This window comes from Lentzea sp. NPDC051208 (genome assembly GCF_040682435.1).
Lineage (GTDB): Bacteria > Actinomycetota > Actinomycetes > Mycobacteriales > Pseudonocardiaceae > Lentzea > Lentzea kristufekii.
Genome location: NZ_JBFBAW010000027.1, coordinates 1 through 56977, shown reverse-complemented (window position 1 = coordinate 56977; position 56977 = coordinate 1). Strand labels below are relative to the sequence as shown.

Below are 56977 nucleotides of genomic sequence, written 5' to 3'. Positions count from 1 at the left end.
CCACGCTGCCGAGCATCTGCGTGAACGTCAGGCCGAGGGCGCGGGACGCTTCCGCCTGGCCGACCGGCACCGTGTTGATGCCCGACCGCACGACCTCGCAGACGAACGCCGCCGTGTAGAGCGACAGCGCCACCACCGCGGCGGTGTACTCGTCGATCTTCAGGATCTCCAGCAGCGGGTACGCGAACACGAAGAAGACGAAGACCAGCGTCAGCGGCGTGTTGCGCAGGACCGTCACGTACGCCGTGCCGACACCGCGGAACACCGGCACCGGGCTGACCCTCAGCGCCGCGAGGAACGTGCCCAGCACCAGCGACAGCACCGCGGAGACGGCGAAGAGCTGGAGTGTCTGACCAAAAGCGCGCAGGAACAGATCTAGGTTGTTGGTGAGGACGCTCATCGGTTTCCTTGCCGTCCGTCCGCCTTCAAAGGAACGGCCGGTGGACCCACGTGGGATCCACCGGCCACGTGAGGAACCGTCAGTACCGGTCGATCTTCGGCTTCTCGGCGGACGAGCCGGACTTGCCCAGCGTGCCGTCGTAGATCTTCTGCCACGAGCCGTCGTCCAGCGACGTCTGCAGGATGTCGTTCACCTTGTCCCGCAGGGCCTTGTCGTCCTTCGGGAGGCCGATGCCGTACGGCTCGCTGGAGAACGTCTTGCCGACGACCTTCAGCTTGCCCTCCTCGGCGGCGGCGTAGCCCTTGAGGATCGCGTCGTCGGTGGTGACCGCGTCGACCTCACCGTTGAGGAGCTTGGTGACGCACTGCGAGTAGCCCTGGAACTCGAGGACGTTGCCTTCCTCGGTCAGCTTCTCGTCCTTGATGCGCTTGGCCGGCGTGGAGCCGGTCACCGAGCACACCTTCTTGCCCTTGAGGGTGTCCTTGCCGGTGATGTCGGTGTTGTCCTTCTTCACCAGCAGGTCCTGGCCGGCGACGAAGTACGGGCCCGCGAACGCGACCTTCTCCTTGCGGCCGGCGTTGATCGTGTAGGTGCCGACGTAGTAGTCGACGTCACCGTTGATCAGCGCCTGCTCGCGAGCGGCCGACTGGATCGTCTTGAACTGGATCTTCTCGGGGTCGAAGCCGAGCTTCGCCGAGACCAGCCGCGCGATGTCGATGTCGAAGCCGCTGTACTTGTTGGTCGTCGGGTCCTTGTAGCCGAGACCCGGCTGGTCTTCCTTGACGCCGACGATCAGCGAGCCGCGGGTCTTGATCTTCTCGAACGTGGGCGAGCCGTCGACCTTGACGTCCTTGGCGACCTCGAACAGGCCGGCGGGCGCCGCCGTGTCGGTCGGGCTGCCCTCCTTGCCACACGCGGTCAGGGCCAGTGCGCCCGTCAGCAGCACCGCCGCAAGGGTGCGAACCCTCATCGTCCTTCTCCTGCCATTCGTTCGAAAGTGGGCTGACTACTAGTGAGTCAGGATCTTGCCAAGGAAGTCCTTCGCGCGGTTGGACTTCGGGGCCGAGAAGAACTCTTCGGGTGTCGAGTCCTCGACCACCTCGCCGTCGGACATGAAGATCACCCGGTCCGCGGCCTTGCGGGCGAAGCCCATCTCGTGCGTGACGACCAGCATGGTCATCCCGTCCTTGGCCAGGCCCGTCATGACGTCCAGGACCTCCTGGACCATTTCCGGGTCGAGCGCCGAGGTCGGCTCGTCGAACAGCATCACCTTGGGCTTCATCGCGAGCGCGCGGGCGATCGCCGCACGCTGCTGCTGGCCACCGGAGAGCTGTGCGGGGAACTTGTCGGCCTGGTTCGCGATCCCGACCCGCTCCAGCAGCTCCATCGCGGTCTTGCGCGCGTCGGTGGCGGGCGTCTTGCGCACCTTCACCGGAGCGAGCATGACGTTCTCGACGATGGTTTTGTGCGCGAAAAGGTTGAAGGACTGGAACACCATGCCGACATCGGCACGAAGGCGAGCCAGTTCTTTTCCTTCGGCGGGAAGCGGCTGCCCGTCGACCTCGATGACGCCCGAATCGATCGGCTCGAGGCGGTTGATGGTCCGGCACAGGGTCGACTTACCGGAACCCGACGGCCCCAGCACGACCACGACCTGCCCCTTCGGCACTTCCAGCTGCACGTTCTTGAGCACGTGCAACGGGCCGAAGAACTTGTCCACACCCGCCACACGAATCATCGGCGGTGCAGAGGCGGCAGTCATCCAGTCCTCCATTTGGGGGTCGTCGGCGTTGGCGGAAACCTAGGTGTCCGCCACCACACCAGTCCAGGACATTGAGCAAGACTTAGGGTCTCAACTCTGTCACAGGCAGACATCGGTTGCCCGGGAGGTAGCGAAAGTGCGCGTGCTGCTCGTCGAGGACGACGACAGGGTCGCCGAGGCCTTGGTCCCAGCCCTGACCAGACGGGGTTTCCACGTGGACCGCCAGGCGACGGGCCGCGGCACGCTCGACCGCCTCGCCGGCGTCGACGTGGTGCTGCTCGACCTCGGCCTGCCCGACATGGACGGCGTCACCCTGTGCCGTGCCATCAGGGCCGCTTCGGACGTCGCGATCATCGTGGTGTCCGCGAGAGGAGAGATCGACGACCGGATCCTCGGCCTGCACGCCGGGGCCGACGACTACCTCGTCAAGCCTTACGACGTGGGAGAACTCGTCGCGCGCGTGCACGCCGTCCGGCGTCGCCGCGGTGCCGATCCGGTGGGTGTGGGCGCGGTGTCCACAGAGGTGTTCGAGACCGGTGACGTGCGCGTCGACCTGGGACGGCACGAGGTCACGGTCGCGGGGCAGTCGGTCGCCCTGTCCCGCAAGGAGTTCCAGGTGCTCGCGCTGGTGATGGCCGCGGGTGGCGCGGTGTGCACGCGCGAGCGGATCCTCGCCGAGGTGTGGGGCCGCACGTGGTCCGGTGCGAACCGGACGCTGGACGTGCACGTCGCCACGCTGAGGACGAAGCTGGGCAGGCCGTCGTTGCTGGAGACCGTGCGCGGCGTCGGATACCGGCTGGGGCAGGTGTGATCTCGATTGGGTGATTTCTCGTCAGCGTGTCGCGATCGGGTGGGGTGACGGCCTGTGAGATCCCGACTGCTGGGCGTGGTGCTCGCCCTGATCGTGCTGGTGCTCGTGGGCCTCGGTGTCCCGCTGGGCCGCAACGTGGCGGCCGCGGAACAGCAGGAGATGTTCCTCGACCGGCTCACCGACACGAGCCGGTTCGCGTCGCTGGCGCAACGGCCGTTGATCGACGACAGCCCGCACCTGATGCGCGCCGAACTGGAGCGCTACGACGAGCTGTACGACATCGGCGTGGCCGTGGTGGCCCGCGACGCGCCGACCGTGCCGCTGGTGGCCTCGCGCAACGACCTCGCGCTCGGTGACCCGGCCGTGCAGGACCTGATCAGCAAGGCGCTGGCCGGGCGCCTGCCGGTCGCACCGGAGCTGTTCGCGCCGTGGAGCGACGCCAAGGTCGTGCTCGCCGAACCGGTACTGGTCGACGGCGAGGTGCGCGGCGCGGTCATCACGTTCTCGCCGACGGCCAAGACCCGCTTCGAGGTGCTCGCGTGGTGGGCCCTGCTGCTCGCCGGAAGCCTGCTGGTGCTGGCGCTCGCGGTGCTGCTGGCGCTGCCGGTGGTGCGCTGGACGTTGCGGCCGGTGCAGGCGCTGGACGAGGCGACGGGCAAGCTCCTCGCCGCGGTCGTGTCGGGCCGGCCGGTGCCCCCGGTGGGCGCGGAGTCCGGACCGCCGGAACTGCGGCAGTTGTCGCGGTCGTTCGACCAGATGGCCGCGAACGTGAGCGATGTGCTTGCCGCGCAACGGGCCTTCGTCGCCGACGCGTCACATCAACTTCGCAACCCGTTGACGGCCCTGAAACTCCGGCTGTCCAACCTGGAGGGTCACGTCGACTCCGAGGCGGAGGTGCACCAGGTCGAGGCGCTGAGCGAGACCGACCGGCTCAACCGCATCCTCGACGAACTGCTCTCCATGGCGCGCGCCGAGTCCAGTTCCGTGGACCCGGTGCCGGTCGACGTCGACAAGTCCGTGGCGGCGCGGTTGTCCGCGTGGTCGTCGGCCGCGGCGGCGAAGGAGGTGCACCTCGTGCTCGACGGGGAACGGGTCGGCATGGCCCTCGTCCCGCCGCGCGGAGTCGAGACGATCCTGGACGCGCTGCTCGACAACGCCCTGAAGTTCACCGCGGAGGGCACGCTGATCGTGGTCGACGCCCGCAAGTCCGGCGGCGTCATCCGGCTCTCCGTCGCCGACCACGGGCCCGGCCTGCAGCCCGACGAGCTCGAGCGGGCCACCGACCGGTTCTGGCGCAGCCCGGCTCACCAGAACGTGCCGGGCTCCGGGCTGGGGCTCTCGATCGTGCGGCTGGTGGTCGAGCGCGTCGACGGCACCGTCGCCCTCGAATCCCCGGAGGACGGCGGCTTGAAGGTCGTGGTCACGCTGCCGGCCGTCTAGACCTTGGAGTCGCGGTAGTAGCGCATCGCTCCGTTGTGCAGCGGTACCGGTGACGTCTCGATCGCCGACCGCTGTTCGATCGTGCGCGCCGCCGAATGGGCCTTCACGAGCTCGGGCTGGCCCTCGAAGAGTTGCCGTACGAGCGCCTCGGCCACGTCGTCGGGCATCGACGCGTCCACGAGCAGGAAGTTGCGCACGACGAGGGTGATGACCGGTCCGGACTGCAGGTTGTAGATGGAGGCGGGCAGCGTCGCCGACCCGTACACCGGGTACTGCTGGCGGAACTTCGGCAGTTCGTCCTTCAGGTCGAGCATCCGCACGCCGAGCCCCTTGGTGAGGTCGGTGATCCTGCTGGTGGGCAGGCCGCCCGACCAGAAGAACGCGTCGATCCTGCCCTCCTGCATCGCCTGGGCGGAGTCGTTGAGGCTCAGGTTCACCGCCTGAGGTTTCACGTTCTCGGTCTGCAGCAGCCGGCTCGCGATGATCTCGACGCCCGACCCGGTCGCGCCGATCGACACGCGCAGTCCCGACAGCTCGCGCAGCTTCGTCACCGGGAGGTCGGCGCGGACGATGACCTGCAGGTAGTCGTCGTGCATGCGGGCCAGCGCACGCAACCGGGAAGCGCCCTCGACGCCCTCGACCGCGTCCGCCTGCGAGAAGCCGACCTGGGCCTGGCCGTTGACGAGCCGGGTGACGTTGTCCTTGGACCCGTCCGTGCGGACGACCTGGGGCCGCACGATGCCGAGCCGCCCGCTCCAGATGTCCGCCAGGCCGTTGCCCAGCGAGTAGTAGACGCCGCTCTCGCTGCCGGTGGCCATCGTTATCTTGATGTCCGACACCGTGCTGCTACAGCCCGTCAGGACCGTTGCGGCGGTCAGCAGGCTCACGGCGGCATGCACTCGTCCCAGCACCAGCGCATCGTGCCACGGGGGCGGTGCGCGGTTGCACCCGACGAAGGTCCTGCCTGGTCACGGTGCGGATGGGCCCGGCTTTGCGCGGTCCGCGAAACTCGGGCCACTGACCAGGGTTTATCGTGTTCGTGTGAGTACCGCGCAGGTTCGCAAGAGCTTCCAGATCCGCACGTTCGGGTGTCAGATGAACGTGCACGACTCCGAGCGGCTCGCCGGTCTGCTCGAAGACGCGGGCTACGAGCGGGCCACCGAGGCCGAGCAGCCCGACGTCGTCGTCTTCAACACCTGCGCGGTCCGCGAGAACGCCGACAACAAGCTGTACGGCACGCTCGGCCACCTCGCCCCGCAGAAGACGGCGAACCCCGGCATGCAGATCGCGGTCGGCGGCTGCCTCGCGCAGAAGGACCGCAGCGAGATCGTCCGGCGCGCCCCGTGGGTCGACGTCGTGTTCGGCACCCACAACATCGGGTCGCTTCCGGTGCTGCTCGATCGCGCCCGCCACAACTCCGAGGCGCAGGTCGAGATCCTCGACGCGCTGGAGACGTTCCCGTCGTCGCTGCCCGCCGCGCGCGACTCCGCCTACTCGGGCTGGGTGTCGATCTCGGTGGGCTGCAACAACACCTGCACGTTCTGCATCGTGCCGTCGTTGCGCGGCAAGGAGAAGGACCGCCGTCCCGGTGACGTGCTGGCCGAGGTGCAGACGCTCGTGGACGAGGGCGTGCTGGAGGTGACGTTGCTGGGGCAGAACGTCAACTCCTACGGCGTCGAGTTCGGCGACCGGCTCGCGTTCGGCAAGCTGCTGCGCGCCTGCGGTGAGATCGACGGCCTGGAGCGCGTGCGCTTCACCTCACCGCACCCCAAGGACTTCACCGACGACGTCATCGCCGCCATGGCCGAGACGCCGGCGGTGTGCCACAGCCTGCACATGCCGCTGCAGTCCGGTTCCGACCGCCTGCTCAAGGCGATGCGCCGCTCGTACCGCACCGACAAGTACCTGGGGATCATCGAGAAGGTCCGCGCCGCCATGCCGGACGCCGCGATCACCACGGACATCATCGTCGGCTTCCCCGGTGAGACCGAAGAGGACTTCCAGGGCACGCTCGACGTCGTGCGCCAGGCCCGTTTCTCGTCGGCGTTCACGTTCCAGTACTCCAAGCGCCCCGGCACTCCGGCCGCCGACCTGCCGGACCAGCTGCCCAAGGCCGTCGTGCAGGAGCGCTTCGACCGTCTCGTGGCGTTGCAGAACGAGATGACGCACTCGTTGAACATCGAGCAGGTCGGCCGCACGGTCGAGGTCCTCGTCGCCACCGGCGAGGGCAAGCGCGACGCCGAGACGCTCCGCATGAGCGGCCGTGCGCGCGACGGCCGTCTCGTGCACTTCGCGCCGGGAACGACGGTTCCGCGTCCGGGCGACGTCGTCGAGACGGTCGTGACGTACGCGGCCCCGCACTACCTCGTCGCGGACGGCGAACCGCTGTCGTGGCGCCGCACCAAGGCCGGTGACCGTTCCGAGGCCGGTATCAAGCCCAAGACCGCGGGCATCGGCCTCGGTCTGCCGTCGTTCGGGGCGCCCGAGCCCCTTCCCGCCGTCTCGGGGTGCGCGGCCCAGTGAGTGATGAGGACTTCTTGCGCAAGGAGATCGACGCCGTCGAGCACCAGGCGGCCAAGCGCATCGACCCCGGTACGGGCGCGCTGACCATCTCGATCGCCGTGCTGGCTCTGCTGGTGTCGCTGATCCTGCCGTGGGTCGGGGAGCACACGGGGCTGGCGGTCGTGCTCGGTGAGTCGGACCTGTTCCTGCCGAGGTTGTTCTCGTACCTCGCGCTGGGCGTCGGTGTGCTCGGCTCCGGCATCACGCTCGCGGTGCGGCGCTGGGGCCTCGCGTGGGTGTGCTCGCTGGGCCTGTTCGCGGGCTCGATCATCGGCGTGCTGTCGATCTGGACGCAGCAGACGACGACGAGCAACAAGACCATCGGTCCCGGCCCCGGCATCGGGTTGATCATCGCGGTGATCGCGGTGATCGTGCTCCTGGTGAAGTGGGTGAAGATCGCGGCTTCGCGGCCGCCCCAGCTGTGATGATTCCCGGCGCGCCCTCGATTCGCTGGGCGTGACGGATGCGGTGGACGGCAGCGCGAACACCACGCACAGCGGCCTCGGCGGTGACCGCGGGTCCGGTGCCGGCCGGCGACCGTGAAGCCGGTGCCGGTCCCCGCGACCCTGGTGGCGCCGCCACCTCCACCACCGCCGGCCCCGGCGAAGCCCGCGACCGACGGTCCGGGGTACCTGGTGCCAGCTCTCGCACGTGGCGTCCGGCCGTTGCCTGGGAACCGCGAACGACGGCTCGTACGAGAACGGCACCTGGCTCATCGTGTCGCTGTGCACGTGCCACGCCGACCAGAAGTGGCGCATTGCCCGCTAGAAACGCCTGAGGGCCCCTCTCCGCACGGGAGAGAGGCCCTGCAGGGCGTCACGAACTAGCGGGTCGCCAGCGCCTGCTCAGCGGCGGCGAGCCACTCGCGCCACTGGGCGGCCTGCGCCTCGGCCTGCTCCGTGCGGCGCTTGTCGCCCGCGGCACGGGCCTTGGCGGCCTGCGCCTCGAACTGCTCCACGCGCTCGCGGAACTGCGCGACCCTGGCCTCGGCCTCGGGGTCGGACCGGCGCCACTGGGCGTCGACCGCGCCGCGGACCCGCTCCTCGATGGCGCGGAGCTTGCCCTCGAGCTCGCGGATGCGCTCGCGCGGCACCTTGCCGATCGCGTCCCAGCGCTCCTGGAGCTTGTAGAGAGCGTTGCGCGCCGCCTCGAGGTCGCCCGACGGGTCGATGGCCTCGGCCTCGGCGAGCAGCTCCTCCTTCAGCTTCGCGTTGGCCGTGAACTCGGCGTCACGCTCGCTGAACGCCTCGGAGCGCTTCTGGAAGAACGCGTCCTGCGCGGCCCGGAAACGCTGCCACAGCGCGTCGTCGGCCTCCTTGGGCGCACGCCCGGCGGCCTTCCACTCGACCATCAGTTCCTTGTAGCGAGCGGCCGTGGGGCCCCAGTCGTCGGAGTCGACGAGCTTCTCGGCCTCTTCGACCAGCGACTGCTTGGAGGACTTCGCCACCGTGCGCTGGCGGTCGAGGTCCGCGAAGTGCGAGCCGCGACGGCGGTTGAACGCGTCGCGCGCCTTCGAGAACCGGCGCCACAGCTGCTCGTCGGTCTTGCGGTCGACGCCGCGGATGGTCTTCCACTCGTCGAGGATCTGGCGCAGCCGGTCGCCCGCGACCTTCCACTGGGTCGACTCGTTCGCGATCGACTCGGCCTCGTCGACCAGCGCCTGCTTGCGCGCCACGGACTGGGCTCGGGCGGCCTCCTTGGCTTCCTTCGCCTTCTCCATGCCGGCCTCGGCCTGGAGAAGCACGTACTCGACGCGGGCGGCCAGCGCCTTGAGGTCACCGACGACGGCGGCCTCGGCGAGCTGCTCCTTGACGTGCTTCGCGCTGGTCAGGGCGTGCTTGGGGTCACCGGCGCCGGACTTGAGCCGCGACACGAGCAGCTCGACCTCGGTGCGCAGGTCGTCGAAGCGCCGCGCGAAGTGCGCGAGGCCCTCGACCGGCTCACCGGCCTGCCACGACCCGACAGCACGTTCGCCGTCCTCGGTCTTCACGTACACGGTGCCGTCGGCGTCCACGCGCCCCCAGCGGTCAGGGTGGTCCGACGCCACGGGGACGGCCGGAGGCGTCGCCTGCGCGGTCTCCTTCGGCGTTTCCTCGACCACACCCTCGGCTACGACCTCCACGGGGGTGGCCTGGGCCACGGCCTCCGGTGTGCTGTCCTGCTCCGACATCGCCGGTTCCTCCCATCTGACGCCCGTGCCTGCCACGGGCGCCCCGCCGTTGGCGGGGCCGATGCAATACGGGCGCTGGAGGGTCTCTCGTCCCCAGTTCCCCGCGCGCATTCAAACAGGTCAGAGCTCGACTCGGTACTGGGAGTCCACGATAGGTAGCCTCGTTCGTTGTGATCACCCGCGCTGTGGTGGTGCCGCACCCACCCCTCCTGGTGCCAGAACTGGTCGTGGGAGCCGCCCTCGAGACCGAGCCCGTGCGCGCCGCAACCCTTGCCGCAGCAGGAAAACTGCCCGGTCCGTGGGTCGCGGTGGCGGTGGGTGATGGTGATCGTGCTACGTACGTGCCCCCGTTGTCGGGAACATTCCTCGGTTATGGGGTCGATCTGCCGGTGTCACTCGGCGGTGACCTGCCGCCGGATGCCGACGTTCCGTTGCCCGTGCTGGTCACCGCGTGGCTGCGCGAACGCTGCGGAGTCGAGGTGTCACGCGTTGAACTCGTTCCCCGTGATTTGCCCGTTTCCGGCTGTGTCTCGTTTGGACGACAACTGGCGGCGGAGGACTGCGGCCTGCTGATCCTCGGTGACGGCTCCACCCGCCACGGCCCCCGCTCACCCGGTTCCGACGACGAGCGTTCGGGACCTTTCGACGCTTTGGTCCACACTTCGCTGGCCACCGCCGACGTGGACGGCCTGCTCGGCCTCGACCTCGACCTCGCCCGCGAGCTGGGCGCGCAGGGCCGCGCGGCGTGGCAGGTCCTCGCCGGCGTGCCCGGACCGTGGCGCTGCTCCGGAGCCGAGTTCTTCGCACCGTTCGGCGTGGGCTACCACGTCGCAGTCTGGGAGCGCCCTTGATCACGCCCATCGCCGTCGTCGGACCCACCGCGACCGGCAAGTCCGACCTGGCCGTCGCGCTCGCGGAGCGGTTCGGCGGAGAGGTCGTCAACGCGGACGCCATGCAGCTCTACCGCGGCATGGACATCGGCACGGCGAAGATGCCCGTCTCCGAGCGCCGGGGAGTGCCGCACCACCTGTTCGACGTCCTGTCCGTCACCGAGACGGCGTCCGTGGCCGCCTACCAGCGGGAGACGCGGGCCGTCGTCGAGGACCTGCTCGCGGCGGGGCGCCCGCCGATCCTCGTCGGTGGTTCGGGGCTCTACGTGCAGGCGGTGCTCGACGACCTGAAGTTCCCCGGCACCGACGACGCCGTGCGCCTGCGTTTCGAGGCCGAACTGGCCTCTGAAGGGTCCGAGGCGTTGCATCGGCGCCTGCAAGAGCTCGACCCGGCCGCCGCGATCGCGATCCTGCCGTCCAACGGCCGTCGCATCGTGCGCGCGCTGGAGGTCATCGAGCTGACGGGGCAACCGTTCTCGGCGAACCTCCCCAAGCCCGGCCCCGCGCGCTACGGCACCGTCCAGATCGGCGTCGACCGCGAGGTGTCCGAACTGGACGCGCGGGTCGACCTGCGGGTGGACCAGATGTTCGCCGATGGCCTGGAAGCCGAGGTGCGCGCCCTCGTCCGGATCGGGCTGCGTGACGGCAAGACCGCCTCACGCGCTCTGGGCTACCAGCAGGTGCTGTCCGCAATGGACGGAGCCTGCACGATCGACTTCGCCGCGGAGGAGACCAAACGCGCCACCCGCCGGTTCGTGCGCCGGCAGCGGTCGTGGTTCCGGCGTGACCAGCGCATCACCTGGCTCGACGGTGCTCGCCCGGACCTCGTGGACGCCGCCGGTAGCCTTGTGCCGTGGAGTTCGTGAAGGGGCACGGCACGGAGAACGACTTCGTCGTCCTGCCCGACCTCGATGACCAGCTGGACCTGACCGTCGCTCGGGTGCAGGCGTTGTGCGACCGGCAGCGCGGCCTGGGGGCGGACGGCGTGCTGCGCGTCGTGCGCGCCGATGTCGAGTCCGGGGCCGAGTGGTTCATGGACTACCGCAACGCCGACGGCTCCATCGCCGAGATGTGCGGCAACGGCCTGCGCGTCTTCGCCCGCTACCTGGTCGACGCGGGCCACCAGCCGCAGGGCTCGTTCGTCGTCGCCACGCGCGCGGGCAACAAGACGGTCACCACGCACCCGGACGGCTCCGTCACGAACGACATGGGCCCCGCGCGGGTCACCGGCACGTCCATCGCCGCGGTCGGCGGCGCCGGCATCGGCGGCTTCGCGGTCGACGTCGGCAACCCGCACCTGGCGTGCGTCACCGACGTCCCGGTCGACAGCTTCGACCTGACCGTGCCGCCCGGCTTCGACCCGTTGATGTTCCCGCACGGCGTGAACGTCGAGCTCATCAACGTGCTCGATCCCGAGTCGGCTCGCGGTGGCGCGTTGCGCATGCGCGTCTACGAGCGCGGCGTCGGCGAGACCCGCTCGTGCGGCACCGGCACGGTCGCGTGCGTCGCCTCCTGGCTCGCGGGCCAGGGCAGGACCACCGGCTCGGCGACCGTCGACGTCCTCGGGGGTCAGGTGTTCGTGACCATCGAGCCGACGACGTCGACGCTTACCGGACCTGTCGTGCTCGTCGCCCGCGGAGAACTCGACAAGTCATGGTGGGACGCCCTCGCGTAACTGATATCCGATATATCGATTCGAACCGACATATCAGTTGAGCCGGTAGATCTCGATCTTCCCGAGCCTCTCCGGCTTGACCACGCTCGGGTTCGAGTCCGGGGCCGTCAGGCACACGAGGTGGTCGTCGACGACCGCGACGGCGAACACCGTCTGCGTCGTCTCGACCCGGTGCGTGATCTTGCCGCCCTCGGTCACCCGGAACGCCGCCGGCTGCAACGCCGGCGCCACCCACACGCCGTCCCCGTCGCCCGCGATCCCGTCCGGTGCGATCCCGAACTCCTTCACATCGGCCCACACCCTGCGGTTTTGCAACGATCCGTTGCGGTCGACCGAAAACGAAGTGAGTTGGAATGCAACGGTCTCGGCGACGACGAGGATGGTGCCGCTCTCGGACTCGCCCGTCGGGTCGGGCAGCAGCGCCATGCCGTTCGGGAACTTGAGGTCCTCGGCGACGACGCTGACGGAGCCGTCGGGCTGGACGAGCGCGAGCGCGGCGCCCTGCGGGTCGAAGTCCGGTTCGAGCAGTCGCGGGATGCCGACGTCGTCGATCAGGCCGTGCAGGTCGAAGCCGAAGTTGCCGACGTACGCGCGGCCCTCGGCGTCCACGAGCATGTCGTTCGCGTGGAAGGTGGCGATATCCGACAGGTCGGCGTGCAGGACGAGGTCGTCGCCTTCGAGGCGGCGGACAGTCCGGTCGAGCATCGACACGACGAGCAGGCGTCCGTCGGGCAGCCAGCCGAGGCCTGAGGGCTGGCCGTCGAAGGCGACGACGACCTCGTCCTCGCCGGTCGTCAGGTCGAGGGCGTGCACTTCGCCCGCGTAGAAGTCGGAGTAGAAGAGGCGGCCGTCGGGGCCGCGTCGCGGTCCCTCGCCGAAGTGGAGACCGTCCCGCAGCACCGTGGTGTCAGCCATGGGCCTCGACGCTAGCCGGGGCCGGCAGGTCGCGCATAGACCGCAACGGCGAGAACAGCACCCATCCCATCCCGGCCACCGAGCCGATGAGCGAGACCCACAGCGTCGGCACGATCCCGATCCACGAACCGAGCCCGCCGCCCAGCAGCGCGCCCAGCGGTGTCGCGCCCCAGACCACCCAGCGGATCGAGGCGTTCATCCGGCCCAGCAGGTGGTCGGGGCAGATCGCCTGCCGGTAGCTCACCTGGCCGACGTTGTAGACGACGACGCCGAACGCGCTGACCGCGAGCCCCGCCATCGCGAACACGATGCCCCAGCCCGGCTCGGTGAACGGCATCAGCAACACGAACGGCCAGGTCAGCACCGGTACGAGCCAGATCAGCCTGGCCTGTCCGATCAGCACGCCGAGCCGGTGCGCGACCATCGCGCCGAGCACGCCGCCGACACCGCTCGCGCTGAAGACCAGACCCGCCGTGCCCTCGTTCAGCCCGGCGACCCGCAGCAGGAACAGCACGCTGACGGCGTTCTGGATGCCGTGGAAGAAGTTCGACGTGCCGGTGCAGGCCACGATCTTGCGCAGGGTGGCGTTGCCGAAGACGAACCGCAGCCCCTCCATGACCTCGCGGCGCAGGTGCGGGTCGGGGTGGCGTTCCGGCACGGACTCCGCGGTCCTGATCCGGAACAGGAAGAACGCCGAGCTCAGGTAGCCGAGGCCGGTCGCGAGCACGCCGTTGGCCGCGCCGAGGAACTGCGCCACGTAGCCGCCGATCGCCGGTCCCGACACCTCGGCCACGGACATGCTGGCCTGCAGTTTCGAGTTGCCTTCGACGAGCTGGTCGCGTCCCACCAGAGACGGCAGGTACGACTGGTAGGCGACGTCGAAGAAGACCGTGCACACGCCGATCGCGAGGCTCACGACGATCAGCTGCGGCAGGTCGAGGACTCCCAGCCACCACGCGAGAGGCACGCTCAGCATCAGCGCGGCGCGGGCGACGTCCATCGCGATCATCAGCGGCTTGCGGCGCATCCGGTCGACCCAGACGCCCGCGGGCAGTCCGATCAGCAGGAACGCGACCGTGCTCGCCGCGGCGAGCAGGCCCATCTCGAACGGTGTCGCGTTCAGCACACCGGCCGCGAGCAGCGGTATGACCGTGATGCCGACGCTCGCGCCGAACTGGCTGATGGTGTCGCCGATCCACAGCCGGCGGAAGTCGTGATGCCCCCAAAGCGCCATGCCGAGGAGTCTGCGCTGAGTGATTGGAAACTGTCAATCACTTAGACTGGGCTCGTGCCACTCTCCCGAAAACGACGTCCCGCGACGAGCGAGGAAGCCGCCGCGCTGAGCTCTGACCTGCGGCTGCGGATGATCCGCATGACGTTCGACCGCCCGCTCACCAACAAGGAGCTGGCGCAGCGGCTGGGCAAGGACCCCGCCACGACGCTGCACCACGTGCGCAAGCTCGTCGCCGCGGGATTCCTGGAGGCGATGCCGGCCCGCGCGGGCAATCGGGGAGCGAAAGAGATCCCCTATCGGTCGACAGGGCTGTCGTGGCAGCTCGACAACAGCGAAAATGTGGTCGCCGTCGGCGAGGCGATGCTGCACGCTTTCCTCGGCGAGGTTGCCGACATCGGGCTCAGTGACGTGGATCAGAGCCGTCTGGTCGTCACCGTCGACCCCGAGGAACTAAAGCAGAGGCTCGCGTCGTTGATGGATGAGCTGGCCGCACAACCGGTCAAGCCGGATGTTCCCCGTGTGGCGATCTACCTCGCGGTGTATCCGGGGGACTAACTGTCCGTGGGACGATGAAGGGCAAATGACGGAAAACATCCAGAGCACAGAGTTCGACCCGGAGTTCGACGCCACCTGGGAAGAGGAAGACTTCTCGACGGGTGACTACGAACGTGTCGAGCGCGCCGCGCTGCGCCGTGTCGCGGGCCTGTCCACCGAGCTCGAGGACATCACCGAGGTCGAGTACCGGCAGCTCCGGCTGGAGCGGGTCGTGCTCGTCGGGGTGTGGACCGAGGGCACCGCCGCGGACTCCGACGCGTCGATGGCCGAGCTCGCCCGCCTCGCCGAAACCGCGGGTTCCGAGGTTCTCGAGGGCGTCGTGCAGCGGCGCGACAAGCCCGACGCGGCGACGTACATCGGCTCCGGCAAGGTCTCCGAGCTGCGTGACGTGGTGCAGGCGACCGGCGCGGACACGGTGATCTGCGACGGTGAGCTCTCTCCCGGCCAGCTGCGTCAGCTGGAGGAGAAGCTGAAGGTCAAGGTCATCGACCGCACCGCGCTCATCCTGGACATCTTCGCGCAGCACGCGCGGTCCAAGGAGGGCAAGGCGCAGGTCGAGCTGGCCCAGCTGCAGTACCTGATGCCGCGCCTGCGCGGCTGGGGTGAGACGTTGTCGAGGCAGGCCGGTGGTCGTGCCGGTGGCGGCAACGGCGGTGTGGGTCTGCGTGGTCCCGGTGAGACCAAGATCGAGACCGACCGTCGCCGGATCCGCGCGCGCATCTCGAAGCTGCGCCGCGAGATCGCCGCGATCGGCGTCATCCGCGAGACCAAGCGGGGCCGCCGCACGGCGAACGAGATCCCGAGCGTCGCGATCGCGGGCTACACGAACGCGGGCAAGTCGTCGCTGCTCAACGCGCTGACGGGTGCGGGTGTCCTGGTGGAGGACGCGCTGTTCGCCACCCTCGACCCGACGACGCGCCGCGCGCTGACCCCCGAAGGCCTGCCGTACACGCTGACGGACACGGTCGGCTTCGTCCGGCACCTGCCGCACCAGCTGGTCGAGGCGTTCCGCTCGACGTTGGAGGAGGTCGGCCAGTCCGATCTGCTCGTGCACGTCGTCGACGGCTCCGACGGCATGCCGGAGAAGCAGGTCAAGGCCGTGCGCGAGGTTCTCTCCGAGATCAACGACAAGACCGACACGCCGATGCCGCGTGAGCTGCTCGTCGTGAACAAGATCGACGCCGTGGGCGACCTCGGCATGGCCCGGTTGCGGCACCTGTTCCCGGACGCGTCGTTCGTGTCGGCGCACTCGGGCCTCGGCATCGAGGAGCTGCGGGTCCGCATCGCCGAGCTGATGCCCCATCCCGAGGTCGTGGTCGAGGCACTCGTGCCGTACGCGCGTGGCGAGGTCGTGGCCCGCGTGCACCGCGACGGTGAGGTGCTGTCCGAGAAGCACACGGAGTCGGGCACGCTGCTCAACGCCCGCGTGCGCCCGGACCTGGCCGACGTGCTCGAGGAGTTCGCGACGAACGGGACGCCTGCTTGATCCTCCCGCCTCCACCGGTGGACGTGTGCCCGGTAGCAATGCAGGAGCTCTCCGGGCTCACGTCCGACGGGAAACAGTTCTTCGCCGTCAGCGACAGCGACAACGGCACGCTGCGCATCCAGGTCATGGGTCGCGACTGCGTCGTGAAACGCACGATCACGGCGCCCGTCGACCCGTTCGACGTCGAAGACCTGGCGATGACGCCGGACGGCACCCTCTGGGCGTCCGACACCGGCGACAACAACAAGTCCCGCTCCACGGTCGCCCTGCACAAGGTCTCGCCTTCGGGCGCCGTGGAGCGGTTCCGCGTCACCTATCCGGACGGCAAACACGACGCCGAGGCGTTGTTCATCGACAAGTCCGGTACGCCGTACATCATCACGAAGGAACCCCTCGGGTCCGCACTCGTATACCGCCCGACGGCACCCCTCCGAACTGATACATCGGTGCCGTTGGAGCAGGTCACACGCGTGTCCCTGTCGTCGACGGACACTCCTGGCGGCCCGCTGGAGGGCACCCTCGACTCGCGCCTGGTGACCGGAGCCGCCTCGACCGCCGACGGCTCCGTCATCGCCCTGCGCACCTACACCGACGCCTACCTGTACCCGGTCCCCGACGGCGACGTCGTGAAGGCCCTCTCCGGTGACCCGGTCCGCGTCCCGTTGCCGAACGAACCCCAGGGCGAGGACATCGCCTTCGACGCGGACGGCACCCTGCTCTCCGCCTCCGAGGGCGCCGGCACCCCGATCCGCGCCATAGCGGGCGCCGCGGCCCTGGCCCAGCCACCGCCGCCGGCGACCACGACGCCGCCGCCCGCCGCCGACCAGGCCGAGACGTCCCCGCCGGCGGCGTCGTCCTGGCAGAACTGGCCGCTGGCGCTGACCCTGGGCGGCCTCGTGCTGATCGCCGCGCTGGTCATCGGCCTGCGTATGCGCCGCCGCGCCTGACCGATCAGTCCCAGGCGACGGGCATCCGTTCCAGGCCGCCGATCACCACACTCGCCCGATGCGGCAACTCGCTCTCCGGAACGGCCAGCCGCAGCTTCGGGAACCGGCTGAAGAGCCCGGGAAAGGCGATCTTCAACTCGATCCGCGCGAGGTGTTGCCCGATGCACTGGTGGATGCCGTGCCCGAACGCGAGATGCCCGATCGCTCCCCGAGCCAGGTCGAGCACGTCCGGGTCGGCATAGCGCGCCGGATCCCGGTTGGCTGACCCCAGCTCGACGAACACGGTGTCGCCCGCGCGCACGACGACGCCGTCGATCTCGAGGTCCTCCAGCGCGGTACGCGCGGTGGCGGGCGTCAAACTGATGTAGCGGAGCAACTCCTCGACCGCAGCCCCGGGATCGGCGAGCATCGCCGCCACCCGAGCCGGCTCACGCAGCAGCTCCAGCGTGCCGAGCGACAACATGTTCGTGGTCGTGTCGAGCCCACCGCCGAGCAAGGCCATGCCCATCGCCGCCATCTCGTCGTCGGTGAGCGGTGACTCGCCCGCCTCCGAGTTGACGAGGTCGCTCAGCACGTCGTCCGTCGGCTCAGCCCGCTTGGCCGCGACCATCTCCAGCATGAACTCCTGCAGCCTCCCGAAGGCGGCGAACATCGCCTCGGCCTCGCCGGCCTCCGCACCGCTCGCGCCGGTCAGCAGCATCGCGTCCTGCTGGAACTCCGTCCGGCGCTCGTACGGGACGCCGAGCAGCTCGCAGATCATCAGTCCCGGCACGGGCACCGCGAAGTGCTCTACCAGGTCGGCGGGTGACCCCTGGGCGGCCAGCGCGTCGAGGTGCTCGGCCGTGATCACCTCGAGCCGCTCGGCGAGCAGCCGCATCCGCCGCACCGTGAACTGACCGGTCAGCCTGCTCCGGTAGCGGGTGTGGTCCGGCGGGTCGTGATCGGTGAACGCACCGGGCGGCGACGGCGGCGCGTCCCCAGGGCTTCCCGGCCCGAACGGGTTGTGCATCAGATCCGGCCGGATGCTGAACCGGCCGTCCGCGAGCACCGCGCGCACAGTCGCGTGATCGTGCGCCCGCCAGCCGACGTGCCCATCCGGGTACGTCATCGGACTCAGTGGCATTGCTTCCCCCTTGCAACGAGTCTCTTTCCCCTCCCTGCAAGCTAAAAACGTTTGCGGACGAAGTCAAAAGACTCATTGCAATGGCCTGACGCGCAAGGCACCATGGTGTCGTGCCTGGTAAACGGCTAGACGAAGAAGAACGGCAGCTCATCGCCCAGTTCCTCTGGGACGGGCTGGGGTACTCCGAAATCGGCAGGCGGTTGCAAAGGCCGGCATCGACGATCCAGCGCGAAGTGGTTCGCAACGGTGGTCACAACAACTACCGGCCGGGCGCCGCGCACCGTGCGGCGAGCGAGCGGGCCGTGCGCCGGATGCCCGCTGTCGACGACCTCGACGTCGACGAGGAGGCGTACTCGTTCGACCGGAGTCCGGCGCGGGTGCAGGAGTTCCATCTGAGGCTGGTCGCCGTCTTCCGGCAGACCGGGCTGACGCGCACGGCGGCGCGGATCCTCGCGGAGATCTTCATGACCGACCGGGGCAGCCTGTCCGCGACGGAACTGGTGCTGCGGCTGTCGGTGAGCCCGGGAACGGTCTCGCGGTCGACCGCCTACCTGCAGGAGCTGGACCTGTTGCGCGCGGAACGCGACGGCAAGCGCATGCGCTACTTTCTGGGCGACGACCTCTGGTACCGGGCATGGCTGTCCAGCGCCCAGCGCAACTCGGTCTGGGCGCAGACAGGACTGGACGGTGCCGAGATCTTCGGTCTCGGCACCCCGGTCGGAGCCCGCCTCAAGGACATGGGCCAGTTCTTCGCGTTCGTCGTGGTGGACATGGAGGCCACCAGGGACAAGTGGCTCGACTTCTTCGAGAAGAAGAAGCGGGCCCGCGGGGAAGTTACGGGAGACGCCTGAGCACCGTCACGACCTTGCCGAGGATGGTGGCCTCGTCGCCGTTGATCGGCTGGTAGGCCGGGTTGTGCGGCATCAGCCACACGTGCCCGTCCTTGCGCTTGAACGTCTTCACGGTCGCCTCGCCGTCGATCATGGCGGCGACGATCTCGCCCTGGTCGGCGGTGGGCTGCTTGCGGATCACGACCCAGTCGCCGTCGGTGATCGCGGCGTCGATCATCGAGTCACCGACGACGCGCAGCAGGAACAGCTCGCCCTCGCCGACGATCTCGCGCGGCAGCGGGAACACGTCCTCGATCGACTCCTCGGCCAGGATCGGGCCACCGGCCGCGATCCGGCCGAGCATCGGCACGTACGCGGGCGTCGGCTTGGACATCGGGTCGAGGCCCGCGTCGATCTCGTTGGGCAGCATCCCGACCGCGCGCGGGCGGTTCGGATCGCGGCGCAGGAAGCCCTTCCGCTCCAGCGCGCGGAGCTGGTACGCGACCGACGAGGTCGACGTCAGGCCCACGGCCTCACCGATTTCACGCACGCTCGGCGGGTAACCGAATCGGTCGACCCAATCGCGAATCACGTCGAGCACTTTGCGCTGGCGCAAAGTAAGGCCGGCGTTTCCCGCGATCTCACTCACCGCTGCGCCCACAAGAGCTGGGTCCGGCTCGATCGTCTTGCCTGCCACGGTCGCTGTCCTCCTCGCCGCCCCCAGTTCGAATGGGATTCCGGCCTCCGTCGATCTTCGTGGTCGACGGTAGTCGTGTTTGCTGCACAGATCAAACACCTGTTCGAGGTATTTGGGCGCGTGTTGTGGCGTCAGGACGGCGGGTCTGGTAGAAATTCGCACGGACGTTCGATCGAACCCCTGTTCGATCATGGTGGTTGACCTGCGATGGAGGTCGTGATGGCGGTGCTCGTCGAGAAGCGGATGCGGGTAGTCGAGGACGCGGACGTCGCAGCCGGGCGTCCACTCCGTTCGGGTCCTCGTGTCATGCCGCGCAGGCCGGCGACCAGGCCGCGTCCGCTCGCGGTGCCCACGTCGCGCGAGTGGAGCTCGTGCGAGGTCCGGCCGCAGCGCGAGTCGCTGTTCGAACTCGTCGCCGTCGGCGTCTTGAGCGCACTGACAGTGGTCGCGCTCGGCGTGCTCTACCTACAGCAGGCGGGGGTCACCCCGTAGGCCTGCCCCTACATCTTGTGTTTCGATGCCCGCCGTGACGTGAACGCTCCGTCACCGGCGGGCTTTTTTGCGTAATCGCCGCTGATCGGCGCAACGTTCCCCCGTTCGAGTGGTGTGTCGAGTTGCGTTGCCGTCCGTCGCGATCTAGGTTCTACCCCTACATCTAGTGGTTACATCGTCGTAAGTAGTCCACAGGTTGTGGGTAACCCGACCAGTGAGGCTGCTGCGATGGGTGCTGCGCTGAGAAGGGGGGAAGTGGCGTGCGGTGTCCGTTCTGCCGTCATTCGGACTCACGGGTGGTCGACTCCCGTGAAGTCGACGAGGGACAGGTGATCCGTCGTCGCCGCTCCTGCAACAGCTGCAGCCGCAGGTTCACCACGGTCGAAGAAGCGGTTCTCGCCGTGGTCAAGCGCTCCGGGGTGACGGAGCCGTTCAGCCGCGACAAGGTCGTCGTCGGTGTGCGCAGGGCGTGCCAGGGCCGCCCGGTCGACGAGGACGCGTTCCAGCAACTCGCCCAGCGGGTGGAAGAGTCGATCCGGTCGACCGGATGCGCGGAAATCGCCAGTCACGAGGTGGGCCTCGCCATTCTCGGCCCCCTGCGCGAGCTCGACGAGGTCGCTTATCTGCGCTTCGCGAGCGTGTATCGCTCCTTCTCCTCGGTAGAGGACTTCGAGAAGGAAATCCTTGATCTTCGCACTGCCCGCGCCGAGGACACACCGGCGGAGCAGTGATCCGCGTGCCCCCGAGCGCGCGCAGCCACCATCTTTTTCTAAGCACCAGTACGAGGGAGATCCACCGTGACCGAGACCGTCGGCGGCTCAGCCAAGAAGACAGCCGCACGGGCGGCTGCGAAGCCTGCCGCGCTGAAGTTCCAGCGCGTCTACACCACCGAAGGCCGCCACCCCTATGACGAGGTCACGTGGGAGCGCCGCGACGTCGTCATGACGAACTGGCGCGACGGCTCGGTGAACTTCGAGCAGCGCGGTGTCGAGTTCCCCGAGTTCTGGTCGGTGAACGCCACGAATATCGTCACCAGCAAGTACTTCCGCGGTGCCGTCGGCAGCGAGAAGCGCGAGCAGTCGCTGCGGCAGCTGATCGACCGCGTCGTGAAGACCTACGTGGGAGCCGGCAAGGAGCACGGCTACTTCGTGGGTGAGCAGGACGCCGAGATCTTCGAGCACGAGCTCACCTACATGCTTCTGCACCAGGTGTTCAGCTTCAACTCGCCGGTGTGGTTCAACGTCGGCACGACCTCGCCGCAGCAGGTCAGCGCGTGCTTCATCCTCGCGGTCGACGACACGATGGAGTCGATCCTCAACTGGTACCGCGAGGAGGGCCTGATCTTCAAGGGCGGCTCCGGTGCCGGCCTGAACCTCTCGCGCATCCGTTCCTCGAAGGAGCTGCTGTCCTCCGGCGGCACCGCCTCGGGCCCGGTGTCGTTCATGCGTGGCGCCGACGCGTCCGCGGGCACCATCAAGTCCGGTGGCGCCACCCGCCGCGCGGCCAAGATGGTCGTCCTCGACGTCGACCACCCGGACGTCGAGGAGTTCATCGAGACCAAGGCGAAGGAAGAGAACAAGATCCGCGCGCTGCGCGACGCCGGGTTCGACATGGACCTGGGCGGCGCGGACATCGTGTCGGTGCAGTACCAGAACGCGAACAACTCGATCCGCGTGTCGGACGAGTTCATGCACGCCTACGAGAGCGGTGGCGACTTCGGCCTGCGCGCGCGTCAGACCGGTGAGGTCATCGAGCGCGTCGACGCCAAGTCGCTGTTCGGCAAGCTCGCCCAGGCGGCGTGGGCCTGTGCCGACCCCGGCATCCAGTACGACGACACGATCAACGACTGGCACACCTGCCCCGAGTCGGGCCGCATCACCGCGTCCAACCCGTGCTCGGAGTACATGCACCTCGACAACTCGAGCTGCAACCTCGCGTCGCTGAACCTGATGAAGTTCCTCGGTGACGACGGCCGCTTCGACGCCGTCACGTTCGCCAAGGCCGTCGAGCTGATCATCACCGCGATGGACATCTCGATCTGCTTCGCGGACTTCCCGACCGAGCCGATCGCGGACACCACCCGCAAGTTCCGCCAGCTCGGCATCGGCTACGCCAACCTCGGCGCGCTGCTGATGGCGACCGGCCACGCGTACGACTCCGAGGGCGGCCGCGCGCTCGCCGCGACCATCACCTCGCTGATGACCGGTGTCTCGTACCGCCGTTCCGCCGAGCTCGCGGGCATGGTCGGCGCGTACGACGGCTACAAGCGCAACGCCACGGCGCACCAGCGCGTCATGCGCAAGCACGCCGCCGCCAACGACCTGATCCGCACCTACCACGCGAACGACTCGTCGGTGCACAAGGTCGCGACCGAGGCGTGGCAGCAGGCCCTGGAGATCGGCGCGAAGAACGGCTGGCGCAACGCCCAGGCGTCCGTGCTGGCCCCCACCGGCACCATCGGCCTGATGATGGACTGCGACACCACCGGTATCGAGCCGGACCTGGCCCTGGTCAAGTTCAAGAAGCTCGTCGGCGGCGGCTCGATGCAGATCGTCAACCAGACGGTGCCGCGCGCGCTGAAGTCCCTGGGCTACCAGGACGAGCAGATCGAGGCCATCGTCGAGTTCATCGCCGAGCACGGCCACGTCGTCGACGCGCCGGGCCTGCGCCGCGAGCACTACGAGGTCTTCGACTGCGCCATGGGCGAGCGTTCCATCGCGCCCATGGGCCACGTGCGGATGATGGCGGCCACCCAGCCGTTCCTGTCCGGCGCGATCTCCAAGACGGTCAACATGCCGGAGACGGCGACCGTCGAAGAGGTCGAGGAGATCTACTACCAGGGCTGGAAGCTCGGCCTGAAGGCGCTCGCGATCTACCGCGACAACTGCAAGGTCGGCCAGCCGCTGTCCGCCGGCAAGGGCGCGAACAACGGCGCCGAGGCCAAGACCGAGACGGTCGTCGAGTACCGCCCGGTCCGCAAGCGCCTGCCGAAGAAGCGCCCGTCGCAGACCGTGTCGTTCACGGTCGGCGGCGCCGAGGGCTACCTGCACGCCGGCTCCTACCCGGACAACGGCCTGGGCGAGATCTTCGTCAAGCTGGGCAAGCAGGGCTCCACGCTGGCCGGCGTGATGGACGCGTTCTCCATGTCCATCTCGGTGGGCCTGCAGTACGGCATCCCGCTGGAGTTCTACGTCTCGAAGTTCCAGAACCTGCGCTTCGAGCCGGCGGGCATGACCGACGACCCGGACGTGCGCATCGCGACGTCGGTGCTGGACTACCTGTTCCGCCGCCTGGCGCTGGACTACCTGTCCTACGACAAGCGCGCGCAGCTCGGCATCTTCACCGCCGACGAGCGTTCGGCGCAGGTGGCCGGCGAGTACGGCGCACCGTCGTCCGATGTGGACCTCGAGGGTCTGCGCGGATCGGTGGAGGCCGCGCCGAAGCAGGTCGAGGCCGCCGTCGAGACGCCGAAGCAGGTGGGCAGCTCGACCGAGCTGCTGGAGCTGCACCTGGGCAAGGCCGCCGACGCGCCGCTGTGCATGACCTGCGGCACGAAGATGCGTCCGGCCGGCTCGTGCTACCTGTGCGAGGGCTGCGGCAGCACGTCCGGCTGCAGCTAGTTTTGAGGCCGAGTTGCGTTAATGCAACTTTGAGCCAGGTGCGCACAAACGCATGACGTGCACGTCGAGGTGGGGGTCAACCGCAAGGTTGGTCCCCACCTCGTGTTGGTGAGCTGGGGGAGATCAAGTCAGTCCTGGACACGCCCCGGCTCTGCCTGACCTGTTCGTGGTTTCGCCGGCTACAGGGAAGTTCTGATGGACACCGATCAACTCCTGGCGGGCTACCTCGTGGTCGCGAGAGGTGCCAGGGCGGACTGGCAGGACGTGGGGCTGCTGAGTGCTGACCTGATCTCGATGAGCGACTGCGTCGTGGATCTGGTGTCGGCGAAGCGTGATGGCTGGGACGACTGGTTCGATGACCCGGTTTCAGCTGAACAGTCGCGCGTTCGTGCAGACCGATCAGGGCCGCACGTGCTCGCTGTTGGCGTTGCCGCGACCGACGCCCCGGCCTTGCTCCAGGAAATGGCCGATGCAGGCTACGGCCCGGACACGGGCGGCGTGGTGGGACGTCTGGCTCGACGCGAAGCCTTTCCCGACCTCCATTCCGGTCGAGCGCTGGGCTTCGAGCTGGTCGGCTTCGACACCGGGGGCTGGCACACGTGGACCTGCCTCGGCGGGCTCGTCGACGACGTCCGGCAAGCGACGGGCGTTCGGCCGGGGAGATGGGGATTGATCCAGGACGAGCAGGAGGCCCGCCGGGCCGCGGCGTGGCTCACGGCTTCCGGGCTCGGCGATCCGAAGGTCTTCCTGTGGGTTCCAGCCCTCCTGGTCGACGTCACGGCAACTTGATGCCGTGGCGGTCCGCCAGCTTCTTCTCGATCTCCGCGATGACGCACGCGATCGTCGACGGGTTGAGCCGGCCCTCCCCGAAGCGCACGACGGTCTTCGCGAACTCGGCTGCCGCCAGCGCCCGGCACTCGGCGTTCAGCGACCGGTGGTTGACCGCCGCTTCCTCGAAGCACTCCAGCGGCTTGCGGCCGAAGATGACCTCGAACTCCTCCCACCCGCGCAACGTCCAGTACGTGTCGTAGGACGAGGCGGACGTCGCGCGCAGCCAACGCCACAGGTACCGCGGGTCCTGGTGGCTCGGCGACTCGCCGACGCACCGCCCGCACAGCAGCACGAGGTTGTCCGCGGTGCGACTGCCACCCATTGACGCAGGCACGACGAGGTGTTGCTCCAGTGAGGACCTGTAACCGCAGCGCCAGCATCGTTCGTGGGCCGTGCTCCAGTCGATGACGAGCTCGACCTCGTGCTCGACCCAGTACGCGACGATCTGCTGGTTGCTGATGCTCATGTGATCCTTCCCCAGTTGTTGCTGCCTCCCCTGTCGGTCATGAAGGCGATTCCGTTTCGCCTACCCGCAACTGATAGAACATCTCGCATTAAGGGGGAGAGATGCCTTCGTTCGACGACTTACGCCGGTACCTGCTCGGTCAGCTCAACGCGGCTGTCCGGCGTCCCGGCATGTACGGCGGTGAGGCGGTGATCCTCACCCTGCTCGACGCGCTGGCGTTCGCCGACGACCGCACGGACCGGTGGCAGATCGAGCTCGAGGCGTTGGTCAAGCGCGGCGCGGCGAACGCGGCGATGGTCAGCGGCGCGGTGCACGAGGCGCTCGGGCACCGCAGCGAGGACGTCATGGCGTCGGTGTACGCGGACCTCGCGCACCGGCAGGGCTGGCTGTCCCTCGACGCCGACAGCCGGATCCCCGGTGTGCTGGGGGAGCGGGACTGCCTGCTCGACGACGTGATCGCCGAGTACGGGGAGCCGCCGTTGTGGCTGGGCGGCACGAATCCCAAGTACTCGAAGACGCTCGGCTACCCGGACCGCTCGGGGGCGCTGGTGTTCTTCCACTTCATGCCGGAGATGCGGCTGATGGCCACGCGGCGTGGTGACGGCGGCTTCCGCGACAGCTTCGTCTTCACACCTGCCGGGCTGTCCCGATGAACTCCTCTCCGAACGGCGCGTCCGCCACGGAATACCGGAGCTCGCGCAGGTCCGAATCCAGGTGCCTTGGGTAGGTCAAACCGGTAAAATCGCAGGTGATGCGCATAGTTCTGCACACTCGTGCGCGCCTGGACCTCGCATACGCCTCGCTCGACGGGCTCTCCGTCGGCGACGCTCTGGGCGCTCAGTTCTTCATGGTCGGCCGCTCGTTGCCCGACCTCGTGGCCGGCAAGCCGCCACGGGGTCCGTGGGAGTGGACCGACGACACCGAAATGGCCTGCAACCTCGTCGCCGAGCTCCGTGACCACGGCGACGTCGACCAAACCCGGCTCGCGGCGACGTTCGCCGATCGGTGCGAGCCCTACCGCGGGTATGGTGCGGGCGCTTTCACCATCCTGCGCAAGATCCGGCAGGGCACGCCGTGGAAAGAGGCGGCCTCCAGCGCGTTCGACGGTCAAGGCTCGTGCGGCAACGGGGCGGCGATGCGGATCGCACCCCTGGGCGCGTACTTCGCCGACGACCCTCGAACCGTGACGACGCAAGCGATCCGGGCCAGCGAGGTGACGCACCAGCATCCCGAGGGCGTCATGGGCGGCCTCGCGGTGGCACACGCGGCGGCCGTCGCGGCGAAGGCGCGGCTGACGGGCACGCCTCCGCCGGATCTGCTCGGGACGGTGCTCGACCACCTCGAAGACTCGTTCGTGCGCAAGGGGATCGACAAGGCGCGCAAGATCGGCAACGCCGAAGAGGCCGCGTACGTCCTCGGCAACGGCTCGCGGGTGACGGCGCAGGACACCGTGCCGTTCACGCTCTGGGTCGCCACCCATCACCTCGACGACTACCGCGCGGCCATCACGGCGTGCGTCAGGGCGGGCGGTGACGTCGACACGACGGCCGCGATCGTCGGCGGCATCATCGCGAACCCGCCGGAGGAGTGGCGACGGGAGCGTGAGCCCCTTCCGGACTGGGTGGAGCGCTCTGATCAGGAGGTTCAATCCTGAGGGCGTGACTTATTCATCACGTGTTGAGTTTTTGGCCGAATGCTCGTAGCCTCCTCTTCAGGCAGACCTTGGAGAGGTGACCATGACGCTCACCATCGGCTTCGAGTCCATCAACGGCACGATGCTCGCCGAGGTGGGCGGCAAGGCCGCGAACCTCGGCGAGCTCACCAGGGCCGGCCTGCCGGTGCCGCAGGGTTTCTGCGTCACCATCGACGCTTACCGCGCCGTCGCGCGGGCCGGCGAGCTGGCGAGCACCAGTCCGGAGAACGCCCGCAGGATGTTGCTGGACACCGCGGTGCCGCAGGAGATCCGGGACGCGATCGTCGCCGAGTACCGCGCACTCGGCGACGATCGCGGCTCCGGGGTCCCGGTCGCGGTGCGGTCCAGCGCCACGGCCGAGGACCTGCCGTTCGCGAGCTTCGCGGGCCAGCAGGACACGTTCCTCAACGTCGTCGGCGAGGACGAGGTGGTCGACGCCGTGCGCCGGTGCTGGGCGTCGCTGTGGACGGACCGCGCGGTCAGCTACCGCGACACCAACGGCATCGACCACACCACGACCTACCTGGCCGTCGTCGTGCAACGGATGGTGCAGTCCGCGGTGTCCGGCGTGATGTTCACGGCGAACCCGGTCACCGGCACGCGCGACCAGATCGTCATCGACGCGAGTCCCGGTCTCGGTGAGGCCGTGGTGTCCGGTGCCGTCAACCCCGACCACTTCATCGTCGACGGCAGCGAGATCGTCGAGAAACGGCTGGGGGACAAGAGGATGGTCATCCGCTCGCTGCCCGGTGGCGGTACCGAGCACGTGGAGGTCGGCGAAAGCGGAGAGCAGTGCCTCACCGACGGGCAGATCCACGGGCTCGCCGTCCTCGGCCGCGAGGTGCAGCAGCATTACGGCTCACCGCAGGACATCGAGTGGGCGATCGACGACGACGGCGAACCGCACCTCACCCAGGCGCGGCCGATCACGACGCTGTTCCCGTTGCCGGACAACCCGGACGGCAACCCGCACGTCTACTTCTGCTTCAGCCTCGCGCAAGGGCTCGAACGACCGATCACACCGATGGGGCGCGCGACGTTCCGGGAGATCTCCAAGTCCGCCCTGGAGATCGTGATCGGGGATGTGCGGAGCAAGTCCTATGTGGAGAGCGGCGAGCGCATCTTCTTCGACGTCACCAAGGTGTTGCAGAGCGCGGTGGGCCGTGAGTTCATCACGCGCCTGCTCGGTGTGATGGAGGCGCGCTCCTCCGAGGTGCTGCGCGGCCTGTTCGACGACCCGAGGTTCGCGGTCAGGAACTCCTCGTCGGCGCCCGCGTTGAAGCGCGTTCTCAGACTCGCCCGCCGCTTCCGCGTTCCCGTGACGGTGATGAAGGCGCTGGCGAACCCCGAGAAAGCCGTGCGCGACGCGTTGCTGCTGGAACGCCAGATCCTGGAGAAGTCCGCGATCCTCCCGATCGAGCAGGCGCTGCAGCAGTGCGTCGTGCCGGTGCTGCCCCGTCTCGCACCCACCGCCCTGGTCGGGTTCGCGCTGCTCGGCCTGGTCGGCAAGGTCGTGAAGACCAGGCCGGGGGAGTTGCAGACCGTGCTGCGCGGCCTGCCGAACAACATCACCACCGAGATGGACATGGCGATGTGGGGCCTCGCGCAGGAGATCCGGCACGATCCCGTCGCGCTGCGGCAGTTTCAGAACGGCGAACGCCCGGCCGCCCTCGACCGCTTCCTCGCGCGGTGGGGCCACCGCGCCGTCGCCGAGATCGACCTGGGCCTGCCGCGGTGGTCCGACGACCCGGCGCACGTCATCGGCGTCATCAAGAACTTCCTGCGCCTGGAAGGCGACCAGGGCCACCCCGACGCGGTCTTCGCCCGCGGTGCCGCCGAGGCCGAGGCGATGATCGAGACGCTCGCTCGCCGTGCCTGGGGTCGAGGCTGGTTCGTGCGCTTCGCGTTGCGCCGCACCAGGTTGCTCGCCGGCCTGCGGGAGTACCCGAAGTACCTGGTCATCACGTTGTTCGGCGCCCTTCGGAAGCGCATCGCCGCCATCGGCGCCGAACTCGTCGCGGCCGGTCGGCTGGACGTCGCGGACGACGTGTTCTTCCTGAACTTCGAGGAAATGCGCTCTCCGCAGGGAGATCTGCGTCCGATCGTGGCCGGGCGCCGCGAGGTCTACGACCGCGAGATGCGACGCAGGCACATCCCGCGCGTGCTGCTGTCGGACGGCACGGAACCGGAAGCCGTGCACCACGGCGGTCCGGTGGAGGGTGATCTCGTCGGCACACCGGCGTCGGCGGGCACGATCACCGGCATCGCGCGCGTCGTCATGGACCCGGTCGGCGCGCACCTCGAACCGGGCGAGATCCTCGTGGCACCGTCGACGGACCCGGGGTGGACGCCGTTGTTCCTGACGGCGGGCGGCCTGGTGATGGAGATGGGCGGCGCGAACTCGCACGGCGCGGTCGTGGCGCGGGAGTACGGCATTCCGGCGGTCGTGGGCGTGCGCGAGGCCGTGACGCGGATCAGGACCGGTGAGCGGATCACCGTGGACGGCAGCACGGGCGCGGTGATCACGCTGGAGTCGCCGGTTGAGGTCTCAGAGCGTCCGCCGGACGCGTAATGTCGGGTTCGTGGCTGAGTCCAAGGGTGAGCTGAACAAGGCCCAGCAGGGCATCGCCGACTACCTGCTGCGCGCGGGCGTGGACGGCTTCGGGCCGTTCAAGGGCGCCCGCGAGGCGGCGTCCGACGCGCTCGTCAAGAAGGGCGACGAGACCGCCGCGATCAAGCACCTCATCCGCACGCACGTGGCACTGGCGGGCGCGCAGGGCTTCATCACGAACCTCGGCGGCCTGATCACGCTGCCGATCTCGCTCCCGTCCAACGTCGCCGCCACCTACGTCATCCAGACGCACCTCATCGCGTCCATCGCGTCGGTGCGCGGGCACGACGTGGACAGCGACGAGGTGCAGATGGCGATCCTGCTGTGCCTTCTCGGCAATGCCGGAACCGAGCTGTTCAAGAAAGTCGGCATCAAGCAGTTCACCAAGAAGGCCGCGTCGGCACTCATCACAAAATACGGTACGAAGAAACTCGGCACCGTCGCGGCGAAGGGCGTCCCGCTGCTGGGCGGCGTCATCGGCGGTGGCGTCGACGCCGCGTCCACCAGGGCGGTCGGCGCATTCGCGAATCGCTACTTCACTCAGACGGACGTATTGCCGAAGTTCATCGACGGCGAGGTCCTGTCCGTTGAGATCGAGGAAGCGGACGGAACGACCGATCCGCGCTAGCTCAGCCGGTCCAGCGCGGAACTGAACGCGTCCGGCGGGATGAGCACGCCACCGCTGAACGGGTTCTGCAGCTGGTGGATCGCGAACAGCAGCAGAACCAGCGTCGAGCTCAGCGTGATCGTGATCAGCAGCTGCGAGGTCAGGGTCGGCCCGCCGAACAGGTACGGGAACAGCAGCGAGAGCACGGTGCCGATCAGCAGCGCGAGCCACACGACCGGGTTGACCCCGTTGTCCGCCGCGTCCAGCCGTTCCTGCCTGGCCTGGTAGACCTCCCACAGCTGGTTCGCCGCCTCGGCCTTGCGGTCCTCCTGCCAGCCGCCGTCCGGCGTCGCCGTCGAGATCGTGTCCTTGAGCTGGTTCAACGTGGTCCAGCCCTGGTTCCCGACCTCCTCGCCCTCGCGCATGCGGGGCCACTCGTCGTCGACGACGATCGACACGTAGTCGCGGATCAGCTGGTCGACCTTCGACTTCGCGGGTTCCGGCAGCGAGTCCGACGACCAGTTGACGGCGACCAGCGCGTTGGCCTCCTTCTGCACCTGCTCCTCGGCGCCGTTGGCCGAGTCGAACAGGGAGATCAGGATGAACGCGGCGAGCACCGCGTGCAGGCCGGCGACGATGCTGAACACCGACCCGCCCGCGCCGAGGTTCTTCTCGCCCACTTCGGCCGAGCCGAACCGCCGGGTGATGACGACGAGAACGGCGGAGATGGCGGCGGCACCGAGAACCCAGAGCGTGCCGCTGAGGTAAATGCTCAATTCGGCTCCTTTCTGGTGTGGGATTAGACCACGGTCTACTGTGGCCGGTACAGCACGGTCTGGTTAACGAGTAATGGTCAGGTGGGAATGCGCGGCAACAGCACAAATACCCGGTTGTCGTATTGGGCTACTCCATACCGGTGGCGGCGTGATTCGCTCGCGTTGGGCGCGGTCTCGTCGCTATTGGTGCTTTCCACGCCGTTCACCAGCACCGTTGCTCAGGCCGCACCGCAGAACTGTGATGCTTATCAAGTACGTTCATCCCATCGTGGACACTTTTCGGCGTTCACGAAAGTGGACGTGTCATCCGGTGGGGTGACGGAAGTGGCCCGCTTGGACTACGCGGTGAACGCACTGGGGTACTCGTCGGCGATGGGCCGTCTGGTGGGGCTCACGTCCAAGGGGCATCACTGGTGGAAGAACCCGTCGCACGTCGTGCTGATCGACACCAAGGGCGCGGTCAACGACCTCGGACCCGTTGACGCGCACTGGTTCCGCACTGACGACGTGTCGGCGGGCGCGGTCGTCGGCACCACCTTCTACGTGCGCGACCACGCCCGGCTGCACTCAATCGACATCGATCCGGCCAGCTCGTCGTATCTCAAGATCGTGCGCACCGTGGTGCTGGACTGGCCCGCCCTGGCGCTCGACGACTTCACCGCAGACCCGGCGAGCGGCAAGCTGACCGGGGTGTCGGCCGCGGGCGTGGGGCCGGGTGAGGTCGTGTCGTTCGACCCGGTGACCGGGCGGGTGCTGACCAGGACGGAGATCGCCGGGCTGCCCGGCAAGTCGACGTACGGCGCAGTGCTGATCGACTCGGCCGGCACCGTCTACGCCGTCAACAACGGCTACAAGGGCCGCAGCCGCGTCTACCGCGTCACGGGCACCACGGCCGCGGAACTCTCGACCGGCCCGCAGATGGGCATGATCGACGCGGCGGGTTGCCTGCCGAACCCGATGCCACCGCGCGTCAAACCGCCGGCACCCCGCCCCGAGGTGCCGACGCCCCCGACACCGCCCGCTCCTCCCGTGCCGATCCCGGCTCCGGCCCCAGCGCCTGCACCGGTCGTGCCGCCGCCTCCGGCCACCACGGCCACGCCGCCTCCTGCTCCGCCGCGGCAACCGGTGCCGGTGCGTGCCGCGCGTCAGAAACCCGAGCCCCGCAAGGAAGTCGCGCTCGACCCGGAGACGACGCCGATGACCAAGTCCCGCAAGTGGGCGATGGTCACCGTCATCCTCGTGATGCTCGGCGCCGGCGCGGCCGCCGCTCGGGGCCGGGGTTAGACCTCGATTTAAATCGGTTGGCACGAGGCGGCAGCGCCGTTAGCGTTGCGGACATGCTCTTCATCTGATGAAGCCCTCGCAGCGCTCTCGACGCTGCCCTCGCGACCTCGTCGTCGCGCTCGTCTCCGGTGACCCATGCGCGGGTCCATCTCTCACGGCCGTCGTTTCGCCGTGTCCTTTGCACGCCCTCTCCGCGAGGAGGCTTTCGCATGCCTGACACCACCCAACCCCAGCCCGAGCCGGGCAACCGCGCTGCGCGACGTGCGCAGAAGCGGGGCAAGCAGGACCAGAACACGCACTTCCAGCTGCCGCAGCAGCGTGTGCCACTGGTCCACCCGCGCCAGTTCGCGACCCGTCGCCGCGGAGGATCCGCGTAGCCGACGCCGAACCAGGCGCGACACCGGCAGGGGACGTAGCCGAACGGCTACGTCCCCTGCTCTCTTCGTGGGCTTGATCTCCCGTTCTGTCCGGATCCGATCTAGCCTGAGTTGCTACCGGACCGACAGGATCGGAGGCGCCAGGTGAGGATCGCTGACGTTTTGCGGGCCAAGGGATCGGCGGTCGCGACAATCGACCCGGACGTCCCGGTGTCCGAACTGCTCAGAGCGCTCGCCGAACACAACATCGGCGCGATCGTCGTAGTCGGTTCGTCCGGCGTGGCGGGGATCGTGTCGGAGCGCGACGTGGTGCGCCGGCTGCACGAGGTCGGCGCGGACCTGCTGTCCTCGCCCGTGTCGGCGATCATGACCGCCGACGTCTTCACCTGTTCGCCGTCGGACACGGTGGACAGCCTCACGGTCGTGATGACCGAGCGGCGCTTCCGCCACGTACCCGTGCTGTCCGACGGGCAACTGGTCGGCATCGTCAGCATCGGCGACGTGGTGAAGAGCCGGATCGGACAGCTCGAGCAGTCGCAGGACCAGCTGCAGGCCTACATCGCCCAAGGCTGACCGGCGCCCCGGGCCCCGGGACGCCTCAGTACGCTGGATCGGGTGAAACCTTCTCCTGACCGGCCCGAACTCCTCCCAGAACTGGTGGAGGTCGCACCAGGGGTCCACGCCTACATCCAGCCCGACGGATCCTGGATGATCAACAACACCGGTGTCGTCGTCGGCTCGGACGACACGCTGCTGCTCGTGGACACCACGTCCACCGAGGCACGCAACCGCGCGTTGCTCGCCTCGGTGGCGTCGGTGTCCTCAGCCGCGCCCAGCTACGTGATCAACACCCACCACCACGGCGACCACACCTTCGGCAACTGGCTCATGCCGCCCTCAACCGTGATCGTCGGCCACGAGGCATGCCGCGAAGAAGTACTCGCCGCCGGCCTTCTCGCCGCGCAGGTCCTGACGGGCCCGGACTACGGCCACATCGAGGTCCGCCCGCCGTCGCTCACCTACAGCAACTCCCTGACGCTGCACCTGGGCACACGCGTGGTCGAACTGCACCACCCCGGCCCAGCGCACACCCGCGGCGACACCGTCGTGTGGCTCCCGGCCGAGCGCGTCCTGTTCACCGGCGACCTGGTCTTCGCGGGCGGCCAGCCGTTCCTCGCCGAGGGCAGCATCCAGGGCTACCTGTCAGCACTCGAGTTCCTGCGCGCGTTCGACGCCGCCGTGATCGTCCCCGGTCACGGTCCGCTACTGCGGGGCCCCGAAATCGCCCGCGTTCTCGACGACCTGGTCGCCTACACGACCTACCTCTCGGAGTTGGCAACCTCCGGCCACGCCGCCGGCAAAACGCCGATGGAAGTCGTCCGCGAGGCAGGGGAGTCGCGCTTCTCGTCGTGGCAGGAGTCCGAGCGCCTGGTCGGCAACCTCCACCGCGCCTACCGCGAACTGGATGGCAAGCCGCTCTCCGAACGCCTCGAACTGCCTCGCGTGTGGATGGACATGATGGAGCTCCACGGCGGCCCCATCGCCTGCCACGCGTAACCCCAACCAATATATTACTTTCGCACCGCCTCTGAACTGCTGCTTAGCAATGACTCTTTTGACGTCGACATCCAAAGAGTCATTGCTAAACCAGGTTTCATCTTTCGGACGGCTCGGTCGATGCCGGGAGGTTCGGGACGGTCTCGACCTTGGTGCTCGACGGCATCGCCCACATGAAGGCGCGCATCATCGTGTACTGGAACCTCAGGCAGACGCCGACATCACCGGCTTCCACGACCTGCTCGAACGCCACCAGGATGTCCTTCCATGTCGTGTCGAACTTGTCGAGCCGCTTGACGCCCTCGGGTCAACCGGAGTCACGCAGCGTCATGCGCGTGCCCTCCGTCGGCCTCTTCAGCAGGGGCGGGGCGACCTCACCGACACGGCCGACGACGAAGACCTGCTTGCCATCGGTCAACACGACCAGCGCCGCTGCACAGTTCTCCTCATAATGCGAGACCCACCGCTGATGGAACTGCTGGATAGGCACGGGATTCAGGTGGTTGACCCGTTTCCGACCCTGCGGCTCCACGAGCACCAGATCGGCCTCACGGAGCACACTGAGGTGCTGCATGACGACGTGCAGGCTGGTCTCCAACGCCTCGACCGGTTCCCCCGTGGTGCACGGGCCCCGTGCGCAGAACGTCGAGCATCGGAACGGCAACATCAGCGCTGCTCTCGGCGACATGCCCTAGCCGCGTGGCCAGCGTCCACTACCTGCTGCTTCGCGACCCCAAGGCCTATAAGTTCGAATCATGCTGCACGACGTCGCCGACGCCACGCACCAATATATTAGTTTGCTAGCCGCTGACCAGCGCGAACACGCTACTCGGGCGGTCACTGACGACGACCTGAGGCATCGCTGGGCGTACACACCCGGTGCACGCCCAGGTCTCGCACTAGGTGAGCTTCGACGAGACCAGCGCAAGGCGGTGCACGGCATGCTCGCGACCGTGCTCAGCCCACACGCCTATACGCAGGCCGCAGCGGTGATGGCGTTGGAGGACGTGCTCGACCACCGCGAAGGCGGGCACCGAGATCGGCACAACGGTGATTTCTGGACGGTGCTCTTCGGCACGCCCGGCGGCGACGACCCGTGGGGCTGGCGCGTCGAAGGGCACCACCTGTCGGTGAACGTCGTCGTCGCCGACGGCCGAGTGTCGGCGACACCGTTCTTCCTGGGAGCGAACCCGGCTCGCGTCACCTACCGCGGTCGCGTCGTGGGCCAGCCGCTGCGACTGGAAGAGGAACTCGCCCGCGAACTCCTGGATCGCATGGGCCCGACCGCCCGCCGCCTGGCCGTCGTCTCGGACACCGCTCCCGAAGACATCCGCAGCGGGAACTCGCCACGCATCAGCCCGTCCGACCCCATCGGCGTGACGCCGGCCCAGCTCGGCAAACCCGCTGCGGAGCTCCTCGTCGACATCGTCCGCTTCTACCTCGACCGGCTCTCCTACGAACTGGCCGACGAGGAGTTCGCCCAGCTCGACCCGGAGCGACTGCACTTCTCATGGGAAGGCTCACTGCGCCGAGGCGAAGGGCACTACTACCGCGTCCAGGGCCCGAACCTGCTCATCGAGTACGACAACACGGCCAACGAGGCCAACCACGTCCACACGGTCTGGCGTCGCCATTCAGGTGACTTCGGCGACGACCTCCTCGCCGCCCACTACAAGGAGTCACGGCACACTGTCGTCCGTGGAGTGGCCCAGAACGGTTGACGACGCTGTCGCAATGCAAGAACGCCTGCGCACTCAGGTGATCACCACAAGCGCTCCTGACCTGCGCATAGATACCGTCGCAGGCCTGGACGTCGGCTACCGTAGCAATGACTCGGTTGCGGGCGTTTGCGTGGTGTTCGATGCAAAGACGCTGGCCGTCCTCGACGAGGTAGTCGTCGAGGACACGACGGACTTCCCGTACATCGCCGGGCTCTTCGCGTTCCGCGAGATGCCAGTCCTGCTGAAAGCACTCGATCAGGTGGCGGTCACGCCCGAGCTGTTGGTCGCGGACGGTCAGGGCCTCGCACACCCGCGCCGGTTCGGCCTGGCGTGCCATCTCGGTGTGCACACGGGCATTCCGAGCATCGGTGTCGCGAAGAACCCGATGGGCACTTTCGAGCAGCCAGGCCACGCCCGCGGGTCGATGAGCGACCTCGTGATGAATGGCGACAACGGCGACGAGGTCGTCGGCAGTGCCCTGCGCACGCAGGACGGCGTGAAGCCCGTCTTCGTGTCGGTCGGCCACAAGATCGACTTGGACCGTGCGTGCGCCGAAGTGCTGCGTCTGGCTCCGCGCTACCGGCTGCCGGAGACGACCCGCCGCGCCGACACGCTCACTCGGCAGGTTGCTTCGTCGGGGTGAAGCTCAGCAGCACGAGCAGGATCGCGCCGCAGACCAGCGCGATGTCCGCGACGTTGCCGACGAACCAGCCGTTGTAGTCGAGGAAGTCGACGACGTGCCCGCGCGCGAAGCCCGGCGGCCGGAACAGTCGGTCGAGCAGGTGCGTCGTCGCGCCGCCCAGCATCAACGCGAGCGCGGCAGCCCGCAGCCTCGTCTGAGGCTGCATGCCGTATCGCGCGAGCATCACGACGGCGACGGCCGCGATGATGGTGAAGATCCACGTCGACCCCGCGCCGATCGAGAACGCGGCACCGGGGTTGTAGAGGAGCCGGAGCTGCAGGAACTCCCCGAGCACGGGAATGGGCGCGCGGCCGGTCAGCGCGCTCTCGGCCCAGAACTTCGTGGCCTGATCCAGCAGCAGCACGAGCACGGCAATGCCCATGACGAGCGGCACGCGGCGAGAGGTGGTGGTGTCCATTTGCGGTCGAGCGTAGTTAAGAACACCACCACTCGGCATCAGACCCTCGTCACTCCCTGAACGCCTCGACGTCGATCGCCGCGTGAAACCCTCAGAACGTGGCGCGGAAGACTCCGGACAGGAACGGATGCGTGTCGACGATCGTGCGGGCGATGCTCACGGAGTCAACGAGCGGATGCAGCGCCAACGCCTTCACCGCATGTGCCCGCTCACCGCTGATAGCGGCCTTGATGGTGGCGCGTTCGACGACCTTGAGCGCGGTGACGAGTCCGACGCCCTCGTCCGGCACCTGGCTGACCGAGACGGGCCGCGCACCGTTCGCGTCGACGAGGCTCGGCACCTCGATGATGGCGTCCGCGTCGAGGCACGCCAACGTCGTCTTGTTGGGCACGTTAAGGATCAAGGTGGCTCGGTTGTCGGACGCGATGGCGTGCATCAGGTCGAGGGCGACCCGCTCGTAGCCTCCGCCGTCGAGGTCGTCGCTGTCGCGTTCGTCGTCGCGGGTCTCGGCCATGTAGGTCTGCTCGCGTTCGAGACGGGTTCGCTCCCACCTCTCCCACGAGGGAGCCGCGTAAAACTGCTTCTGCTGTTCCAGGAGAAACGCCCCGCGTGACGCGCCGGACTCCACTGCCTCACGCGTGAAGTAGTAGTAGTGCAGGTACTCGTTCGGAATGGCACCCAACGTCCGCAACCACTCCGAGCCGAACAGCTTGCCCTCCTCGAACGACTCGAGCCGCTCCGTGTTCGCGAGCAGATCCGGCAGCACGTCCCGCCCGTGCACGTGGACACCGCGCAGCCAGCCGAGGTGGTTGAGGCCGGCGTAGTCGAGCCACGCGTCTGCGAGATCAGCACCGATCGCCCGCACGACCCGCTTGCCGAGCCCGACGGGGGAGTCGCAGATGCCGATGACTCGACTGCCGAGGTGCGCCGCCATCGCCTCGGTGACCATGCCGGCGGGGTTCGTGAAGTTGATGACCCATGCGTCCGGCGCGTGCACTGATATGCGGCGTGCGATGTCGAGCGCGACGGGCACGGTGCGCAGACCGTAGGCAACGCCGCCCGCACCGACTGTCTCCTGCCCGAGCACACCGCAGCCCGCCGCGACGCTCTCGTCGGCCGCGCGTCCTTCGAGCCCGCCGACGCGGATCGCGGAGAACACGAAGTCCGCCCCGCGCAACGCCTCGTCGAGATCGGTCGACGCCGTCACCACCGGCGCATCCGATACATCAGCCGCGAGCTCGGCTAGAACGACTCCGACAGCGGAGAGTCGGGCTGCGTCGAGATCGTGCAGAACGACCTCGGTCACGCGGCCGGACGAGCGATCGGCCAGCAACGCGCGATAGACGAGCGGCACGCGAAAGCCGCCCCCGCCGAGGATCACCAGCTTCATGCCTTCACCACATCCATTCAGGCCTCTTCCGCAGTGGTGGCCGCTTCGCTGAATCCTACATTTCCAGGTGCGGTCGATGACGGATTGCCGGAGGCTCGGCAGCTGAACCGCTGGTCGGCGAAAGTAGAACCTGGGACCACCCGCCGGGCCTGCTGACCAGGCCGATCATCTTCATCGCGGGCTCTCGTTAAGGGTGCCGCGCACGACTGAAGTGTGATACAAAGAATGGCTTTGAGCTTTCGGAATGAATTTTCCGAGAAGATAGCAAAATTGTATCACAGGGGGCAAGGTGTTGGCGAGCGAACAGGCACGAATCACCTCTCTGTATGAAAGGCTCGACAAAGAACGGAACAAAGCGGCCGCCGATCTTGCGGCCGCGCTGCGGGACACCACCACCGCGCGACTGGACCGTGAGGCCTCGGTCGACGTGCTGACCAGGCAAGTGGGGAAGTACCGCGCGGCGGAGGCGGGGCTGTGCTTCGGGCGCATCGACTCGGAGAAGGGCGACTGCGCCTACATCGGACGGGTCGGGCTGTTCGGCGACGACTTCGAACCGCTGCTGTTGGACTGGCGCGCGCCCGCGGCGCGTCCGTTCTACACGGCGACCGCCGCGAACCCGGAGGGTGTCGTGCTGCGGCGGCACTTCCGCGTTCGTGACCGGGAACTGTGCGACTTCCACGACGACGAACTGCTGACCGACACCACCGCGTTGCTCGACGCCCTCAACGCGCCGCGGACCGAGACGATGCGCGACATCGTCTCGACCATCCAGGCCGAGCAGGACGAGATCATCCGCTACTCAGGTCCCGGCGTGCTGGTGATCGAAGGTGGTCCCGGCACGGGCAAGACCGCCGTGGCCCTGCACCGCGTGGCATACCTGCTGTATACGCGCCGTGAACGCCTATCGCGCCACGGAGTGCTCATCGTCGGCCCGAACACCGGCTTCCTCCGCTACGTCGGCGAAGTCCTGCCGTCGCTGGGGGAGACCGACGTCGTGTTCGCGACACCCGGCGAGCTGTATCCGGGCGTCGCGACCGACGTCGAGGACACCCCGGCGTTGCAACGGCTGAAAGGCGATATATCAGTTCTGGATCTCCTGGCCGTCGCGGTCGCCGACCGGCAGGAACTTCCCGACCAGCCTATCGAGATCGAACTGGAGGACGTGGTCGTCCCGCTCGACGCGCACGTCGCCGCCGTCGCGCGAGAGAAGACGCGTTACTACGGACTGCCGCACAACGCCGCGCGCAAGTACTTTTTCCTCGCGCTCTCCGAGGAACTCGTCGCGCCGGCGATGCGGCTGATCGGTGTCGACTGGCCGGAGATCGAGGAGGACGTCCGCCACGAACTCCGGCACAGCCCCGCGTTGCGCGATGCCGTGGACAGGTTGTGGCCGCTGCTCACACCGGAACAGTTGCTCGCCGACCTGTACGAAGGCCGCTGTTTCCGGATCGGCGCACCGGAGCTGCACCGGCCTGACGCCGAGGCCTGGACGGTGTCCGACGTGCCGTTGCTGGACGAGCTCGCCGATCTGCTCGGGTCCGATGGCGCCGCGGAACGCGCGGCGCGGCGAGAAGAGGAGGAACAGCTCGACTACGCGCGTGGCGTCATGGACGTGCTGTCGATCGATGAACGCGCGGACTCCGAGGAGTACATCGTCACGGACTTCGTGAACGCCGAAGTGCTGGCCGCCCGGCACGAGGTCCGCGACCAGCGCACTCTCGCCGAACGAGCCGCCGAGGACCGCACGTGGACCTATGGCCACGTCGTCGTGGACGAGGCGCAGGAACTGTCCGCGATGGACTGGCGCGTGCTTCTGCGCCGATGCCCGAACAGGTCCATGACCGTCGTCGGCGACCTGGCCCAGCGCCAGGCGGCGGGCGGCGTCCGGAGCTGGGGATCGGTGTTCGACCGGTTCACCTACCGCAGGCTGGAGGTCAACTACCGCACCCCCGGCGAGATCATGGCCGTTGCGACCCCGGTCCTGAAGCTCGTCGACCCCGACGCGTCGGTACCGGTGTCGGTGCGCAATGCCGGCGTACGTCCATGGGCCCGTCGCGTGACTGATATATCGGCGGCTGTACGCGACGAACTCGACGCACACGCTGATGCGTGCAACGAACGCACGATCGCTGTCATAGGCGAAGGCTGGATGCCGCCGCGAGCGACGAAAGGACTGGAGTTCGACGTCGTTCTCGTCATCGAACCGCAACGCATGTCGCCCAGCGAGCTGTACGTGGCGTTGACGAGGGCGACGCAACGGCTCGGCGTCCTGCACACCGAGCCGTTGCCACGTCACCTAAGAGGTCTCCTCTGAGACCCACGCGAGGTAGTCGTCGTTGCCCCCGATCACGGGGGTGACGACGACCTCCGGCACGTCGTAGGTGTGATTCGCCTTGATGTGCGCGACGAGTTCGTCGACGCGGAGGGCAGACGTCTTCACGACGCACTGCCATTCCGCGTCGACGCGCACCTCGCCGTTCCACCGATAGACGCTGCGGATCGGTACGATCTGCACGCAGGCACCAAGCCGCGCCTCGACGATGCCTCTCGCCAGCGACTCCGCAGCCTCGGCGGAGTCGACCGTCGTCGTCACCACACTCGCACCACTCACAGCCCGTCGATCTCCTTCAGAAGTTGGTCCTTCAGATCGGCAGGCGCGTACGACGCCCGCACTGCCGCCCGTGCGAGGCCGGCGAGTTCGTCACGGCCGAACCCGAACCGCTCGTGGCACAGCAGGTACTCGCGGTCGAGATCGGTGTGGAACATGCCGGGGTCGTCGGTGCTGATCGTCACCGGCACGCCGGCCTGCACGAGCTGCGGCAACGGGTGCTGGTCCAGCGACATCACCGCACCCGTGCGGATGTTCGACGTCGGGCACACCTCCACCACGACGCCCTCGTCGGCGAGATGCCGCACGAGGTCTGGATCCTGCACCGCGCTGACGCCGTGCCCGATTCGTTCGGCACGCAGATCGCGCAGCGCGGCCCAGATCTCGCTGGGCGGCGTCGTCTCACCGGCGTGCGGCACCATGTGCAGCCCGGCGTCGCGCGCCATCGCGAACGCCTCGCGGAACTTCGTCCTCGGCGAGTCCGACTCGAATCCACCCAGCCCGAACCCGACCAGCCCTTCCGGTCGGTACTCGGTCGCGAACCGCGCACTCGTCATACCCCAGTCGCGGTCCCAGGTACCGGGAACGTCGAAGATCCACTGCAACGTCACGCCGTGCACGGCGAGCGCCTCGTCGCGGCCTGCCTTCAACGCCTCGACGAGTTCGTCGGGCGCGATGCCCGCCCGCAGGTGGCTGGTCGCGCTGATCGTCAGCTCCGCATATCGGACATTGGTCCGTGCGGCGTCACGGGCGTATCCGACGATGAGCGTGCGGACGTCCTCGCCGGTGGTGACGAGGTCGTTGACGATGCCGTACACGTTGATGAAGTGGCGGAAGTCCCTGAACTCGTAAAACTTCCGCAAAGCGGCCTCGTCGGTCGGCACTCGCCCGCCTGGGTGGTGGCGTGCGAGCGCGAGAACGGTGTCGACGGAAGCCGCGCCCACGAGGTGGACGTGCAGTTCGGCCTTCGGCAGCGCGTGGACGAAGTCGGAAATGTGCACGGTCCATGCTCTCAGGTCAAGGGCCGTTCGACGGGTGACATGTCTTGCAGTCAAAGGAGAGGGTGCAGGGCGATCCCTGTCTCTGGCTTCCGCATTGGGGGTGCCTCGTGAGGGGCGCACGAAGAGTTGCACTGCTGACAGCGGTGCTGGTTCTGCCATTCCTGCCCACGACGGCCCAAGCCGCCGAAGGGCCGGTGTTCAAGGACGGCGAGGCGCAACCCGTCTTCGATCCGAAGGACGTGGTGAAGGAGAGCCTCTGGGTCCGGGCGCCGGTCGACAGCGACCGCGACGGCAAGGACGACGAGGTCTACACCGAGGTCGTCCGGCCGCGCGCCACCGAACGCGGTCTCAAGGTCCCCGTCGTCTACATGGTCAGCCCGTACTTCTCCGGCGGTAACGACGTTGCCAACCACAACGTCGACGTCGAGTTGTACGTGCCGGACAAGCGCAACGGCCGTTTGCTGAAGGCCTCCTCCGACGAACGCATCACCGCCGCCCTCGGCCCGAACCCGATCACGTCAGGTCGCTACGAGGCCTACTTCATCGCACGTGGATACGCCGTCGTCTACGCCGAATCGCTCGGCACCGGCAAGTCGACGGGCTGCCCGACGACGGGTGATGTAAACGAAACGATCGGTGCGCGTGTCGTCGTCGACTGGCTCAACGGCCGTGCGACCGCACGCACCGCCACGGGCGAAGCCATCAAGGCGACCTGGTCGACCGGCAAGACCGGAATGATGGGCGTCTCCTACAACGGAACGTTGCCCAACGCCGTCGCCTCGACCGGTGTGCGCGGCCTCGAAGCCATCGTGCCGATCGCCGCGATCTCCAGCTGGTACGACTACTACCGCGCGGACGGCGCCGTCGTCGCACCCGGCACGTTCCAGGGCGAGGACGCCGACGTGCTCGCCGAGTACGTCTACACGCGCGCCGACAGGGAAATCTGCAAGCCGATCATCGCCGAGATCGCGAAGGACCAGGACCGCGTCACCGGTGACTACAGCCAGTTCTGGGACAAGCGCAACTACATGAACGACGTCCACAAGGTCCGTGCGGCCGTGCTGGCGGTGCACGGGCTCAACGACTGGAACGTCAAGATGACGCACGTCGAGCAGTGGTACTCGGCGTTGAAGAAGGTCGGTGCGCCGCACAAGATCTGGCTGCACCAGTCCGGGCACACGGACGCCGACACGCTGCGTTCAGCCGAGTGGCGGCGCACGCTCAACCGCTGGTTCACCCAGTACCTCTGGGGTCACCGCAACGGCGTCGACAAGGAACCGAAGGCGACCCTGCAGCGCGAGGACAAGACGTGGGTCGACGAGAAGGACTGGCCGGCTCCCGGCACGTCCGACGTGCGGCTGCGGCTGTCCGCGGGCGGGTCCACCAAGGGCGGCCTCGGGATCCTGCCCGGCCGCGGTGTCGAGAAGCTGACCGACGACGCGACGAAGACGGCTGAGTCGTTGATCGACCTGGCGACCTCGCCGAACCGCCTCTCCTACACCTCGGAGCCGGCGAAGAAGCCGGTGCGGCTGTCGGGCAGGTCGACGGCGCACCTGCGGGTCGCGTTCGACCGGCCTGCGGCGAACGTGACGACGCTGCTCGTCGACCGGGCGCCGGACGGCAGGTCGCACGTCATCACGCGCGGTTCGACCGACCCGCAGAACCGGGTGCGGCCGGACAAGACGTCGCCGATCAAGCCCGGCAAGTTCTACGACGTCGAGGTGCCGATCGTGCCGGACGACTACGTCCTGCAGGCCGGTCATCGGCTCGAGTTCGTCGTGATCTCCAGCGACTACGACTACACGCTGCGCCCGCAGCCGGGTGCCGGTCTGTCGGTGGACCTCACCCGGACGTCGGTGGAGCTGCCTGTCGTCGGCGGCTGGCGCTCCGTGTTCCAGTCGTTCTGACGTGTCGCCGCGCTTCGGTCTCCCGGGACCGAAGCGCGGCAACCTAGCACCCACCCCCGACGAAACCCCGCCGGCGAGCACTCCAAGATCGCAACCTGTCCACAGCCGCTGAGTTGTCCACAACCTCCCGGCCGGCCCGGCTCACCACCCGGTCCCACGCTCCACAGTGGGCCCATGCCCTCAACCCTCTCGAAGCCGATCCGAGTCCGTGACGCCGGCGATCTCTACGCCGCGATCCCGCACCTGATGGGGTTCCACCCGGCCGACTCGCTGGTCGTGCTGGTGCTGAAGGACCATCTGGTCAGCATGACCATGCGCGTCGACCTTCCACGCCCACGACATAGGGGCCTGCTCGCGGCCCAGTTGGAAGGGCCGTTGCAGGAACACGGCGCGTCAGAAGTGATCCTCGTCGTCGTATGCGCTCCGTCCGAACACATGCCCGAGGAACTGCCGCACGAGCCACTGGTGACCGCCCTCAGCCATCAGTTGGGCGGCGTGGGAATCGACGTCATCGAAGCCGTGTGGCTGCCGTCGTGCCAGAAGGGCTCGCAGTGGCTGTGCTATCTCGATGTCGACTGTCACGGGACGTTGCCGGATCCTCAACTGTCCGCTGTCGCCGCCGCGTCGGCACACGAGGGCAACGTGACGTTCGAGTCGCGCGCCGCCATGGCCGCGATCCTGACGCTGGATCCACCTGAGGCTCTGGAACGCAGGTCCACGTTGCTCGACGAACTCACGACGGGCTCGTCCGACGCAGACCCGAGCATCGAACTGCGTCGGGTGAGTGACGCGATCGATGCTGTGGAACACCGCAAGGGATCGTTGCCGGACAAGGAGATCGTCGCTCTGGCAAGGGCGCTGGCGATGCCCGAGGTGCGCGACGCGAGCATGGGGTTCGCGGCGCAGCCCCGGTCGAGGCTGGCCGAACGCCTGTGGCTCGAGCTCACCAGGGCCTGCCCCGCACCGGAACGAGCGGAGCCCGCGTGCCTGCTCGCGTTCTACGCCTATCAACGCGGCGACGGCGGGATCGCGTCCATCGCGCTCGACGCGGCCGAGGAAGCCTGTCCCGGCCACTCGCTCAGCAAGCTCGTCCGAGCCGCCGTCGGTGCCGCGTTCCCGCCGTCTGAGATGCGGGCGCTGTCCGTGAAGTACCTGGACAGCGCCCGTCAGCTGCTCGCCGGCACTCAGAGCAGTTCGGGCCGCTCCCAGTCCTGATCCAGGACGTGCTCGGCCAGGAACGCCCACACCGTCTCGTACCAGATCCGAGAGTTCCCGGGGGTGAGGATCCAGTGGTTTTCGGTTGGGTAGTAAAGGTATTTCGCGTTGACCCCGTGGCGGACGAGGTCGAAGTACAGGCGATGCCCCTCGCCGATGGGAACCCGGTAGTCCTTGTCCCCGTGGATGACCAGCATCGGGGTCTTGATGTCGGCTACCCGCAGGTGCGGGGAGTTCGCCAGGATCCGCTCCGGCTGGGTGAGGGGGTCGCCCATCTCCCGCATCCAGAAGTAGGAGCTGTCGGTGGCGCCGGAGAAGGCGTCGAGGTGCCACAAGGACGCGTGGGTGACGATCGCGCGGAACCGGTCGGTCTGGGTGGCGATCCAGTTGGCCATGTAGCCGCCGAAGGATCCGCCCATCGCGGCGGTCCGGGACGCGTCGATGTCGGCACGCTCGACGGCGACGTCCGTGATGGCCATGAGGTCGGTGTAGGGCTCAGCGCCCCAGCGGCCCCAGCCGGCCTTGATGAAGTCGGGTCCGTAGCCGGTCGACAGGGCGGGGTCGGGCAGCAGGATGGCGTAGCCGCGCGCGGCCATGAGCCACGGGTTCCAGCGCCAGGTCCAGCCGTTCCAGCTCATGACCGGTCCGCCGTGGACCCACAGGACCAGCGGGACGGGGGAGTCGGCGGAGGCGCCTTCCGGCAGCACCAGCCAGGAACGGACGGTCCTGCCGTCGGCGACGACCGTGGAGATCTCGGTGAGGGTGCCGGGCACGGAAGGGATGGCACCGGGTGCGCGCAGCCGTTCCGGGTCCTGATCGGCTCCGGTGGCGGCGAACCGCACCGGCTGCGGTGGGTGGTCGACCGAGTTGCGCAGCGCGTACAGCGTCTTGCTGTCCGGGCTCACGACCAGATCGCTGTAGTAACCGGAGATCGTCAGCTTCGTGATCTCGCCGGACCCCAGGTCCAGCCGCCACAGCGGCTGGTGGCCGAGGTGGCTCGCGGTGAAGAACACCGCCGACCCGTCCGGGCTCACCACCGGGTGATCCGGTTCCTCCTGGAAACCGGGCGCCAGTGGCGTGATCGAGTCGCCGGTCAGTTCGATGCGCACCAGGTCGCGCCGGTGTGGGGAGTCCGGAGTGGACTCGCGGTACCGGATCGCGATCACGGCGGACGAGTCGGGCGTGAACGTGGCGCCGTGGAAGGAGAAACCTTCCTCGGAGGCGATCGCCCTCGACGCTCCGCCGCTCGTGGCCACGACCCGAAGCTCGGTCCTGCGGCCGTAGGAGGCGCTGACGTCCACGGCGTGGCCGTAAACGGCCCACTTCCCGTCTGGACTGAGCGCGACGTCCTCGTCGCTGAGCCTGTTCTCGGAGTCCTGGCTCAGGTCGGTGACCGTCTCGGCGGTGACGTCGGCGACGGGGGCCGCGAGCAGCCGCGGGTAGGCCGGGCCGAGGTCCGCGTCCCAGTACCGGATCGGGTACGACTCGTGCAGGATCGCCGTCACGCCGGCGTCCTCGCGAGCCTTGCGCTTGGCGTTGTCGTCGTCGCCGAACTCCGTGAAGCGGTACGCCGACGACGTGAACAGCACCGTCTCGCCGGCGGTACGCAACTGACCGACTCCGCCACCGGGTCGCAGCACCTCGGCGGCCTCACCGCGGACCGGAAGACGCCACAGCGCCTTCTTGTCCTTGGTCTCGCCCGGCTTCGCGAGCGGGTCCGGGCGGGCCGAGAGGAAGAGCAGCGACCCGTCCGGCGCGAACACGGGGGAGGAGTCGCCCTTGGCGGAGCGGGTGAGCCGGACGGCCTCCCGCTCCCCGGTGGGGTCGACCTCCCAGAGAGCGCCCTGCCACGTCTTGCCGTCCGGCGCGAGCGTGGACACGACCGTGACGAGCCGGGTGCCGTCCGGGGACAGCGCGAGCGACGCAAGCCGCGGGGTGGCGTTGTAGCTCTCGAAGGAGGCGAAGTCGGTCATCCCGGCTCAGGCCTCGTGCCGGGCGCGGGTGAACTCCCACGCGTCGCGGACGATGCCGGTGATGTCGGCGCGCTCGGGCTTCCAGCCGAGGTCGGCGCGAGCCCGCTCGGCGGAGGCGACCAGCACAGCCGGGTCGCCGGCGCGCCGGGGGGCGACGACGGCGGGGATCGGGTGACCGGTGACCTCGCGGCAGGTGTCGATGACCTGCTTGACCGAGAAGCCGGTGCCGTTGCCCAGGTTGTAGATCCGGTGCTCCCCGGCGGTGGCGTTCTCGAGTGCGAGGAGGTGGGCGTCGGCGAGGTCCAGGACGTGGATGTAGTCGCGGACGCAGGTGCCGTCCTCGGTGGGCCAGTCCTCGCCGTAGATCGAGATGTGCTCTCGCTGCCCGAGCGCGACCTGCAGCACGAGCGGGATGAGGTGCGTCTCGGTCGCGTGCCGCTCGCCGATGCTGCCGTAGGCGCCGGCGACGTTGAAGTACCGCAGGCTCGTCGCCGCCAGGCCGTGCGCGGCGGCGTACGACGTGATCGCGTGGTCGATGGCCAGCTTGGTGGCGCCGTAGGTGTTGGTCGGCGCGGTGGGGGCGGTCTCGGGGATCGGCACCTCCCGCGGCTCGCCGTACGTCGCGGCAGTCGAGGAGAAGACGAGTTTCGGCGTGCCGTGCTCCTTCATCGCGTCGAGGAGACGGATCGCGGTAAGGACGTTGCCGGTCCAGTACTTGCCTGGGTCCTGCATGGATTCGCCCACGAGGGACTTCGCCGCGAAGTGCAGAACGCCGTCGAACCCTTCCGCGAGGACATCGCCGATCACCTCGGCGATGTCACCCCGGATGAAGCGCGCTCCCGCGGGGACGGCGTCCTCGTGGCCGGTGGAGAGGTCGTCGAGCACGACCACCTCGTGCCCGGCTTCGAGCAGCCTGGCAGCGCACACACTGCCGACGTACCCGGCCCCGCCCGTGACGAGCAGCTTCACCACAGTCCTCGCATTCCTGATCAAGATCGTTCTTGGCTACCGGTCCCTGCCCGCGCCCGCGGACGGAACCGCCGTGAAGAGCCTCGGCCGCGTGAGCGAGCGCGAGGCGAAGCCGGCGAGCACGGACCGCTCGACCTCGTCGTGCCGTTCGACGGGCACGAGGGCGATGGCCGAGCCGCCGAAACCGCCGCCGACCATCCGGGCACCCAGGGCGCCGGCCGCCATCGCGGAGTCGACGGCGACGTCGAGCTCGAGACACGAGACCCGGTAGTCGTCCCGGAGACTCGCGTGGGAGCCCGAGAGGAGAGGCCCGACCTCGGCGAGCCGGCCCGACCGGAGCAGCTCGACGGTGCGCAGGACCCTGTCGTTCTCGGTCACGACGTGCCGCACCAGCGGACGCAGCTCTTCGGGCAGCCGGACGAGCGTCTGGTCGAGTTCGGCGATGTCGACGTCGCGCAGCGCGGGGACGCCGAGGATGCCGGCCGCACGCTCGCAGCCCGCCCGCCGGGCGCCGTAGCCGCCGTCGACGAGGGCGTGGCTGGCGCGGGTGTCGATGACGAGAACCTCGAGCCCGCTGGCAGCCGCGTCGAACGCGACCTGCTCCGGCTTGCCGGAGCGCACGTCGTAAAACAGGGCGTGCGCTTCGATGCAGCACAGCGATGCCGTCTGGTCCAGGATGCCGGTCGGTGCGCCCACGAAGTCGTTCTCGGAGCGCTGCACCCAGCGCGCGATGTCCGCCCGCTCGGCGTCGACGCCGGCGAGGCCGAGCAGAGCGAGCGCGACAGCGCACTCGAGGGCGTGCGAGGAGGACAGACCGGCGCCGGCGGGCACGTCGCCCGCGATGACGAGGTCGGCTCCGCCGGTAACGGCGATCCCCTGCTCGCGCAGAGCCCAGGCGACGCCACCGGGGTACGCGGCCCACCCCTTGACGGTGCCGGGGACTAGGTCGGCGACCACGACCGGGGCCGCGTCCTGCAGCGCACCGTCGTCGCCCATCGTGCTGACGGTCATGACGCCGTCGGCACGGGGCGACGCCGCCACCGCGATGCGGTGGGGCAACGCGAACGGCAGCACGTAGCCGTCGTTGTAGTCGGTGTGCTCGCCGATGAGGTTGACGCGGCCTGGGGCCGACCAGACCCCGTCGGGCGCGCGTCCGTGCAGGCGCTGGAACGCCTCGGCCGCCTTCGCCGCCGGTGTCGTTGCCTGGGTCACCGGGCGAGCACCATGACGGCGTGGGCGACCGCGGGGTCGAGTTCTGCGGCGGTGCCGTTACCACCGCGCACCTGGATGACCTTGGCGCCACCGAGCGCCTCGACCTCCACGGTGCCGCCCGGCACCACGCCGGCTGCCTTCAGTTCGGCCATGAGGTCCGGGTCGAGCTGGACGTGCTCGGCGATGCGGCGCACCTCGACGCGGCCGCCACCGCGGCGGGCCACCTCGTCCACGCGCACCAGGTCCGCCTCGGCGGGCGGGGCGGGCTCGCCGTCGCCCAGCTTGTCGAGGCCAGGAATCGGGTTGCCGTAGGGCGAGGTGGTGGGGTTGCCGAGCAGCTTGATGAGCTTGCGCTCGACGGCCTCGCTCATCACGTGCTCCCAGCGGCATGCCTCGCTGTGCACGTGCTCCCACTCGAGCCCGATGATGTCCACGAGGAGGCGCTCGGCGAGCCGGTGCTTGCGCATGACGGCGATCGCGAGGTTGCGGCCCTGCTCGGTGAGCTCGAGGTGGCGGTCCTCCGCCACGATCACCAGGCCGTCGCGTTCCATGCGGCCGACGGTCTGGCTCACCGTCGGTCCACTTTGGCCGAGACGCTCGGCGATGCGGGCGCGCAGAGGTACCACGCCCTCTTCTTCGAGCTCGTAGATCGTGCGGAGATACATCTCCGTGGTGTCGATGAGGTCGTTCACACCCGCTCCCCTTCGTATGGTGTCGATGGTAGTCGTGCCGGGGGACACAGGTGTCCGCGCGGGTGCAGGATGTGAGCCGTGCATCCCTTGATCACTCCTGAGGCCCTCGCCGATGCGCTGAGTGCGCGTTCGGCCACCGTCGTGCTGGACGTCCGGTGGCGTCTCGGCGGACCACCCGGACGCCAAGACTACGAGGTCAGCCACGTCCCTGGCGCGGTGTACCTGGATCTGGACACGGAGCTGTCCGCTCCCCCCGGCGCCGGGGGCCGCCATCCCCTGCCGGACCCGGAGCGGTTGCAGGAGGTGCTGCGCTCCGCGGGTGTGCGTGAGGGCACCCAGGTCGTGGCGTACGACGCGAGTGACGGGTCGGTCGCCGCACGGGTGTGGTGGCTGCTGCGGTGGGCGGGGTTCGGCGAGGTCGCGGTGCTGGACGGCGGGTTCGCCGCGTGGGAGGCCGCCGGGCTGCCGGTGACCGCGGAGGTGCCGGCGCCGCTGACCGGGGACGCCGCCGGTGACGTGGTGGTGCGGCCCGGGCAGATGCCCGTGCTCGATGCGGACGAGGCGGCGGCGCTCGCTCAGGAGGGTGTGCTGCTCGACGCTCGGGCGGCAGCCCGGTATCGCGGCGAGACCGAGCCGGTGGATCCCAAGGCCGGGCACATCCCGGGCGCGCTCAACGCGCCGACCACCGGGCATGTCGGAGCGGACGGGCGGTGGCTCGGGCCGGAGGAGCTGGCCGTGCGGTTCGCCGGGCTCGGGGTGTCGGGTGATGTGGCTGTCGGCGCGTACTGCGGGTCGGGGGTGACCGCTTCGTCCGTGGTGCTGGCGCTGGAGGTCGCGGGGATCACGTCGGCCGAGAAGCCGGCGGCGTTGTACGCCGGGTCGTGGTCCAACTGGTGTGCGTTGGACCGGGAGGTCGCGACCGGCGGCTGACCTGGTTGGCAGGGCCGGACGCTCGCGTCAGGCGGCGGGGATGCGGTTGAAGCCCTCGGTGGCGAGCTTGAGGGCCGTGGCGCAGGTGTCCATTTCCTCGATCGCGAGGACGTTCACCGAGAAGGCCGAGGTGATGGCGGTCGGGTCGTCGGTCAGCATGACGGTGACCTGGCAGTCCTCCTTGGACGCGCTGACCTGCCACGCGGTGTTGCCGCCGATCTCGATCTGCTTCTTCTCGCCTTCCTGGTCCACCGCGTCGGGGACGGTGACCATCTGGGTGATGACGGTCGACGGGCCGGTGGTGGTGTGGATGCAGCCGCCGTCCGCCGAGGACTTGCCGCCGGTGGCGGCCTCGATGTCCGCCGTCTTGAGGACGCCGCAGGTCTCGAGGCCGGTGGCCTTCTTCTTGGTGGCGATCTTCACGTCGCCCTGCTTCTGCGGGGTGGGGTCCGCCGGCTTCGAGGCCGTGGTGCTGGCGGGTGGCTTCTTCGACGTCGTGGTGGGGTCCGCGGGTTCTTGGGCCGCGTTGGCGTCGGCTCGGGCCTGGCCCTTGACCTGTTCGGCGCAGCCCGAGACGGCGGCGAGGGTCAGGCCCAGTGCGAGGAGGACGGCCGCTGGTCGCAGGTGCATGTCGCCTCTGACCCCTGTTCGGTGAGTTCGGTTCCGGGCTCGCGACTGTAGGTTGCTGGGCATGGGTAAGCCAGCCGCTGTTGTCTGGGACAGGTCCTTCCTCGGGTACGACCTCGGTGGCGACCATCCGTTGAATCCGGTTCGGCTCGATCTGACCATCAGGCTCGCCACGGCGCTCGGAGTGTTGGAGGGCGTGGAGTTGCGGGTGCCGCAGCCCGCCGGTGACGACGAGATCGAGCTGGTGCACAAGCCCGGATATCTGAGTGCTGTGCAGGCCGCGCCCACGGCCGGGTGGGACGTCGGGCACGGGCTGGGGACGCCGGACAACCCCGTGTTCGAGCGGATGCACGAGGCTTCGGCGTTGGTGGTCGGCGGGTCGCTGGTGGCGGCTCGGGCCATCGCGTCGGGTGAGGCGGATCGCGCCGTCAACATCGCCGGTGGGTTGCACCACGCGATGCCGGACAGCGCGGCCGGGTTCTGCGTCTACAACGACTGTGCGGTGGCCATCGAGTGGTTGCTGCGCAGCGGGGTCGAGCGCGTCGCCTATGTCGATGTCGATGTGCATCACGGAGACGGGGTCCAGACGGCGTTCTGGGACGACCCGCGAGTGCTGACGATCTCGTTGCACCAGCATCCGATGAGCCTGTGGCCCGGCACCGGCTGGGCCGGCGAGGTCGGGGGCGCCGGGGCCGAGGGGAGTGCGGTCAACGTGCCGCTGCCCGCCGGGACGCGTGACGGCGGGTGGATGCGGGCGTTCCAGGCGACGGTGCCGTCGTTGTTGCGGGCGTTCCGGCCGCAGGTGCTGGTCACGCAGTGCGGTGTCGACACGCACAAGGAGGATCCGCTCGCGGACCTGTCGTTGAGCGTGGACGGGCATCGGTCGATCTATCAGGCGTTCCGCGACCTGGTCGACGAGCACGGGTACAAGTGGCTCGCGCTCGGTGGTGGTGGGTACGAGCTGCTCAGGGTGGTGCCGCGGTCGTGGACGCACCTGCTGGCCACGGTGCTGGACCGCGATGTCGACCCGGACCGGCCGTTGCCGGCGGACTGGGTGGCTCATGCGACACGGATCGCACCTGAGTGGCCTTTGCCTGCGTCCATGACTGATGGATGCGACGCTGGGTACCAGCCGTGGGGCGGGGACGCGGAAGAGCCGGTGGACAAGGCGATCCGCGAGACCCGGCGTGCGGTGTTCCCGTTGCATGGCCTCGATCCCGACGACCCCAGGGACTGACAAAAGTGCCAGACAACGTGCCTGAAGACATGCCGGGCAGAGATCCGTTCGACTTCCCGAGGAGCTGGGAGGCGGACGTCGTCCTCAGCGACGGCGGCACCGTCCACCTGCGGCCGATCACGCCGGACGACGGCGAGAAGCTGCGCGAGTTCCACGGGCGGCTGTCCGAGCGGACCCGGTACTTCCGGTACTTCGGGCCGTACCCGCGAATCCCGCAGCGTGACCTGGAGCGGTTCAGCACCGTCGACCACTACAACCGCGTGGCGCTCATCGCGCTCTTGGGCGACGACATCGTCGCCGTCGGCCGGTTCGATCGGCTCCACGGTGACAAACACGGGGTCAACCACGGGGACGTGCATCGGGGCGACAGCGCCGAGGTCGCGTTCGTCGTCCAGGACGGCCATCAGGGGCGCGGGCTGGGCAGCATCCTGCTCGAACACCTCGCCGCCGCGGCCAGGGAGGTCGGGCTGGCCCGGTTCGAGGCCGAGGTGCTCGCCGAGAACGGGCAGATGGTGCGGGTGTTCCGCGACGCCGGCTACCAGGTCAGCAGGGCGTTCGAGGAGGGCGTGCTGCACCTGGAGTTCGCGATCGACCCCACCGACGAGTCCGTCGCCGTCGCCAGGGCCCGCGAGCAGGCCGCCGAGGCCCGCAGCGTGCACAACCTGCTGCACCCGCGCAGCATCGCGGTCATCGGCGCGTCCACCGACCCGACCAAGATCGGGCACGCGGTCCTCAAGAACCTCCTCGAAGCCGACTTCAACGGGCCCGTCTACCCCGTCAACGCCGAGCACCGGGCCGTACGGGGCGTCCGCGCCTACCCGACCGTGCTCGACATCCCCGACGACGTCGACCTCGCCGTCGTCGCCGTGCCCGCGGCCAGCGTCGACGAGGTCATGGACGGGTGTCTCGCCAAGGGCGTGAAGGCGCTCGTCGTCGTCAGTTCCGGCTACGGCGAGACGGGGCCCGACGGGCTGTCGGCCGAACGCAGGCTCGCGGCGGAGGCGAGAGCGCACGGCATGCGCGTCGTCGGTCCGAACGCACTGGGCGTGATCAACCTCGACCCCAAGGTCCGCCTCAACGCAAGTCTTGCCCCGATGCTGCCCGGACGGGGCCGCGCGGGCTTCTTCTGCCAGTCCGGCGCCCTCGGCACGGCCATCCTCGCCAACGCCGCGGGCTGGGGTCTCGGCCTGTCCACGTTCGTCTCGGCCGGCAACCGCGCCGACGTCTCCGGCAACGACCTGCTGCAGTACTGGGAGACCGACCCCTCCACCGACGTCGTCCTGCTCTACCTGGAGTCGTTCGGCAACCCCCGCAAGTTCGCGCGCCTCGCCCGCAGGCTCGGCCGCACCAAGCCCATCGTCGCGGTGAAGTCCGGCCGGCACGCCGTCGTCCCCGGCCTCGCCGCCACCGGCGCGAAGGTCGACGAGGCGAGCGTCCAGGCCCTGTTCGAGCAGGCCGGAGTGATCCGGGTCGACTCGCTGGCGCAGCTGTTCGACACCGCGCTGCTGCTGGCCCACCAGCCACTGCCCGCGGGCAAACGCGTCGCCGTCGTCGGCAACTCCACCGCGATCGGCCTCCTCGCCGCCGACACGCTCCTCGCCCAGGACCTCGACCTCGCGGGCGATCCCGTCGACGTCGGCGCCCAGGCCACTCCCGAGGAGTTCGCGAAGGCCGTGCAGGAGGCCCTGGACCGCTCCGACACCGACGCCCTCGTCGTGGTGTTCGTGCCTCCGATCGCGGTCCCCGGCGCCGCCTACGCCCGCGCGCTCAAGGAAGCCGCGCACCGCACGAAACCGATCGTCTCCACGTTCCTCGCGGTCGAGGGCATCCCGGACGAGCTGAAGATGCCGGGGAAGGGCTCGATTCCCAGCTACTCCAGTCCCGAACGCGCCGTGCTCGCCCTGGCCCGCGCCGTCCGTTACGCGCGCTGGCGCGCCGCACCTCAGGGCACCTTCACCCGGCCCGACGGCATCGAACTCGACCGGGCGCGATCCATTGTGGACAACCCGGGCAGCGAGCTCCGCCTCGACGACCACAAAGCCGTCGAACTGCTGGAGTGCTACGGCATCGACGTCGTCCCGTTCCGCATCGCCCACAGCGAGGAGGAAGCCGTCCAGGCGGCCGACGAGCTCGGCTACCCCGTCGCGATGAAGGCCACCAGCGAACGCCTGCGCCACCGCACCGACCTGGTCGGCGTCAGGCTCGACATCGCCCAGCGCGAATCGGTCAAGGCGGCCTACCACGACCTCGCCGCGCTCTCGGGAAAGCCGGGCGTGTACGTGCAACGCATGGCTCCCAAGGGAGTCAGCTGCGTCCTCGGTCTGCAGGACGACCCGAGCTTCGGCACGCTGGTCTGGTTCGGACTGTCGGGTCTGGTCAGCGACCTCCTCGGCGACCGTGCCTACCGGGCGGTACCCCTCACCGACACCGACGCGGCGGAACTCGTTGCCGCACCGAAAGCAGCGCCTCTGCTCACCGGATACCGCGGTGACGAACCCGCGGACCTGAAAGCACTTCAGGAACTTGTACTCCGTTTGGCCGCACTGGCCGAGGACCTTCCGGAGGTGCGTTCGCTGAAGCTCGAGCCCGTTCTTGCTTCTGCCGCAGGGGCTTTCGTGAGCAGCGCGCGCATCGTCATCGGCCCGCCTCCGTCCCTGCACGACGCCGGTCCGCGCCGTCTGAGGTGACCGCGGTACTGGTGAGTTACCGCAACGATTCCGATGTTTCATTCGCGCGCAGGTATGGACATGCGTCCTGTGGGCGCTTAGGTTTCCCGCATCACCGAGCAGCGCCGAACCAGGTGCGCAGGCGCATGCCCGTGGAATATGCGTTGTAGTTGATAACCGCTGTAAGAGGGAAGAATGACGCCGAGAGCACTTCTCCGCCTGGTGGCGACTACATGTGCGGCCGTGCTCCTGCTCGCCTCGTGTGCCGGCGGCGGTGGGTCCGGCATGGCCAGCAAGGTCAGCTCGAGCGACCGCATGGTCATCGCCGTGTCGTACGACCAGCCGGGGATGGCGGTGCGCAGGCTCGACGGCAGCTACCGCGGATTCGACGTCGACGTCGCCAAGTTCATCGCGAACGAACTGGGCGTCAAAGAGGAGAACATCACCTGGAAGGAAGCGCAGCCGGGCAACCGCGAGACGCTCCTGACCAGCGGTGAGGCCGACATGGTCGTCTCCACCTACTCGATCACGGACAAGCGCAAGCAGATCGTCGACTTCGTCGGCCCGTACTTCGTCGCCGGCCAGGACCTGCTGGTGCGCATGAACGAGAGCCGCATCGAGGGCCCGAAGTCGCTCAACGCCAGCCTCCGCCTGTGCTCCACCGCAGGCTCCACGTCCGCCGAGTACGTCCGCGACCAGTTCGCGAAGGACGTGAAGATGGTCGAGTACGCCAAGTTCAGCGACTGCGTCACGGCGCTGCTCGCGGAGAACGTCGACGCCGTCACCACCGACGACGTGCTGCTCGCGGGCTACGCCGCCCAGAACCCGGAGCTCCTGCGCGTCGTCGGTGACCCGTTCAGCAAGGAGGAGTACGGCGTCGGCCTGCACCGCGACGACCCGAGCAGCAAGGCCAAGGTCCAGGCAGCGCTGCAGAAGATGATCGACACGGGCGCCTGGCGCAAGTCCCTCGAAGTCAACATCGGATCTTCCGGCTACAAGATCCCGGATCCGCCCAAGCTGGCCCCGTGATCACACGGGGCGTGACGTAGGCTCACGCCACGTGAACCGCGTCCCGCCGCACCGCGCTGATCGACCCGTTCGCGCGGGCATTCCAGAACACGGCCGAGTCCCGCGTTATTACGCGGTCAAGGCCGAGCTGTTCGACCTCGTCGAGAACCTGGGCGAGGGCACCGTCCTGCCGTCCGAACGCGAGCTCGCCGAACGGTTCTCCGTCTCCCGCGTCACGCTGCGCCAAGCCGTCAGCGAACTCGTGCTCGAAGGCAAGCTCATCCGCCGCCAGGGCAGCGGCACGTTCGTCGCGCCGCCGAAGCTCGTGCAGCCGTTGTCCCTGGTCAGCTACACCGAGGGCATGCGCCGCCAGGGCGTCGAGCCGAACCGCACGGTGATCACGGTCGAGGAGCTCGGCGCCGACGACGGCCTGGCCCGCGACCTGTTGCTCGAACCAGGCGACCCGGTCGTGCACCTCGAACGCGTCCTGCTCGCCGACGACGAACGCATCGGCCTCGAATCGACCTACCTCAGCCTCGGCCGCTTCCCGGACCTCCTGGAGAAGCTCGACCCCGCCGGATCGCTCTACGCGTGCCTCACCGAACGGCTCGGCGTCCGTTTCGCCGAGGCCGAGGAACGCGTCGAGACGGTCCTCGCCACGCCCCGTGAGGCGCTGCTGATCGGCACGAACCCGGCGCTGCCCATGCTGCTGCTGCACCGCGTTTCCTACGACGTCGACGGCCACCCGATCGAACGCGCCCGGTCGCTCTACCGAGGTGACCGGTTCAGCTTCGTCGCGAGGCTGCACGCCGACCGCTAGTGTCCTGAGTTGTTAATTCGTGTGCAGTAGCGTGCGATGGAGTCGAGGATCTGGTCGGCGGTCTTGGTCCAGACATAGGGCCGTGGGTCG

General features: G+C 68.6%; 55 protein-coding genes (1 of these 55 cut by a window edge). 33 read left to right on the top strand and 22 right to left on the bottom strand.

All coding sequences use genetic code 11. From position 1 onward, the window contains the following. From AB0M48_RS41000 to AB0M48_RS40990, 3 genes are all read right to left on the bottom strand, one after another. On the bottom strand, positions 1–400 hold the 5' portion of the coding sequence (locus tag AB0M48_RS41000) for an amino acid ABC transporter permease (RefSeq protein ID WP_319984309.1). 248 nt of this gene lie to the left of the window's left edge; the window shows 400 of its 648 coding nt (coding positions 1–400); its start codon is at positions 398–400; the stop codon falls past the left edge of the window. A gap of 79 nt (positions 401–479) precedes the next feature. Continuing rightward, a complete protein-coding gene (locus tag AB0M48_RS40995) occupies positions 480–1370 on the bottom strand; it encodes a glutamate ABC transporter substrate-binding protein (RefSeq protein WP_363853284.1) in 891 nt (296 codons plus the stop codon). A 39-nt stretch (positions 1371–1409) separates the two neighbouring features. Then, complete coding sequence (locus AB0M48_RS40990) at positions 1410–2138, bottom strand: amino acid ABC transporter ATP-binding protein (RefSeq protein ID WP_363853385.1); 729 nt, start codon at positions 2136–2138, stop codon at positions 1410–1412. A gap of 160 nt (positions 2139–2298) precedes the next feature. On the opposite strand from AB0M48_RS40990, the gene AB0M48_RS40985 reads away from it, so the two are divergent. Both AB0M48_RS40985 and AB0M48_RS40980 read left to right on the top strand, forming a co-directional pair. Continuing rightward, entirely contained in the window at positions 2299–2973 is a 675-nt protein-coding gene (locus tag AB0M48_RS40985; RefSeq protein WP_363853281.1) for a response regulator transcription factor, read from the top strand. A gap of 54 nt (positions 2974–3027) precedes the next feature. Further along, positions 3028–4413: a HAMP domain-containing sensor histidine kinase gene (locus AB0M48_RS40980; protein WP_363853278.1), complete on the top strand. Its 1386-nt coding sequence runs from the start codon at positions 3028–3030 to the stop codon at positions 4411–4413. Here AB0M48_RS40980 and AB0M48_RS40975 read toward each other — a convergent pair. Then, a complete protein-coding gene (locus AB0M48_RS40975) occupies positions 4410–5324 on the bottom strand; it encodes a TAXI family TRAP transporter solute-binding subunit (protein ID WP_363853275.1) in 915 nt (304 codons plus the stop codon). The genes AB0M48_RS40980 and AB0M48_RS40975 overlap by 4 nt on opposite strands. Before the next feature lie 130 nt (positions 5325–5454). On the opposite strand from AB0M48_RS40975, the gene miaB reads away from it, so the two are divergent. Further along, on the top strand, positions 5455–6936 hold the full coding sequence (gene miaB, locus AB0M48_RS40970) for a tRNA (N6-isopentenyl adenosine(37)-C2)-methylthiotransferase MiaB (RefSeq protein ID WP_363853272.1): 1482 nt from the start codon (positions 5455–5457) through the stop codon (positions 6934–6936). Beyond that, the gene (locus tag AB0M48_RS40965) at positions 6933–7400 is read left to right on the top strand and encodes a hypothetical protein (RefSeq protein ID WP_363853269.1); all 468 of its coding nucleotides are present in this window, start codon (positions 6933–6935) and stop codon (positions 7398–7400) included. Before miaB ends, AB0M48_RS40965 begins: the two co-directional genes overlap by 4 nt. Positions 7401–7798: 398 nt before the next feature. On the opposite strand, the gene AB0M48_RS40960 is transcribed toward AB0M48_RS40965, so the two are convergent. Then, entirely contained in the window at positions 7799–9145 is a 1347-nt protein-coding gene (locus tag AB0M48_RS40960; RefSeq protein ID WP_363853266.1) for a DUF349 domain-containing protein, read from the bottom strand. A gap of 170 nt (positions 9146–9315) precedes the next feature. Between AB0M48_RS40960 and AB0M48_RS40955 the strand changes: the two genes are divergently transcribed. The 3 genes from AB0M48_RS40955 to dapF are packed head-to-tail and all read left to right on the top strand — an operon-like array spanning position 9316 to position 11710. Next, positions 9316–9996, top strand: coding sequence for a hypothetical protein (locus tag AB0M48_RS40955; protein ID WP_363853263.1), 681 nt, complete (start codon positions 9316–9318; stop codon positions 9994–9996). After that, complete coding sequence (gene miaA / locus AB0M48_RS40950) at positions 9993–10901, top strand: tRNA (adenosine(37)-N6)-dimethylallyltransferase MiaA (protein ID WP_363853260.1); 909 nt, start codon at positions 9993–9995, stop codon at positions 10899–10901. The genes AB0M48_RS40955 and miaA overlap by 4 nt, the downstream gene beginning before the upstream one ends. Beyond that, positions 10889–11710, top strand: a complete 822-nt coding sequence (gene dapF / locus AB0M48_RS40945) for a diaminopimelate epimerase (RefSeq protein WP_363853257.1) — start codon at positions 10889–10891, stop codon at positions 11708–11710. The genes miaA and dapF overlap by 13 nt, the downstream gene beginning before the upstream one ends. Positions 11711–11743: 33 nt before the next feature. Here the strand turns inward: dapF and AB0M48_RS40940 are convergent, their stop codons facing one another. Then, positions 11744–12625, bottom strand: a complete 882-nt coding sequence (locus tag AB0M48_RS40940; RefSeq protein WP_363853254.1) for an SMP-30/gluconolactonase/LRE family protein — start codon at positions 12623–12625, stop codon at positions 11744–11746. Next, positions 12618–13859 carry an MFS transporter gene (locus AB0M48_RS40935; protein ID WP_363853251.1) on the bottom strand — a complete coding sequence of 414 codons (1242 nt, stop codon included), beginning with the start codon at positions 13857–13859 and terminating at the stop codon, positions 12618–12620. Before AB0M48_RS40935 ends, AB0M48_RS40940 begins: the two co-directional genes overlap by 8 nt. 54 nt (positions 13860–13913) lie before the next feature. Here AB0M48_RS40935 and AB0M48_RS40930 point away from each other — a divergent pair, with 54 nt between their 5' ends. Genes AB0M48_RS40930 through AB0M48_RS40920 form a run of 3 tightly spaced genes read left to right on the top strand, consistent with a single transcriptional unit; the run spans position 13914 to position 16847 of the window. After that, positions 13914–14414, top strand: coding sequence for a winged helix-turn-helix domain-containing protein (locus tag AB0M48_RS40930; protein ID WP_319984321.1), 501 nt, complete (start codon positions 13914–13916; stop codon positions 14412–14414). A 25-nt stretch (positions 14415–14439) separates the two neighbouring features. Then, a complete protein-coding gene (gene hflX / locus AB0M48_RS40925) occupies positions 14440–15900 on the top strand; it encodes a GTPase HflX (protein ID WP_319984322.1) in 1461 nt (486 codons plus the stop codon). Further along, a complete protein-coding gene (locus tag AB0M48_RS40920; protein WP_363853246.1) occupies positions 15897–16847 on the top strand; it encodes a hypothetical protein in 951 nt (316 codons plus the stop codon). The genes hflX and AB0M48_RS40920 overlap by 4 nt, the downstream gene beginning before the upstream one ends. A gap of 4 nt (positions 16848–16851) precedes the next feature. Here the strand turns inward: AB0M48_RS40920 and AB0M48_RS40915 are convergent, their stop codons facing one another. Beyond that, positions 16852–17955: a cytochrome P450 gene (locus AB0M48_RS40915; RefSeq protein WP_363853243.1), complete on the bottom strand. Its 1104-nt coding sequence runs from the start codon at positions 17953–17955 to the stop codon at positions 16852–16854. Between the two features lie 125 nt (positions 17956–18080). Between AB0M48_RS40915 and AB0M48_RS40910 the strand changes: the two genes are divergently transcribed. After that, complete coding sequence (locus AB0M48_RS40910) at positions 18081–18821, top strand: helix-turn-helix domain-containing protein (RefSeq protein ID WP_363853241.1); 741 nt, start codon at positions 18081–18083, stop codon at positions 18819–18821. Here AB0M48_RS40910 and lexA read toward each other — a convergent pair. Further along, the gene (lexA, locus tag AB0M48_RS40905) at positions 18805–19461 is read right to left on the bottom strand and encodes a transcriptional repressor LexA (protein ID WP_363853382.1); all 657 of its coding nucleotides are present in this window, start codon (positions 19459–19461) and stop codon (positions 18805–18807) included. The genes AB0M48_RS40910 and lexA overlap by 17 nt on opposite strands. Positions 19462–19704: 243 nt before the next feature. On the opposite strand from lexA, the gene AB0M48_RS40900 reads away from it, so the two are divergent. From AB0M48_RS40900 to AB0M48_RS40885, 4 genes are all read left to right on the top strand, one after another. After that, positions 19705–19989 (top strand): hypothetical protein, encoded by a 285-nt coding sequence (locus AB0M48_RS40900; protein ID WP_363853238.1) that lies wholly within the window; start codon positions 19705–19707, stop codon positions 19987–19989. A 260-nt stretch (positions 19990–20249) separates the two neighbouring features. Further along, on the top strand, positions 20250–20720 hold the full coding sequence (nrdR, locus tag AB0M48_RS40895) for a transcriptional regulator NrdR (protein WP_266042139.1): 471 nt from the start codon (positions 20250–20252) through the stop codon (positions 20718–20720). 66 nt (positions 20721–20786) lie between these two features. Next, positions 20787–23609, top strand: a complete 2823-nt coding sequence (locus tag AB0M48_RS40890) for a vitamin B12-dependent ribonucleotide reductase (RefSeq protein ID WP_363853233.1) — start codon at positions 20787–20789, stop codon at positions 23607–23609. 195 nt (positions 23610–23804) lie between these two features. Further along, on the top strand, positions 23805–24398 hold the full coding sequence (locus tag AB0M48_RS40885; protein WP_363853230.1) for a hypothetical protein: 594 nt from the start codon (positions 23805–23807) through the stop codon (positions 24396–24398). Here AB0M48_RS40885 and AB0M48_RS40880 read toward each other — a convergent pair. Next, positions 24385–24906 carry an HNH endonuclease signature motif containing protein gene (locus AB0M48_RS40880; RefSeq protein WP_363853228.1) on the bottom strand — a complete coding sequence of 174 codons (522 nt, stop codon included), beginning with the start codon at positions 24904–24906 and terminating at the stop codon, positions 24385–24387. The genes AB0M48_RS40885 and AB0M48_RS40880 overlap by 14 nt on opposite strands. Before the next feature lie 101 nt (positions 24907–25007). Between AB0M48_RS40880 and AB0M48_RS40875 the strand changes: the two genes are divergently transcribed. From AB0M48_RS40875 to AB0M48_RS40860, 4 genes are all read left to right on the top strand, one after another. Beyond that, positions 25008–25559 carry a hypothetical protein gene (locus AB0M48_RS40875; protein WP_363853225.1) on the top strand — a complete coding sequence of 184 codons (552 nt, stop codon included), beginning with the start codon at positions 25008–25010 and terminating at the stop codon, positions 25557–25559. Between the two features lie 98 nt (positions 25560–25657). Beyond that, entirely contained in the window at positions 25658–26560 is a 903-nt protein-coding gene (locus tag AB0M48_RS40870) for an ADP-ribosylglycohydrolase family protein (RefSeq protein WP_363853222.1), read from the top strand. A gap of 82 nt (positions 26561–26642) precedes the next feature. Then, positions 26643–29171, top strand: coding sequence for a PEP/pyruvate-binding domain-containing protein (locus AB0M48_RS40865; protein ID WP_363853220.1), 2529 nt, complete (start codon positions 26643–26645; stop codon positions 29169–29171). A 10-nt stretch (positions 29172–29181) separates the two neighbouring features. Further along, entirely contained in the window at positions 29182–29838 is a 657-nt protein-coding gene (locus AB0M48_RS40860; protein ID WP_363853218.1) for an EcsC family protein, read from the top strand. On the opposite strand, the gene AB0M48_RS40855 is transcribed toward AB0M48_RS40860, so the two are convergent. Continuing rightward, complete coding sequence (locus tag AB0M48_RS40855; protein ID WP_363853216.1) at positions 29835–30593, bottom strand: DUF4239 domain-containing protein; 759 nt, start codon at positions 30591–30593, stop codon at positions 29835–29837. The two genes, AB0M48_RS40860 and AB0M48_RS40855, sit on opposite strands and share 4 nt — an antisense overlap. 324 nt (positions 30594–30917) lie before the next feature. Between AB0M48_RS40855 and AB0M48_RS40850 the strand changes: the two genes are divergently transcribed. The 4 genes from AB0M48_RS40850 (at position 30918) to AB0M48_RS40835 (ending at position 33811) form a co-directional block, all read left to right on the top strand. Further along, positions 30918–31877, top strand: a complete 960-nt coding sequence (locus tag AB0M48_RS40850) for a hypothetical protein (RefSeq protein ID WP_363853213.1) — start codon at positions 30918–30920, stop codon at positions 31875–31877. A 209-nt stretch (positions 31878–32086) separates the two neighbouring features. Then, positions 32087–32254 (top strand): hypothetical protein, encoded by a 168-nt coding sequence (locus AB0M48_RS40845; protein WP_170176661.1) that lies wholly within the window; start codon positions 32087–32089, stop codon positions 32252–32254. 144 nt (positions 32255–32398) lie between these two features. Further along, positions 32399–32827 carry a CBS domain-containing protein gene (locus tag AB0M48_RS40840; protein ID WP_363853209.1) on the top strand — a complete coding sequence of 143 codons (429 nt, stop codon included), beginning with the start codon at positions 32399–32401 and terminating at the stop codon, positions 32825–32827. A 42-nt stretch (positions 32828–32869) separates the two neighbouring features. Continuing rightward, positions 32870–33811: an MBL fold metallo-hydrolase gene (locus tag AB0M48_RS40835; protein ID WP_363853206.1), complete on the top strand. Its 942-nt coding sequence runs from the start codon at positions 32870–32872 to the stop codon at positions 33809–33811. A gap of 97 nt (positions 33812–33908) precedes the next feature. On the opposite strand, the gene AB0M48_RS40830 is transcribed toward AB0M48_RS40835, so the two are convergent. Both AB0M48_RS40830 and AB0M48_RS40825 read right to left on the bottom strand, forming a co-directional pair. Beyond that, positions 33909–34064, bottom strand: a complete 156-nt coding sequence (locus AB0M48_RS40830; protein ID WP_363853203.1) for a hypothetical protein — start codon at positions 34062–34064, stop codon at positions 33909–33911. A gap of 54 nt (positions 34065–34118) precedes the next feature. Next, the gene (locus tag AB0M48_RS40825; RefSeq protein WP_363853201.1) at positions 34119–34409 is read right to left on the bottom strand and encodes a helix-turn-helix transcriptional regulator; all 291 of its coding nucleotides are present in this window, start codon (positions 34407–34409) and stop codon (positions 34119–34121) included. 157 nt (positions 34410–34566) lie between these two features. Between AB0M48_RS40825 and AB0M48_RS40820 the strand changes: the two genes are divergently transcribed. Together AB0M48_RS40820 and AB0M48_RS40815 are read left to right on the top strand one after the other, a co-directional pair. Next, the gene (locus AB0M48_RS40820) at positions 34567–35532 is read left to right on the top strand and encodes a DUF3500 domain-containing protein (RefSeq protein WP_363853198.1); all 966 of its coding nucleotides are present in this window, start codon (positions 34567–34569) and stop codon (positions 35530–35532) included. 13 nt (positions 35533–35545) lie between these two features. Beyond that, complete coding sequence (locus tag AB0M48_RS40815) at positions 35546–36175, top strand: endonuclease V (RefSeq protein ID WP_363853195.1); 630 nt, start codon at positions 35546–35548, stop codon at positions 36173–36175. Here AB0M48_RS40815 and lspA read toward each other — a convergent pair. Together lspA and AB0M48_RS40805 are read right to left on the bottom strand one after the other, a co-directional pair. Further along, positions 36147–36632: a signal peptidase II gene (gene lspA / locus AB0M48_RS40810; RefSeq protein ID WP_363853192.1), complete on the bottom strand. Its 486-nt coding sequence runs from the start codon at positions 36630–36632 to the stop codon at positions 36147–36149. The genes AB0M48_RS40815 and lspA overlap by 29 nt on opposite strands. Before the next feature lie 91 nt (positions 36633–36723). Beyond that, positions 36724–38022 carry a 6-phospho-beta-glucosidase gene (locus tag AB0M48_RS40805; RefSeq protein WP_363853190.1) on the bottom strand — a complete coding sequence of 433 codons (1299 nt, stop codon included), beginning with the start codon at positions 38020–38022 and terminating at the stop codon, positions 36724–36726. A gap of 289 nt (positions 38023–38311) precedes the next feature. Here AB0M48_RS40805 and AB0M48_RS40800 point away from each other — a divergent pair, with 289 nt between their 5' ends. Continuing rightward, positions 38312–40336, top strand: a complete 2025-nt coding sequence (locus AB0M48_RS40800) for a helicase (protein ID WP_363853187.1) — start codon at positions 38312–38314, stop codon at positions 40334–40336. Here the strand turns inward: AB0M48_RS40800 and cutA are convergent. Beyond that, complete coding sequence (gene cutA / locus AB0M48_RS40795; protein ID WP_363853184.1) at positions 40319–40633, bottom strand: divalent-cation tolerance protein CutA; 315 nt, start codon at positions 40631–40633, stop codon at positions 40319–40321. The genes AB0M48_RS40800 and cutA overlap by 18 nt on opposite strands. Continuing rightward, a complete protein-coding gene (gene add, locus AB0M48_RS40790; RefSeq protein ID WP_363853181.1) occupies positions 40630–41631 on the bottom strand; it encodes an adenosine deaminase in 1002 nt (333 codons plus the stop codon). Before add ends, cutA begins: the two co-directional genes overlap by 4 nt. A gap of 107 nt (positions 41632–41738) precedes the next feature. Between add and AB0M48_RS40785 the strand changes: the two genes are divergently transcribed. After that, entirely contained in the window at positions 41739–43538 is a 1800-nt protein-coding gene (locus AB0M48_RS40785) for a Xaa-Pro dipeptidyl-peptidase (RefSeq protein WP_363853178.1), read from the top strand. 174 nt (positions 43539–43712) lie between these two features. Further along, complete coding sequence (locus AB0M48_RS40780) at positions 43713–44753, top strand: DUF4192 domain-containing protein (RefSeq protein ID WP_363853176.1); 1041 nt, start codon at positions 43713–43715, stop codon at positions 44751–44753. Here AB0M48_RS40780 and AB0M48_RS40775 read toward each other — a convergent pair. The 4 genes from AB0M48_RS40775 to AB0M48_RS40760 are packed head-to-tail and all read right to left on the bottom strand — an operon-like array spanning position 44723 to position 49599. Further along, a complete protein-coding gene (locus AB0M48_RS40775) occupies positions 44723–46726 on the bottom strand; it encodes a S9 family peptidase (protein WP_363853173.1) in 2004 nt (667 codons plus the stop codon). The two genes, AB0M48_RS40780 and AB0M48_RS40775, sit on opposite strands and share 31 nt — an antisense overlap. A gap of 6 nt (positions 46727–46732) precedes the next feature. After that, entirely contained in the window at positions 46733–47695 is a 963-nt protein-coding gene (gene galE, locus AB0M48_RS40770; protein ID WP_266042115.1) for a UDP-glucose 4-epimerase GalE, read from the bottom strand. A gap of 36 nt (positions 47696–47731) precedes the next feature. Further along, positions 47732–48907, bottom strand: coding sequence for a galactokinase (gene galK, locus AB0M48_RS40765; protein ID WP_363853169.1), 1176 nt, complete (start codon positions 48905–48907; stop codon positions 47732–47734). Continuing rightward, positions 48904–49599, bottom strand: a complete 696-nt coding sequence (locus AB0M48_RS40760) for an iron dependent repressor, metal binding and dimerization domain protein (protein WP_319984349.1) — start codon at positions 49597–49599, stop codon at positions 48904–48906. The genes galK and AB0M48_RS40760 overlap by 4 nt, the downstream gene beginning before the upstream one ends. A gap of 78 nt (positions 49600–49677) precedes the next feature. Between AB0M48_RS40760 and AB0M48_RS40755 the strand changes: the two genes are divergently transcribed. Continuing rightward, positions 49678–50529: a sulfurtransferase gene (locus AB0M48_RS40755; RefSeq protein ID WP_363853165.1), complete on the top strand. Its 852-nt coding sequence runs from the start codon at positions 49678–49680 to the stop codon at positions 50527–50529. A gap of 27 nt (positions 50530–50556) precedes the next feature. Here the strand turns inward: AB0M48_RS40755 and AB0M48_RS40750 are convergent, their stop codons facing one another. Next, positions 50557–51159 carry a hypothetical protein gene (locus tag AB0M48_RS40750; RefSeq protein WP_363853163.1) on the bottom strand — a complete coding sequence of 201 codons (603 nt, stop codon included), beginning with the start codon at positions 51157–51159 and terminating at the stop codon, positions 50557–50559. A 61-nt stretch (positions 51160–51220) separates the two neighbouring features. On the opposite strand from AB0M48_RS40750, the gene AB0M48_RS40745 reads away from it, so the two are divergent. From AB0M48_RS40745 to AB0M48_RS40730, 4 genes are all read left to right on the top strand, one after another. Beyond that, positions 51221–52393 carry an acetoin utilization protein AcuC gene (locus tag AB0M48_RS40745; RefSeq protein WP_363853160.1) on the top strand — a complete coding sequence of 391 codons (1173 nt, stop codon included), beginning with the start codon at positions 51221–51223 and terminating at the stop codon, positions 52391–52393. 29 nt (positions 52394–52422) lie between these two features. Then, positions 52423–55080 (top strand): GNAT family N-acetyltransferase, encoded by a 2658-nt coding sequence (locus AB0M48_RS40740; RefSeq protein WP_363853157.1) that lies wholly within the window; start codon positions 52423–52425, stop codon positions 55078–55080. A gap of 264 nt (positions 55081–55344) precedes the next feature. Beyond that, positions 55345–56088 (top strand): glutamate ABC transporter substrate-binding protein, encoded by a 744-nt coding sequence (locus tag AB0M48_RS40735; protein ID WP_363853154.1) that lies wholly within the window; start codon positions 55345–55347, stop codon positions 56086–56088. Between the two features lie 31 nt (positions 56089–56119). Next, on the top strand, positions 56120–56887 hold the full coding sequence (locus AB0M48_RS40730) for a GntR family transcriptional regulator (RefSeq protein WP_363853151.1): 768 nt from the start codon (positions 56120–56122) through the stop codon (positions 56885–56887). The last annotated feature ends 90 nt before the right edge of the window (positions 56888–56977 follow it).

Excerpts from the sequence above, each read along its gene's own strand:
- AB0M48_RS40990 (WP_363853385.1), bottom strand. The coding sequence starts at position 2,138 with ATGATTCGTGTGGCGGGTGTGGACAAGTTCTTCGGCCCGTTGCACGTG.
- AB0M48_RS40995 (WP_363853284.1), bottom strand. The coding sequence starts at position 1,370 with ATGAGGGTTCGCACCCTTGCGGCGGTGCTGCTGACGGGCGCACTGGCC.
- AB0M48_RS40960 (WP_363853266.1), bottom strand. The coding sequence starts at position 9,145 with ATGTCGGAGCAGGACAGCACACCGGAGGCCGTGGCCCAGGCCACCCCC.
- AB0M48_RS40845 (WP_170176661.1), top strand. The coding sequence starts at position 32,087 with ATGCCTGACACCACCCAACCCCAGCCCGAGCCGGGCAACCGCGCTGCG.
- AB0M48_RS40815 (WP_363853195.1), top strand. The coding sequence starts at position 35,546 with ATGCAAGAACGCCTGCGCACTCAGGTGATCACCACAAGCGCTCCTGAC.
- AB0M48_RS40780 (WP_363853176.1), top strand. The coding sequence starts at position 43,713 with ATGCCCTCAACCCTCTCGAAGCCGATCCGAGTCCGTGACGCCGGCGAT.
- AB0M48_RS40870 (WP_363853222.1), top strand. The coding sequence starts at position 25,658 with ATGCGCATAGTTCTGCACACTCGTGCGCGCCTGGACCTCGCATACGCC.
- AB0M48_RS40875 (WP_363853225.1), top strand. The coding sequence starts at position 25,008 with ATGCCTTCGTTCGACGACTTACGCCGGTACCTGCTCGGTCAGCTCAAC.
- AB0M48_RS40740 (WP_363853157.1), top strand. The coding sequence starts at position 52,423 with ATGCCGGGCAGAGATCCGTTCGACTTCCCGAGGAGCTGGGAGGCGGAC.
- AB0M48_RS40805 (WP_363853190.1), bottom strand. The coding sequence starts at position 38,022 with ATGAAGCTGGTGATCCTCGGCGGGGGCGGCTTTCGCGTGCCGCTCGTC.
- AB0M48_RS40775 (WP_363853173.1), bottom strand. The coding sequence starts at position 46,726 with ATGACCGACTTCGCCTCCTTCGAGAGCTACAACGCCACCCCGCGGCTT.
- AB0M48_RS40745 (WP_363853160.1), top strand. The coding sequence starts at position 51,221 with ATGGGTAAGCCAGCCGCTGTTGTCTGGGACAGGTCCTTCCTCGGGTAC.
- hflX (WP_319984322.1), top strand. The coding sequence starts at position 14,440 with ATGACGGAAAACATCCAGAGCACAGAGTTCGACCCGGAGTTCGACGCC.
- AB0M48_RS40865 (WP_363853220.1), top strand. The coding sequence starts at position 26,643 with ATGACGCTCACCATCGGCTTCGAGTCCATCAACGGCACGATGCTCGCC.
- AB0M48_RS40915 (WP_363853243.1), bottom strand. The coding sequence starts at position 17,955 with ATGACGTACCCGGATGGGCACGTCGGCTGGCGGGCGCACGATCACGCG.
- AB0M48_RS40735 (WP_363853154.1), top strand. The coding sequence starts at position 55,345 with ATGGCCAGCAAGGTCAGCTCGAGCGACCGCATGGTCATCGCCGTGTCG.
- AB0M48_RS40900 (WP_363853238.1), top strand. The coding sequence starts at position 19,705 with ATGGAGGTCGTGATGGCGGTGCTCGTCGAGAAGCGGATGCGGGTAGTC.
- lspA (WP_363853192.1), bottom strand. The coding sequence starts at position 36,632 with ATGGACACCACCACCTCTCGCCGCGTGCCGCTCGTCATGGGCATTGCC.
- AB0M48_RS40820 (WP_363853198.1), top strand. The coding sequence starts at position 34,567 with ATGCTGCACGACGTCGCCGACGCCACGCACCAATATATTAGTTTGCTA.
- AB0M48_RS40750 (WP_363853163.1), bottom strand. The coding sequence starts at position 51,159 with ATGCACCTGCGACCAGCGGCCGTCCTCCTCGCACTGGGCCTGACCCTC.
- AB0M48_RS40940 (WP_363853254.1), bottom strand. The coding sequence starts at position 12,625 with ATGGCTGACACCACGGTGCTGCGGGACGGTCTCCACTTCGGCGAGGGA.
- AB0M48_RS40885 (WP_363853230.1), top strand. The coding sequence starts at position 23,805 with ATGGACACCGATCAACTCCTGGCGGGCTACCTCGTGGTCGCGAGAGGT.
- AB0M48_RS40880 (WP_363853228.1), bottom strand. The coding sequence starts at position 24,906 with ATGAGCATCAGCAACCAGCAGATCGTCGCGTACTGGGTCGAGCACGAG.
- AB0M48_RS40935 (WP_363853251.1), bottom strand. The coding sequence starts at position 13,859 with ATGGCGCTTTGGGGGCATCACGACTTCCGCCGGCTGTGGATCGGCGAC.